Origin of the sequence: Rhodococcus jostii NBRC 16295 (assembly GCF_001894825.1) — a bacterium.
Taxonomy (GTDB): domain Bacteria; phylum Actinomycetota; class Actinomycetes; order Mycobacteriales; family Mycobacteriaceae; genus Rhodococcus_F; species Rhodococcus_F jostii.
On the sequence record NZ_BCWY01000030.1, the window covers coordinates 55,650 to 108,935 of the forward strand.

The following is a 53,286-nucleotide window of genomic DNA, read 5'->3' on the forward strand; positions in this document are numbered from 1 at the left end:
CTCACCTGATTGGTGGCGACCCGGTTGAACCGGGCGATCGAACGCGGCAACGCCATGAACTCGCACTCCTTCGGCACCGGAACGAGCAACCACCCACGACAGTACCGACGCCCGACGGGGTGCTGGCAGGATCGACCGCATGGATTCCGTCCCGAACACCCCGCCCGGCACGGACGAAGTGGTGGCGGTGTTCGACAGTGCGGGCCGACCGGTCGGTACCGCCGAGCGTTCCCGGGTCTACGCCGAGGGGTTGTGGCACGCCAGTTCCGGGGTGCTCGTCCGATCCGGTGACGGCCGGCGCGTCTACGTGCACAGGCGGTCGGACACGAAGACGGTGTTCGCCGGACAGCACGACTGCCTGGCGGGCGGCGTGGTCGATCCGGGAGAAACGGCGGAGGAGGCCGCCGCCCGGGAACTTGCGGAAGAACTCGGCATCACCGGAGTCGACCTCACCCCCATCGCGCAGGCGGCGTGGGACGGGCACTGGAAGGGACTGAGGCTGCGCTGCCACCTGTTCGCCTACGAGACGCACTGGGACGGCCCGGTCGTCCACCAGGCCAGCGAGATCGCGGCCGGGTGGTGGTGGGCGCCCCACGAACTGGTCATGCATCTGCGCGACCCGCAGTGGCCGTTCGTCCCGGACACCCGGGCGCTGCTGGAGGACTATCTCGTCGACCGGGACCGCTGACACCGAAGGAACCTGCACGGCGGGAACAGAATTCGAGTTCCCGCCGCGCAGGTCGTGACGGCTTACAGGTACTGGCCCGTGTTGGACTCGGTGTCGATGGCGCGGCTGGCGCTCGCGTTCTTGCCGGTGACCAACGTGCGGATGTAGACGATCCGCTCGCCCTTCTTACCCGAGATCCGTGCCCAGTCGTCGGGGTTGGTGGTGTTCGGCAGGTCCTCGTTCTCGGAGAACTCGTCGACGATGGAGTCGAACAGGTGCTGGACCCGCAGGCCCCGGGCACCGGTATCGAGCACCGACTTGATCGCGTACTTCTTGGCGCGGTCGACGATGTTCTGGATCATCGCCCCCGAGTTGAAGTCCTTGAAGTACAGGACCTCCTTGTCGCCGTTGGCGTACGTGACTTCGAGGAAGCGGTTCTCCTCGCTTTCGGCGTACATGCGGTCGACGACCCGTTCGATCATCACCCGGATGCAGGCGGTGCGGTCGCCACCGAACTCCGCGATGTCGTCGGCGTGCACCGGCAGCGTCTCGACGAGGTACTTCGAGAAGATGTCCTGCGCCGACTCCGCGTCGGGGCGTTCGATCTTGATCTTCACGTCGAGGCGGCCCGGACGCAGGATCGCGGGGTCGATCATGTCCTCGCGGTTGGATGCGCCGATCACGATGACGTTCTCGAGCCCCTCGACACCGTCGATCTCACTGAGCAGCTGAGGCACGACGGTGGTCTCGACGTCGGAGGAGACACCCGACCCGCGGGTACGGAAGATCGAGTCCATCTCGTCGAAGAACACGATCACCGGGGTGCCCTCGGACGCCTTCTCCCGGGCCCGCTGGAAGATCAGCCGGATGTGGCGCTCGGTCTCGCCGACGAACTTGTTCAGCAGCTCGGGGCCCTTGATGTTGAGGAAGTAGGACTTGGCTTCCTTGCTGTCCTGCCCCCGGGCCTCCGCGATCTTCTTCGCGAGCGAGTTGGCGACCGCCTTGGCGATCAACGTCTTGCCGCACCCGGGCGGACCGTAGAGGAGCACACCCTTGGGTGGGCGGAGCTCGTATTCGTGGAACAGGTCCTTGTGGAGGAACGGCAACTCGACGGCGTCGCGGATCTGCTCGATCTGCCGGCCGAGACCGCCGATGTCGTCGTAGTGGACGTCGGGGACCTCTTCGAGAACCAGATCCTCGACCTCGGCCTTGGGGATCCGCTCGAACGCGTAGCCGGCCTTGGTGTCGACGAGGAGGGAGTCGCCCGGTCGCAGCTTCCGGGTGGGCGAGTCCGCGTCGTACGCGATCGACTCCTTCTCGCTCTCCTCGAAGACGGTGGCGAGGGGTTCGGCGAGCCAGACGATCCGTTCCTCGTCTGCGTGGCCGACGACCAGCGCGCGCTGGCCGTCGTCGAGGACCTCGCGCAACGTGCTGATCTCACCCACGCGCTCGAAGTTGCCCGCCTCCACGATCGTGAGTGCCTCGTTGAGGCGCACGGTCTGACCGAGCTTGAGGGTCTCGGCGTCGACGTTCGGGGAGCAGGTCAACCGCATCTTGCGACCGGAGGTGAACACGTCCACCGTCTGATCGTCGTGCACTCCGAGCAGCACGCCGTACCCGCTCGGCGGCTGGCCGAGGCGATCGACTTCTTCTCGAAGGGCAATGAGCTGCTGGCGGGCCTCCTTGAGGGTGTCCATCAGCTTGGTGTTCCGGATGGACAGCGAGTCCACTCGCGATTCCATCTCACGAAGCTGTTCCGGCGACTCCGCGAGCTGCCTGCGCAGTGCCGACGCCTCTGCGCGCAACGCCTCGAGCTCTCGTGCGGCCGCAACCGAATCGGGGTTCTCTGTCGAGCTCATGTGCGTCTCCTCCCAATGAGATCTATCAACGCTACCGGCACTGTCCGAATTCTGCGCCGTGACACGGATTCTGCCGATTGCGAATCGGCATACGTGACACCCCGGGCTACCGAAACCCTCATGTTAGCCTTACCTACCTGTCGAGCAGTGTCCTCTCTATTCTGTGTAACGAAAGGGTTCGTCGTGATAATCCGCAAGCCCCCGAACGGCACATCCTCGATCGGTAGATCCGTGGTCGCCGTGGGCGCGATCGTCCTCGCGCTCGGGATGTCGGCCTGCTCGTCCGACGACGCGGCCGGCACCTCGGCGACAACGTCCGGGGCCACATCCTCCGCGGCCGCCGAAGCGGTCGCGGCCCCCACCTCCGAGGAACTGCTCGGCACTCTCCAGGTCCTCGTGGACCCCGCCCGCCCGGTCGACGAGAAGACCGTCGTGGTGGTCGACGGCGAGGAACGCCGCCCGAATCTCGAGGCGATGACGGCGGCGATGGCCAACTACCCGGTGTCCTTCACGGTCACGGATGTGCAGGTAGAAGGCGATACGGCGACGGCGAACGTCGCGATCGCGAGCCCGCACGGCACCGCCGCCCCGACGGCGTGGACGTGGGAGAACGTCGACGGCACCTGGAAGGTGTCCGACGAGAGCACGTGCACCCTGCTCGGGATGGCACGGGCCGGCTGCAGCTAGCGTTTCGTCCTTCGGCGGCGCCCCGCCCGGGCGCCGCCGAAGGCATGTCTCAGCCCTTGCCGGACCGGCGCTGCGGCTTGGGCGTAACAGTTCCCTCGGCGAGACGCCGGGCGCTCACCAGGAACGCGGTGTGGCCCTGCATGCGATGTTCGGGGCGCACCGCGAGCCCGACGACGTGCCACCCGCGGACGATCGATTCCCAGGACCGCGGCTCGGTCCAGCACTCCTGCTCGCGCATCGCCTCGACCACCTTGGAGAGCTGCGTCACAGTGGCGACGTAGACGACGAGCACTCCGCCGGGAACCAGAGCCTTGGACACGGCGGGCAGCGCATCCCACGGGGCCAGCATGTCGAGGACCACCCGGTCGACCCGGCCCCCCGCCGCCTCGGCGTCGAACTCGGCGACGTCGGCGATCGTCAGATCCCAGTTCGCGGGGCGCTCCCCGAAGAACGTCTCGACGTTCCGGACGGCGTGTTCGGCGTGGTCGTCGCGCACCTCGTACGAGATGACCCGGCCTTCCGGCCCGACCGCGCGGAGCAGCGAACACGTCAGCGCACCCGATCCGGCGCCGGCCTCGAGCACCCGGGCCCCGGGAAAGACGTCACCCTCGTGGACGATCTGCGCGGCGTCCTTCGGGTAGATGACCTGCGCGCCGCGCGGCATCGACAGCACGTAGTCGGTGAGCAGCGGTCGCAACGCCAGATACGGGGTGCCGTTGGTCGACTTGACCACGCTGCCCTCGTCGGTGCCGATGAGGTCGTCGTGCAGGATGCCGCCGCGGTGCGTGTGGAACTCCTTGCCCGCCTCCAGGTTGACCGTGTAGTGCCGGCCCTTCGCGTCCGTCAACTGGACGCGATCGCCCACCCGAAACGGTCCGCTCGGTCGCGTTTCGCGTCCCACCATCGTCACCGACTCCTCAGCCTGTTCGTCCGGGCGCCGTCCGGCGCCCACACCGCAGCCCCGACAGGACTGTCGGACCGGGGGCCTACCCTGCCAGGTGTGAGCATCTCAGAGTCGCCAGCCCCTGTCGTAAAGGGTTCCCCGTCACAGCGCGACGACACTCCGGCGACCCGCAGGCGACCCGCCCTGTCCCCGTCCCGCGCCGGCGACTTCAAGCAGTGCCCACTCCTCTACCGTTTCCGTGCCGTCGACCGGCTCCCGGAGGCTCCGTCGCGGGCGCAGGTGAAGGGCACGGTGGTGCATGCCGCGCTGGAGACACTGTTCGGGCTGCCCGCGGCCGAACGCGTGCCGGCGAAAGCTGTCGATCTCGTCGTCCCGTCGTGGGAGCGCATTCTCGATGAAGCCCCGGACCTGATCGATCTGGTCCCGGAAGACGAACGCGAGTCGTTCCTCGACGAGGCCCGCTCCCTCGTCACCGCCTATTACCAACTGGAAGACCCCACCCGGTTCGAGGCCGAATCGGTCGAACAGCGCGTCGAGACCGAACTCGACGACGGAGTGCTGCTGCGCGGGTTCGTCGACCGCATCGACGTCGCCCCCACCGGTGAGGTCCGGGTGGTCGACTACAAGACCGGTCGGGCACCGCGCGAGATGTCCGAATCCAAGGCCCTGTTCCAGATGAAGTTCTATGCACTGGTCCTGCTGCGCACCCGGGGCATCGTCCCAACGCAATTGCGCCTGCTGTATCTCGCGTCCGGGACGGTCCTCACCTATGCACCCGACGAAGACGAACTGCTGCGGTTCGAACGCACGCTGTCGGCGATCTGGAAGGCCATTCTCGCGGCCGGCGTCACCGGCGATTTCCGACCCAAGCCGAGCCGGCTCTGCGACTGGTGTGATCATAAGTCCCGGTGCCCCTCGTTCGGCGGAACGCCGCCTCCCTACCCGGGATGGCCGGAGGGGCCCGCGGAAGATGCACCGGGTTTCGAGGAGATTGTCGAATGAGTTCCGAGTCCTACTACGTACCAGTCGGTTCGGAAGTACTGAGTGCGCCGGCAACGGGCTCGGACCAGAAGGTCACCGTCGAGCGGTTCGGCAGCACGGATCTGACGATCAGCGTGTGGGCCGACACTATGCAGCACGGCGCTCCCCCGTCCGCGCTGCTCGTGCGGGCACTCGAACGGTGCGCCGCACGGGACGACGCACGCCTCACCCGGGTGGTGGTCGAGATCCTCGGCCCCATCCCGATCGCCGAACTCGAGGTCCGGTCCTGGGTGCAGCGCCCGGGACGCCGGGTGGAGCTGGTGGTCGCGGAACTGTGGACCGTCGGCGAACGCCCCCGCGCCGTGGCGCGGGGCTCGGCCTGGCGCATGGAGACCGTCGACACCACCGACGCCGTCCACGTCGTCGACCCGCCGCTCGAACCTCGCTCCGAGGGTCGGGACGGTGCGTTCGGCGGCACCTGGAACTCCGGCTACCTGACCACCCTCGACTGGCGGTGGATCGCCGAAATGGGGTGCGAGGGCCCCGGCAAGCTGTGGGCGAGGCCGAAACCCACGCTGATCCTCGGCGAGACGATGACTCCGCTCGAGCGGCTGTTCTCCATCGCCGACATCGCCAACGGCGTGGGGTCGAAACTCGACCCGGCTGACTGGACGTTCCTCAACACCGACCTCACCGTCCACATCTTCCGGGTGCCCGAGGGTGACTGGGTCGGCGTCAGCTCCGAAACCTCCATCGGCCCCGACGGAGTGGGCATGTGCGCGGGCGTGCTCTACGACGAGACCGGTGCCGTCGGCCGGATCGCCCAGACCGTACAGGTCCGCGCCCGCTCCTGAACGGAACGGGCGCGGATCGTCGTGCAGCGGAACGAGTTCAGAGCGCGCGGCAGGACCGGATGTTGGACGCGAGGATGGCCTTGGCGCCGAGGTCCGCGAGTTCGTCCATGACTCCGTTGTGGCCCTTGATCGGCACCATCGCCCGGACCGCCACCCAGTTCTCGTCGGCGAGCGGCGACAGCGTCGGCGACTCCAGGCCCGGCGTGATCTTCAACGCGTCGTCGAGGATCGTCTTGGGGCAGTCGTAGTCGAGCATCAGGTTCTGCTGCGCGAACACGATGCCGCGCACCCGCTCGACCAGCTGGTTGCGCGCGGAGTCGTCGGCGGGCGAGCCGGCGCGCTCGATGAGCACACCCTCGGAGTCGCACAGGGTGTCACCGAACGCGACCAGGTTGTGCTGGCGCAGCGTGCGACCGGAGCCGACGACGTCGGCGATGGCGTCGGCGACACCGAGCTGGATCGAGATCTCCACGGCACCGTCGAGACGGATGACCGAGGCCTCGATCCCGCGGGCGGACAGGTCGTCGCGCACCAGGTTGGGGTAGGACGTGGCGATGCGGAGACCGGCGAGGTCCTCGACCGACCAGTCCTTGCCGGCGGGTGCGGCGTACCGGAACGTGGAGCGGCCGAATCCGAGCGACAGCCGTTCGGCGACCGGGGCGCCCGAGTCGCGGGCGAGGTCGCGGCCGGTGATGCCGAGATCGAGTTCCCCGGATCCGACGTAGATCGCGATGTCCTTGGGACGCAGGAAGAAGAACTCGACCTGGTTGGACGGGTCCAGGACGGTCAGGTCGCGGGAATCGGTGCGACGGCGGTAGCCGGCCTCGCTGAGGATTTCGGCGGCGGACTCGGACAGCGAGCCCTTGTTCGGGACTGCGACGCGCAGCATGGCTGAGGTTCCTTTCGGGAGCGGGTGGAGGAGTCTCGATCACCGATCACAGATGTCGGTAGACGTCCTCGAGCTTGAGGCCCTTACCCACCATCAGCACCTGCGTCCAGTACAGCAGCTGAGAGATCTCCTCGGCGAGCGCCTCGTCGCTCTCGTGCTCGGCGGCGATCCACACCTCACCCGCCTCTTCGAGGATCTTCTTTCCCTGCGAATGGACGCCGGCGTCCAAGGCGGCAACGGTGCCGGACCCCTCGGGGCGGGTAGAGGCACGCTCGGTCAGCTCGGCGAACAGGGATTCGAAGGTCTTCACGAGGACCCATTGTTTCACGCCGCCGCGGGCCTCTCCGAACCGGTCACCACCCGAGTGTGCGGCGGCTCTCGAACCGGCGGACGTCGCCCGACCGCGGGTCGGTGAACGCGATGGCCCGCGCCAGCAACCGCAGCGGGGTCGAGAAGTCGCCGGGTTCGGATCGGCGGAAGTCCGGGTAGTAGTTGTCACCCTCGATCGGCAGCCCCAGCGAGGACATGTGCAGGCGCAGTTGGTGCGTGCGGCCGGTCTTCGGCAGCAGCCGGTACCGTCCGCGGCCGTCCCGGGCCTCGATCAGGTCGACGACCGTCTCACTGTTCGGTTCTCCCGGTTCCTCCGTCGCCGTCATGATCCCGTGTTCCTTGACGATGCGACTGCGAACGGTCCGGGGGAACGTGAGCGCAGGATCGTGTGCGGCGACGGCCTCGTATTCCTTGGTGACCTGCTGGGAGACGAACAGCTCCTGGTACGCCCGGCGGTCTTCTCGCCGGACCAGGAACACCAGGACGCCGGCCGTCATCCGGTCGAGCCGATGGGCCGGCGTGAGATCGGGCAGGTCGAGCGCCCTTCGCAGCCGCACCACCGCCGTCTCGGTGATGTGCGCGCCGCGCGGGATCGTCGCGAGGAAATGGGGTTTGTCGATCACCACGAGGTGGTCGTCGCGGTGCAGGATGTCGATCTCGAACGGAACCGGGATCTCCGGTGCCGGGTCTCGGTAGAAGTACACGAACCGGGTGGGGGCATACCGGGTTCCGCGATCGACCACCCGCCCGTGTTCGTCGACGACTCCCCCGCCGTCGATCAGGGACAGCCAGTGCGCGCGCTCGTCCGGGTAGGTCTGGACCAGGAAATCGGCGACCGTCTCCGCGCCGAGTCCGGCCGGCATCCGGAGGCGATCGGGACCGAGACCGTTGCGGACCGGCAAGGGTGCCCCGGCCACCTCAGAGGGTCCGATTCTCGGCGCAGCGGTCGCAGACGAGGACGAGTTCGCGGTCCCGGTCGTCGGGCAGATTCTCGTACCGGGACGTCGGACCGCCGCATTCCGTGCAGCGTCCCAGGGTCTTCGCCTGATCGCTGAATTCGATGTTCATCCGCTTGTCGAAGACGTAGAGCGAGCCCTCCCACAAACCGGTGTCGCCGAACGTCTCGCCGTAGCGGACGATGCCGCCGTCCATCTGGTAGACCTCCTCGAACCCGCGCGCACGCATCAGCGAGGACAGGACCTCGCAGCGCACACCGCCGGTGCAGTAGGTGACCACCGCCCTGTCCTTGAGGTGGTCGTACTTGCCGCTGTCGAGTTCGTGCACGAAGTCGCGGGTGGTCGACACGTCGGGCACAACTGCGTCCTTGAACCGTCCGATCTCGGCCTCGAATGCGTTGCGGCCGTCGAAGAAGACGACGTCGTCGCCGCGGCCCTCGACCAGGCGGTGCACCTCTTCCGGCGCCAAGTGGGTGCCCCCGCCGACGACGCCGTCCGCGTCCACCTTCAGCTCGCCCGGCGCGCCGAACGTCACGATCTCCGACCGCACCTTCACGCTCAGCCGCGGGAAGTCGTCACCGAGCCCGTCGGACCACTTGATGTCGGCGTCCCTGAACGGCGCGTAGCCGCGCGTTCCCTTCACATACCGTTTGACGTCGCGGATGTCGCCGCCGACGGTCGCGTTGATGCCGTGCTCGGAGACCAGGATCCGCCCGGTCAGGTTGTGCGCCTCGGCGAGCGTGTACTGCCACAGCCGTATCGCCTCCGGATCGGCGAGCGGAGTGAACACGTAGAACAGCACGATTTTCGGAACAGCCACGGGAAACCAGAATACCTAGAGACGCACACCGCTCCGCTGCGCCCACAGATCGACCAGGTCGGAACCGGTGAGACCTTCGAGGCTGTCCCGGAACACCCGCCCCGGGGCGTCCGCCACCGCGATCTCGCACGGGACGACGAGCACGACGCATCCCGCGGCCTGCGCGGATGCCGCGCCGGTGGGCGAATCCTCGATGGCGAGGCACTGCGACGGATCCAGCCCGAGCAGTTCCGCGCCCCGCAGATACGGGTCCGGATGCGGTTTGCCGGCAGGAACCTCGTCGCCGCACACCGAGTGGTCGAAGTGATGCCGGCCGAGCGTCTCGAGTGCCCGCTCGGTGAGCCGGCGCTCGGTGTTGGTCACCAGCGCCGACCGCAGGCCGTGCGCCCGCACGGTCTGCAGTGCGTCGTGGGCGCCCGGCCGCCACGGGATCCCGTCGCCGAACAACTCCTCGACGCGGGTGAACATCCACTCCTTGGCCTCGGCCAGCGCTGCCGGGTCCCGGTCGAGCCCAAGGGCGTCGAAGATGACGCCGAGAGCGTTGGCGCTGGACGCGCCGATCGTCTTCAGCCGGGTCTCCTCGGTCATGGGTCCGCCGAGGTGCAGCGACAGCTCCCGCACCGCGACGTCCCACATCTTCTCGGAATCGAGCAGAGTTCCGTCCATGTCCCACAGAACACCTGCGAGACCGGTCTGCGCGTCAGACATTGAAGTACTTCGCCTCGGGGTGGTGCAGCACGAACGCGTCCGTGGACTGCTCGGGATGCAACTGCAGTTCCTCGGACAGCTTCACCCCGATCCGTTCGGGTTCGAGCAACGCCACCATCTTCGCGCGGTCCTCCAGGTTCGGGCAGGCGCCGTACCCGAAGGAGTAGCGGGCGCCGCGGTAGGCGAGGTCGAAGAATCCGGACACCTCGGACGGGTCCTGCTCGGCCACGTTGTGACCGCCGGGCAGCACGAGTTCCTCGCGGACCCGCTGATGCCAGTACTCGGCCAGCGATTCGGTCAGCTGCACACCGATGCCGTGCACCTCGAGGTAGTCGCGGTACGCGTTGGCGGCGAACAACTCGTTCGCGAAGTCCGCGATCGGCTGCCCCATCGTGACCAACTGCATGGGGAACACGTCGACCTGACCGGTCTCCTTCGCCTCGGTGCGGGACCGGACGAAGTCGGCGACGCACAGGAACCGGTCGCGGTGCTGGCGCGGGAACGTGAACCGGAAACGCTCCTCCGCGTCGGGTGTCGGGTCGGTGAGCACGACCACGTCGTCACCCTCGGACACCGCGGGGAAGTACCCGTACACGACGGCGGCATGCGCGAGGATTCCCTCGGTGCTGAGGCGGTCGAGCCAGTATCGCAGCCGGGGCCGACCCTCGGTCTCCACCAGTTCCTCGTAGGTGGGACCGTCGCCGGAACGCTGCCCGCGCAGACCCCACTGCCCGAGGAACAAAGCACGCTCGTCGAGCAGGCCCGAGTAGTCCGACAGCGAGACGCCCTTCACGATCCGGTTGCCCCAGAACGGCGGGCTCGGGACCGTGATGTCGGTGGCCACGTCGGACCGCTCCGGCACCTCGACGGGGGTCTCGGCGGCCTTGCGCTTCTCCGCGATCCGCTTGGACCGCTCGTGGCGGGCCTTGCGTTCGGCCGCCTTCTCACGCGCCGCGATCGCTTCCGGGCTGTCCGGATCCGGCCCGCCGCCACGCTTGACGGCCATGATCTCGTCCATCCGGTGCAGACCCTCGAAGGCGTCACGCGCGTAGCTGACGTCGCCCTCGTACACCTCGGCCAGGTCGTTCTCCACGTAGGAGCGGGTCAGCGCGGCGCCGCCGAGGAGGACGGGGAACTTCTCCGCGACACCCTTGGCGTTGAGTTCCTGCAGGTTGTCCTTCATCACCACGGTCGACTTCACGAGCAGACCGGACATGCCGATGACGTCGGCCTTCTGCTCGATCGCCGCGTCGAGGATCGTGGCGATCGGCTGCTTGATGCCGAGGTTGACCACGTCGTATCCGTTGTTGCTGAGGATGATGTCGACGAGGTTCTTGCCGATGTCGTGGACGTCGCCCTTGACGGTGGCGATGACGATGCGGCCCTTGCCGTCCTCGTCGGTCGCCTCCATGTGCGGTTCGAGGTACGCCACGGCCGCCTTCATCACCTCGGCGGACTGCAGCACGAACGGCAACTGCATCTGCCCGGACCCGAAGAGTTCGCCGACGGTCTTCATGCCCGACAGCAGGGTCTCGTTGATGATCGCGAGCGGCGGCTTCTCGGTCATCGCCTCGGTGAGGTCGTCGTCGAGTCCGTTGCGTTCACCGTCGACGATGCGACGCTCCAGCCGCTCGAACAGCGGAAGTGCCGCCAGTTCCTGGGCACGGGATTCGCGGGCGGACGCCGCGGAGACGCCCTCGAACAGTGCCATCAGCTTCTGCAGCGGGTCGTAGCCCTCGCGGCGACGGTCGTAGACCAGATCCAGGGCCGTTTCGCGCTGCTCCTCGGGGATGCGCGCCATCGGCAGGATCTTCGACGCGTGCACGATGGCCGTGTCCAGTCCGGCCTCGGTGCATTCGTGCAGGAACACCGAGTTCAGCACCTGACGGGCCGCGGGGTTCAGACCGAACGAGATGTTGGACACACCGAGGGTGAAGTGCACCCGCGGGTGTAGCTTCTTGAGCTCCCGGATGGCCTCGATCGTCTCGATGCCGTCGCGGCGCACCTCTTCCTGACCGGTGGAGATCGGGAACGTCAGGGCGTCGATGATGATGTCGGACTCGTCGAGGCCCCAGTTGACGGTGAGGTCTTCGAGGAGGCGCTCGGCGATGCGAACCTTGTGTTCCGCGGTGCGCGCCTGACCTTCCTCGTCGATCGTCAGTGCGACGACGGCGGCGCCGTGTTCCTTGACGAGCAGCATGATCTTCTGGAACCGCGAGTCCGGCCCGTCGCCGTCCTCGTAGTTCACGGAGTTGACCGCGCAGCGGCCGCCGAGGTGCTCGAGGCCGGCCTGCAGGACCGCGGGCTCGGTGGAGTCGAGCATGATCGGCAGCGTCGACGCCGTCGCGAATCGGCTCGCGAGGGCGGCCATGTCGACGGCGCCGTCACGGCCGACGTAGTCGACGTTGAGGTCGAGCATGTGGGCGCCGTCGCGGGTCTGATCCTTCGCGATGTCGAGGCACTTCTGGTAGTCCTCGGCGATCATCGCCTCACGAAAAGCCTTGGAGCCGTTGGTGTTCGTGCGTTCACCGATCATCAGGATGCTGGCGTCCTGCTGGAACGGCACCGCGGTGTACAGCGACGAGGTCCCCGGCTCGCGCACCGGGGTGCGCTCGGCCTTCTCGACGAGGCGGACCGCTTCGGCCACCTGCCGGATGTGCTCAGGGGTGGTGCCGCAGCAGCCGCCGACCAGACCGAGACCGAACTCGGTGACGAAGCCGCTGAGCGCCTCGGCGAGTTCCTCCGCGGTGAGCGGGTACTCGGCGCCGTTCGGTCCGAGCTGCGGCAGTCCGGCGTTGGGCATCACCGACACCGGAAGTGAGCTGTACTTCGACAGGTGCCGGAGGTGCTCGCTCATCTCGGCGGGACCGGTCGCGCAGTTGAGGCCGATCATGTCGATGCCGAGCGGCTCCAGTGCGGTCAGCGCGGCGCCGATCTCGCTGCCGAGGAGCATCGTGCCGGTGGTCTCCACCGTCACGTGGGTGATGATCGGCAGCCTCGACCCCAGCGTCTCCATCGCCCGCTGACTGCCCAGGATCGCGGCCTTCACCTGAAGCAGGTCCTGGCAGGTCTCGACGAGGATGGCGTCGGCGCCGCCGTCGATCATGCCCATCGCGGCCTCGGCGTAGGCGTCGCGGAGGGTCACGAACGGCGCGTGGCCGAGCGTCGGGAGCTTGGTTCCGGGCCCCATCGAACCGAGGACGAAGCGGCCCATGCCGTCGCGCCCCGGGCCCATCTCGTCGGCCACCTCACGCGCCAGCCGGGTGCCCTTCTCGGCCAGTTCCCGGATACGGTCCGAAATGTCGTAATCGGCGAGGTTGGGTAGATTGCAGCCGAACGTGTTCGTCTCCACGGCGTCGGCGCCGGCCTCGAAGTACGCGCGATGGATGTCTTTCAGCACGTCAGGGCGGGTGTCGTTGAGGATCTCGTTGCAGCCTTCGAGCCCGAGGAAGTCGTCGAGCGTGAGATCCGCGGCCTGCAACATGGTGCCCATGGCTCCGTCGCCGATGACAACGCGCTGGTTCAACGCATCGAGCAGGGCAGAGTGAAATGGCGCAGACATGCCGTCCAGACTAGTGGGCGCGGGAACGGAGGCTGGCCGTAGGCTGGGTGGGTGAGTTCCAGTGAGTTCCCTGTCACGCCTGCGGGCCGCGACGACGACGCCCCCGACACCGCAAATGTCGGTGCGGTGGACAGCGGCGTACCCGTACTTCGTGACCCTGTCCTGGTCGCCGCCTTCGAGGGCTGGAACGACGCTGGCGACGCCGCGAGCGGCGCCGTCGAGCATCTCGAGTTGACCTGGGACGCCCAGCCGCTCGCCGAGCTGGACTCCGAGGAATACTACGATTACCAGGTCAATCGTCCCACGGTTCGGCAGGTCGACGGCGTCACCCGGGAGATCGTGTGGCCCGCCACCCGGCTGTCGGTGTGCTCGCCTCCCGGCAGCGACCGCGACGTCGTGCTGCTGCGCGGGATCGAACCGAACATGCGCTGGCGCAGCTTCTGCGAAGACCTCCTCGAGCTGATCGACCAACTCCAGATCAACACCGTGGTGATTCTCGGCGCGCTGCTCGCGGACACCCCGCACACGCGGCCGGTCCCGGTGACAGGCAGCGCGTACAGCAGCGAGGCCGCCGAGCGTTTCAACCTCGAGCAGACCCGCTACGAGGGGCCGACCGGCATCACCGGCGTGCTGCAGGACGCGTGCGTCCGCGCGGGTGTGCCTGCCGTGTCGTTCTGGGCGGCCGTGCCCCACTACGTGTCCCAGCCGCCGAACCCCAAGGCCACGGTCGCGCTGCTGCAGCGCGTCGAGGACGTCCTCGACATCGAGGTACCCCTCGGCGAACTGCCGTCCCAGGCCGACGACTGGCAGGAAGCGGTCACCGAGATGACCGCGGACGACGAGGAGATCGGCGAGTACGTCCGTTCCCTCGAGGAGCGCGGCGACGCCGAGACCGACATCTCCGAGGCCATCTCGAAGATCGACGGTGACGCGCTCGCGGCCGAGTTCGAGCGGTATCTCCGTAGGCGTGGGCCCGGCAGCTTCGGGCTGTGACGAAGAACTCGTCCGAGTCACTTCGTTCCTCGCTCCAGCGCACGGCGCTCTACGCCGGTGGTTTTCTCGGTCCGTTCGGCGGCGGGGTCGTCGCGTCGATCCTTCCCGAGATCGGTGACGACCTCGGCGTCAGCGCGTCCGCCGCGGCGAGTTCGCTGACGGCGTACCTGTTGCCGTTCGCGTTGCTGATGCTGGTGTCGGGCACGCTGGGTGCGCGGTGGGGGCAGACGCGGACGGTGCGGATCGCCTACGGGGTGTACCTGCTGTCGTCGCTGGCCTGCTTCTTCGCCCCGACCCTCCCGCTCTTCCTCGGCGCCCGCGTGCTCCAGGGGTGTTCCAACTCGTTCACGACGCCGCTGCTGCTGGCGGCACTCGCCGCGTCGACGCCGAAGAAGCACCTCGGGCGCGCGCTGGGGATCTTCGGCGCCTTCCAGGCCGCCGGACAGTCGAGCGCACCACTCGTCGGCGGGCTCGCGGCCGAGGTCGACTGGCGGCTCGCCTTCCTCGTCATCGCGCTGGTCGCCGCGGTGCTGGGGCTGGTCGGCGTTCCCGACAGCGCTCCCGCCGAGACGGGTGCCGCGCGCCCGCGACTGCGCGACGCTCTCACCCCCTCGGTGTTGAGAATCGGCGTGGTCGCGCTGCTGGGGTGGGGCGCTCTCGGCGGGCTGAGTTTCCTGGTCGCGTTCCGTACCGAGGACGTGTTCGGGCTGAGCCCCACCCAGCGCGGCCTGCTGCTCACCGGGTTCGGTGTGGCGGGCATCCTCACCGCACGCCTGGTCGGCGGGGTGATCGACAAGATCGGGGCCCGGGCCGCCGTCCTGATCGGCGCCTTCGCCGGCGCGATTCTCGTCGCGGCCGCCGGAACCGTGTCGCTCCTCGCGGTGGTGGCGGTGGCGTGGTTCGCGGCCGGAACGGCGGGTCAGTTCATCCTGGTCGGTGTCAATGCCGCCGTGCTCGGGTCGCCGGGCCCGAACCGGGGCGGCGCGGTGTCCGTCGTGCAGGCGTTGCGATTCATGGGCAACGCGCTCGCGCCGATCACCCTCACCCCGGTGTATGCGGTGTCGCCCGCGGCCGGCTTCCTCCTGCCCGCCGCGCTCCTGGCCGTGCTGGCCCCACTGCTGATGCCCCGCGACCGCTCACCCGTCTGACACGCAGTCCATGGCGGCTGTGAGGTGTTCCTGATTCCCACGTAACGTGCGCGCAGCCGTTACGACACTCCCGGGGCGGAGTCTCGGTGCATGGCCCACACACCGAGTTCGAGCAAGCTGCTGGTCGTCGGCAACGGTATGGCCGGCGCACGCACCGTCGAGGAGATTCTGAATCGCGGCGGCCGCGAGCGCTTCGAGATCACCATGATCGGCGACGAGCCGTACGGCAACTACAACCGGATCATGCTCTCGCACGTGCTGTCCGGGGAGGCAGCCGTCGACGACGAGGACCTGATCCTCAACCCCATGGGCTGGTACAAGGCGAACGGCGTCAAGCTGCACGCCGGTGACCGCGCCGTCGCGCTCGACCGGTTCGCGAAGACCGTCACGTGCGAGAGCGGCCGCGTCGTCGGCTACGACGTGCTCATCATCGCCACGGGAAGCAACACGTTCTTCCCCAACATGGACGGGCTGCGCGAGCACGACGGTCGCCTGGCCCGCGGCGTGTTCGGATTCCGCAACATCGCCGACACCAACGGCATGCTGCAGATGGCGCAGGCCCGCGACGACGTGTCGGCGGTGGTGATCGGCGGCGGTCTGCTCGGACTCGAGGCCGCGTACGGGCTGCGCACGCAGGGGCTCACGGTCGATGTCGTGCACTCCCCCGGACATCTGATGAACCAGCAGCTCGACGAGCGCGGCGGCAGCGTCCTGCGCGCCGAGATCGAGAAACTCGGGGTCGGCGTCCACACGTCGATGCGGACCACCGCCGTGCTGCGGGACGAGGCCGGCCTGGTGACCGGGGTGTCGTTCGTCGACGGTTCCACACTGGACGCCGACATGGTCGTCGTCACCGCGGGAATCCGGCCCAACACCGAACTGGCGCGGGCGGCGGGACTGGTGGTCGAGCGCGGGGTCGTCGTCGACGACCAGATGCGCTGCGAGGACGAAGGTTCCGTATACGCCGTCGGCGAGTGCGCGCAGCACCGAGGAGAGACCTACGGTCTGGTCGCCCCGGTGTGGGAACAGTCCGTCATCCTCGCCGAAGTCCTCACCGGCTCCAATCCGGAAGCGGCCTACGTCGGTTCGCGCACCACCACCAAACTGAAGGTCGCGGGGGTCGACGTGGCCGCGATGGGCGTCAAGGGACCGGAGACGGCGGACGACGAGTTCGTCCAGTACTACGAACCCCGCAGTGGCACGTACAAGAGCCTCGTCGTCCGGGACGGAAAGCTGATCGGCGCCACCCTGATGGGCGACATCAGCAAGGCGGGATTCCTCACGCAGGCGTTCGACGGCAAGGTCCCGCTGCCGGAGGAGCGAATCAGCATGCTCTTCGACGTCGGGGCCCCGAGCGCCGCGACGAGTGTCGCCGACCTCCCCGACGATCTGCAGGTGTGCAACTGCAACGGCGTCAGCAAGGGCGACCTGGTGGCCTGCGTCCATTCCGGCGCCAAGACCCTCACCGACGTGTGCGCGCAGACCCGGGCGGGCAAGGGCTGCGGCTCGTGCAAAGGACTGGTCGCCGACATCGTGGCGTGCGCCGCGGGCGGCGAACTCGAGGCCGACCCGTCCGCCGACTGGTACGTGCCCTGCATCCCGATGACCAAACCCGAACTCATCGCGACCATCCGGGAACGCGATCTCCGCGCCGTGTCGCAGGTGTTCACCGAACTCGCGACCGGCGGCGAGGAGGACGCGACCGCGAAGATGCCGCTGGCGTCGCTGCTCCGCACCGTCTGGGGTCCCGATTGGGTGGACGAGCGCGGCGCGCTGTTCATCAACGACCGCGTGCACGCCAACATCCAACGCGACGGCACGTTCTCGGTGGTCCCGCAGATGAAGGGCGGCGTCACCACCCCGGACCAGCTCCGCAGGATCGCCGACGTGGCGGACAAGTACGCGGTGCCGCTGGTGAAGGTGACCGGCGGGCAGCGCATCGACCTTCTCGGCATCAAGAAGGAAGACCTCCCCAGGGTGTGGGGCGACCTCGACATGCCGTCCGGTTTCGCATACGGCAAGAGCATGCGCACCGTGAAAACCTGTGTCGGAACGGATTTCTGCCGCTACGGCCTCGGCGACTCGACGAGCCTCGGCATCGCTCTCGAGGAACGGTTCCAGGGCCTGGAGACGCCCGCGAAGCTCAAACTCGCCGTCGCCGGATGCCCACGCAACTGCTCCGAGGCCCTGTGCAAGGACTTCGGGGTGGTCGCGGTCGGCGACGGCCGCTGGGAGATCTACGTCGGCGGCGCCGCCGGAGCCCACATCCGCAAGGGTGACCTGCTGGCCACGGTCGAATCACCGCAAGCAGTGCTGGAACTCGGCGGTCGCTTCATCCAGTACTACCGCGAGAACGCGAAATGGCTCGAACGCACCTACGACTTCGTACCGCGGATGGGGCTCGAACATCTTCAGGCGCTGCTGGTCCGAGACGAGGAGAACATCGTGACGGGATTGGACGAACGGATCCAGACGGCCGTGGAGGGCTACCGCGACCCATGGAAGGAACGCACCGCACCGAAATCGCCGGCGCAGTTCGCCCCCTCGCTCCCCCTGCTGCCGCTCCCCCAGGTGCCGGTCCGATGACCGCCCTGATCGACGGTCCCTCCGAGGTCGCGGTGGGGCCGGTCAGCGACCTGACCCCGGGCGAAGGACGAACGTACGTCGTGCAGAACCGTCAGGTTGCCGTGTTCCTGTTGTCGGACGGGACCGTTCGCGCCATGGACGCGGTGTGCCCGCACCGGGGCGGCCCTCTCGCCGACGGGCAGATCGATGCCGGCAGCGTGATGTGCCCCCTCCACCAGTACGCGTTCTCCTTCGACACGGGCGCGTGCGCGTCCGAAGGTGTGGGCTCGGTGCGCACCTACGCCGCATCGATCCGCGACGGATCGGTGGTCGTGCACGTCTGAGAACACGCTCGCGGGCGCTCGATCCCGGTACGGCGTGCCTTTCGGGAAAACTCCGGCTCCGCTGTCATCATGAGCTCAGCGCTGCAGCCGAAGGAGCTCGTCGCATGGACAGATCGCTGGTCGCGTGAATATCGTCGCGAGTCCGGAACGGCGGCGCCAATCCGCTGGGCGCCCTCCCACCGGCGTGCGACCGGTCGACACCGGGTTCCGCCCGGACATCGAGGGTCTGCGGGCCGTCGCGGTGCTGGCCGTGGTCCTCTTTCACGTGGGTGTGCCCGGGATCGACGGCGGGTTCGCCGGCGTCGACGTCTTCTTCGTCGTCTCGGGGTTTCTCATCACCGGGCTGCTGTGGCGGGATGTGGCGTCCGCCGGCCGCGTCCGGCTCACCCGCTTCTACGGTGCTCGGGCCCGCCGACTGCTGCCCGCCGGGTGTGTCGTGCTGGTGGCCACCGCAATCGGAGCCGCGATCCTGTTACCCCCACTGCAGGCCCGCCAGGTCCTCGGCGACGGAATCGCCAGCGCTCTCTACGTCGGCAATTATCGGTTCGCGCTGCACGGCACCGACTACCTGGCCGCCGACACGCCCCCGTCGCCGTTCCAGCACTACTGGTCCCTGGGCGTGGAAGAGCAGTTCTACCTGCTGTGGCCGGCGCTGATCATCGGGGTCGCCTGGCTCGTTCGCCGCCGGACCCGGCACACCGACTCCGACACCCCACCGTCGGCGACGCCGTACCTGGTGCTTCTCGCGGTCGTCGCGGCAGTGTCATTCGCGGTCTCGCTCGACTGGACCCGCACACTGCCGCCGTGGGCGTTCTTCTCGCTGCCCGCCCGGGCGTGGGAGTTGGCCGCCGGCGGGCTGGTGGCGCTGTCGATTCGGCACTGGCGGCGACTGCCGTCGGTAGTGGCCGCCGCGGCCGGATGGCTGGGCCTCGCCCTGATCGTCGCCGCCTGCCTCCGGCTGGGCGAGACGACACCCTATCCCGGTACCGCCGCGCTGCTGCCCGTCGTCGGCACGGTACTGGTCATCGGGGCCGGTTGCGCGGCACCGCGACTGGGCGTCGGGCGGGGCCTGTCGCTGCCGCCGATGCGGGCTGTCGGCCGGATGTCGTATTCATGGTACCTGTGGCACTGGCCAGTCCTGCTGCTCGCACCGGTCGTACTCGGCCGCTCACTCGTCATGACCGATCGTCTGGCGATCATCCTGGTGTCCGCCGGGCTCGCCCTCCTGACACTGCATCTGATCGAGAACCCGGTCCGCTTCGCGACCCCCCTGCGTGACTCGACCTCGCGCAGTCTCGCTCTCGGAGGCACCGTCACCGCACTCGCCGTGTGCGCAGCGCTGGTGCTGCTGGTGCTTCGGCCGGTGCCCGTCGGGCACGGTGCCGAGGCCGCCGCCCTGACCGTCGCTGCGCCACCCGTTTCGGTGGCGCCCGCGGTCGATCCGCACGAGGCGGCGGTGCAGGAGGTGACCGCGCAGGTGCAGGCGGCGGTCGCGGAATCGGCCGGGCTGCAGGCCGTCCCGTCGAATCTGTCCCCGCCGCTCGCCGACGCACCGGCAGACAAGCCGGCAGTGTTCGTCAACGGCTGCGTGCGCTCGTGGCGCGAGGTCGGGCAGGACGAGTGCGCATCGGGTGACGTGACCTCACCGACGACGGTTGCCCTGGTCGGCGATTCGCACGCCGCGATGTGGGCACCGGCGTTCGAGCAGGCCGCCGAGCAGCGTCACTGGCGGTTGGAGACCATGGGCAAGGTCACCTGCCCGCTTCTCGATCTGCCGCTCACCAGCCCCTATCTCGGGCGGGAATACACGGAATGCGAGCAATGGCGGGGTGAGGTCGTCGCCCGGCTGCAGGCAGAGCGGCCCCGGTTGATCGTGGTGAGCATGTCCCGTCGATACGGTGCCGATTTCGGTTTCACCGTCTTCGGTCGAGAGTGGCTCGACAGCCTGACCCGCCTGGTCACGGAGCTCCGGGCCACAGGCGCGGCCGTTCTGATCCTCGGACCGATCCCGGATCCGCAGTCGACCGTGCCGACCTGCCTGTCCGATCACCTGGACGACGCGACCGCCTGCTCGCCGCCGCGACCGGCCGCGGTGAACGACGCCGGCGTCGCGGCCGAGTCGGCTGTCACCACGGCAGGTGGCGGGCGGTACGCCGACCTGACCGCCCTGTTCTGCACCGCCGAGCGCTGCCCTGTCATCGTCGGCAACGACCTCGTGTACCGCGACGACAACCACCTGACCCTCGAACACGCCCAGGCGCTCACACCTGTCGTCGCCGCGCTCGCCGACCGCGCACTCGCACCGGGCTGAGCGGTAGCGACACACCGACACCGCGTTCGGCGTCGAAGGCTCAGCCGACGTCGTACGACAGCACGAAGTCGTAGCCGCTGTCGCCGGGTCCCGCGATGGACAGGTCCGCGCTGCCCCGTAGGTCGGTCAGACCGCCGGTGCCCATACCCGGCACCACCTCGATCCGTGCCGACACGGAACCCTGGTCCTGGCTGCCGATGTGCTGGAACACGCACGTCCCGTCGTGCCCTCCGATCGAGCCCTCGAAGCGCTCGAGGCCGAGCACCGGCGCCGCATCGGCCTTGTAAGCGATCAGGTAGACCACCGAGCTCGTTCCCTCGATGTCCCCCGAGTACGAGTACGCGACGGTCGCTCGGGTCGCACCGCGTGTGGGGTAGTAGGTGTCGCAGGCGGTCGTGCCTTCGCCGTCGATGTCGACGATCACCGATTCCGACCACGAGGCGATGGAGAAGGTGCCTCGTGCAGTGTGTGAGTAGCTCATGACACGGAACTCTAGGTACGCGGTGGCGTGACGTTCTTGAACATTCGCGACACCATTCGCGACACTAGGATGGGCGAGTGCCGAGTGTGCCAGGACATCCCGAGGCCATCATCCGCCCCACGGTCGACGAGCGGGGGTTCGGCGTCGAACGGGTCGCTCCCCGAGAGGCTTTGGCCGAGTTCGTCGACTACCACTGGCTGGTGAGGTGGTCGGTACCGAAGCCCCATCGACAGCAGGTGGTACCCCAGCCCCGCGTTCATGTCGCTGCCGAGGACGGACAGTTGCTGGTGCACGGGATCTCCCGGTCGCCGTTCTACCGAACGCTGACCGGGAACGGCCACGTGCTGGGAGCCGCGTTCCACGCCGGAGGGTTCCGGCCTCTGCTGAGGGGCAGCGTCGGCGCGATCTCGGGAACCGTCCAGCCCGGACGGGATCTGCTCGCCGGTGACGATCGCCCGGTCGCGGAGCGAATCCTCGCCGGCACGGACACCGCGGAGATGATCGACGACTTCGAGCGATACCTTCTCCGCACCGATCCCGTTCCGGATCCCACGGGACGGGAGATCACGGCTCTGGTGGGCGACGCCCAGTGCAACCGCGACATCGTCCGCGCAGACCAGCTCGCCGCACGTGCCGGCTGTAGCCTGCGTACCCTGCAACGCCTGTTCACCGAGTACGTCGGCATCGGTCCGAAGTGGGTGATCCAGCGGTTCCGAATCCTCGACGCGGCCGGCGCAGCCCACTCGGGCGAGCGGATCGACTGGTCTGCGCTCGCCTACGAACTGGGGTTCAGCGACCAGGCCCACCTGACCCGTGTCTTCACTCACGTCGTCGGGACACCACCGGCGACCTATCAGCGCACGCTCGGCCTGCTGTAGCCCGGCCGGGCCCGGCTCAACTCGCGAAGCCGAGCCCCCGCTCCGTGAGTTCCTCCTCGAGGATTCGGATCGCCTTCGGTCCGACGCCGTGGATCTTCAGCAGTTCCTTGGCGGTGACCGTCGTCAACTGGTCGAAACGCGTATAGCCGTGGGAGGCGAGCTCACGGCGGGAGACCTTCCCCATGCTCGCGGGAAACTCCGTCTGGCCTGCGGTGTCGGAAGACGACATGTCGGTCCTTTCTACTCGTTGTGATCGGCGTGCAGGTGGGCACGCTCGCCGTCGTGGTCGAAGATCGTGAGGATCTCCACGGGACCGTCGTGGGCGCCGATGGAGTGCGGAACCATGGTCGAGAATTCTGCTGCGGCACCGGCTTCGATCAGTATGGTTCGCTCGCCCAGTTGCAGGCGGGCTGTCCCCGACAGGACCGTGAACCACTCGTGACCGGGGTGCACGCTGACGTGCTCCGGCCCGGCCGGCCGCTCGGGGGTGATGCGCATCTTCGCGACAGTCGCGCCGTGGAGAGCACGTTCACGAGACAGGAGCCAGATCGTCAAGCCGCGCGTGTGTTCGGGTAGCGGCCGGATCACCACATCGTCGTCTTCTACGGACTCGACGAGTTGATCGAGCGTGGTGCCGAGCGCCCGCGCGATGGGAACCAGCTGGTCGAGCGCGATCCTGCGATGCCCGGTCTCGATGCGGCTGAGGGTGGACGGGCTGAGGTAGCAGCGAGCAGCAAGGGCATCGAGCGACCATCCCCGCGCCACCCTCAGACCGCGGATGCGCTGACGGATCACGCTGTCCAATCCCAGTTCTTGCGTCATACGCAAGAGTGTATGCGAGAGGAGCATGACGTGGCTAGCCTGGAGCCATGGCACAGCATTCGCATCACCACACCGCGCACACTCATGACCACGACCACGGAACCTCGCTGGCCGACCTTCTGGATCTGGACGCCGAAGTACTCGGCTCCTACCTGGAACCGCTGACCGAGTGGGTCGGGCAGCACCTCCGCGAGACCCCACGCAGGATCGTCGACGTGGGCTCGGGAACGGGCGTCGGCACCCTGACTCTGGCCAGGCGGTTTCCCGCAGCCGAGGTGATCGCGATCGACCGGTCGGAGTTCATGCTCGAACGTCTCGGAACGGCCGCGCGCGAGCAGGGCCTCGCCGACCGGTTGAGCGTCGTACACGCCGATCTGGACGTCGCATGGACGGCGGTCGGCGCCGCTGACGTCGTGTGGGCCGCGTCGTCGTTGCACGAGGTCGCCGACCCCGACCGAGTGCTCCGCGACATGTGTGCCGCGCTGAACCCCGCCGGCCTGCTGGTGGTCGTCGAGATGGATGCCCTGCCACGCCTTCTGCCCGACGACGTCGGCGTGGGCCGCCCGGGCCTGGAGTCGCGCTGCCACGAAGCGTTGGCCCGGATGAACTGGAACTCGCATCCGAATTGGCAGACACACCTGGAACGGAACGGTTTCGAGGTCGTCGAGGAGCGCACCTTCGTCAGCGAGGCGAACCCGGCGCCGCCGAGCACCGGACGCTACGCGCAGACCTACCTGCGCCGCATCCGCTCCGCCCTCGACGGTCAACTGGCCGCCGACGATCGCATCACCCTCGACCTCCTCCTGTCGGACGATGACCCGAACAGCGTTCTGCGCCGCACTGACCTGATCCCCCGTGGCACCCGGACCGCCTGGGCGGCTCGACGTCCCTGATCAGCGAACCGGAGGGTGACGGTGGTGAGTGCGGTGGGGACTTTCCCACTCGGTAGCGCAGGCGGATGTGTGGCGGCATTCGGTTTATTTTCCGGTTCCGTATGTGACCGATTCAGATAGACTCACGACCGTGCCGAACCAGGAGAACGCCGAATTCGCCGGCGGCGAGACAAAGGTGCCGTTTCCCAAGCCGGAGCGCGACATCGACCTCTACCGCAGGGCGATCACCACGCTGCAGGCCGCGCTCCCCCTCGGCTGGACGTTGACGTCGGGAAAGTCGCGCTCCCTCGCCGACGCACCGGAACGATTGCTCGTCGGCGCCCCGGGTGGTGAGGTGGCGTCCTTCTCCGTCATCCCCGCCCGCGGGGTGCTCGCGGGCGACGCCGCCCGGTTCGCGGACAGTCTGTCCGGATCCGACCGCGGATTCGTCTGCGCTCGTTACCTTTCCGAGCCCGTGCGCCGACAACTCGACGCCAGGGGACTCTCCTACGCCGACGCGACGGGGAACACCTCGCTGTCCGCCGACCGGCCCGCGATCTGGGTGCGCGATCGCGGCGCGGACGCCGACCCGTGGCGTGGCCCCGGCCGCCCGGCCGCGCAGTTGACCGGAGATCCCGCCGCGCGGGTCGTTCGTGCGCTCGCCGATCATTCGGGTCAGTTGACGGTCCCCGAACTCATCCGGCTGGCCGGCGCGTCCACGGGCGCCACCTATCGGGTGGTCGAAACGCTGGAAGAGCGGGAGCTACTCGAACGACTCCCCCGCGGACCCATCACCAGTGTGCGGTGGCAGCAGATGTTGCGCGCATGGAGCAGCGACACCAGTTTCAAGGACTGCCCCACCGTCGGCTACTTCGCACCCGAGGGGGTGCAGTCATTCCTCGCGAAACTCGGGAAAGTCTCCGACCACCTGTATGCGGTCACGGGATCGGTCGCGGCCGCCGCTTTCGCCGAGTACGCGCCGGCGCATCAGATCCAGATCTATGCCGATCACGGTGAGGCCCTGGCCTCCGCACTCGAACTCCGCCCCGTCGACCAGGATGCCAACGTCCTCGTCGCCACTCCCCGATCGGCGGCGGTGTTCGAGCGCACCCTCTTCCGGGACAACGTCCGAGTGGTCGCGCCCGCGCAGGCCTTCGCCGACCTGCTCGCCGGAACGGGGCGACATCCACAGGAAGCGGAGCATCTCCTCGACTGGATGACGGCGAACGTGCCCGAGTGGAGAACAGCGCTCGGCGCACCGACGGCGACCTGACCGATCACCGTCGACAGGCGAAAACCTTCCGAATGTGCGCGACACAACCACGCCACGCCGCGCGTGATGGCGCACACAAGCGCGCTCGGGTAGCAGGATGTACATCTTGTGGCCTCACCGAGTGAGTCGGAACGGGCCTGACGGAAGTCGCAATCCGTTCGCAAACGAATAGAGGTACTTGCATGTCCATGGGAGTCGGGCTCAGGATCGGCAGTGTCGTGTCCACCGCGGTCGTGGCGTCGAACGATCCGGGATCCCCGGATCCGGTCGTCATCGTCCGGGACACCGTCCTGCACATGTGCCCGGACGGCACCGCGATTCTCGGCGGTTCGGCGCCGCACACGATCGGCGAGACCCACACCGTCTCGGGGTTCCTCCCCCGCGTCGGCGACCCCGCCGGAGTTCCGGTGGGTGACGGATCGCGCTACCGCGCCGAAGACCTGGTCGCGGGAGCGATGCGGTGCCTGCTCCGGGAATGTGAACCCCTCCCGGACCACGGTGGCCGGACCGGCGGCGCCCCCGACATCATGGCCACGTATCCCACCCGCTGGGACTCGACCGCCGTCGCCGCGCTGCGCGACGCGCTGGACTACGCCGACATGTCCTACCTGTCGCTCGTCTCGGACGCCGAAGCCGCTGCCGCATGGTTCGAATCCGAGATCGCCGAACGTCCCGGACAGCTGGTCGGCATCTATCACGTCGACGACACCGGCGCGACGGTCGCACTCATCCGCTCGGGCGTCGAGGCAGGCAAGGCGTTCCGCTTCTCCACGGGCGGCTCCCCCACGGCCCAAATCGCCACCGCGCTCGGCGCGTTCGGGTGGCTGCCCAGCAACCTCGACGCCGTCGTCGTCACCGGCGACGGTCTGATCGCGCGGGACTCCGCGGCCATTCACGAATTCGCGCACACCGTGAGCGAGAAGTTCGACGTGCGATGCGTCGTCGGCCCGGGTCCCGAGCAGACCGCCGCGCTCGGCGCCGCCATCCGCGCAGCAGGTTTCAACCCCACCACCCACAGGGTCACCCCGATCGGCCTGCCGCCCTCGTACGACGTCACCGAAGTGATTGACGCCGTCGTCGGCGAGCCCGTCCCCTCCCGTCCCGCAGCCCCGAGCCGGCCGGCGACAGGCACCCGAAACCCGGCGTCCGCCGCGGCGGTGGGCGCCTCGCCCGGGCGGGTGTCGGGCGGAACCGCGGTCGAGACGCCGCCGGAACCTCGCGCCGTCGCACAGTCCGAGAACGACACGGCCGCCGAGCCGGCGTCGAGGGCGTCCTGGCTCGTCGCCGCCGCGGTCGGACTGGCACTCGTCCTGGTCGCGATCATCTTCGTGTTGTTCGTACTCTGAACGCCCGCCGCCCGCATCCATCGTTGCGGCGGCGGGGTGAGGGATCGGAACTGGGGTGATCGGGCAGGGGTGACCCAGAGTGATGCGAACCTCGAGCAACCCCTTCAAGTTCGGTCAATTCGCATGTTCCGTCCGAGTCCGATTCAGGTCGTGGTGATGATGCAGGTCGGCACGGCGTTGGCTCGACGCCTGCACGACCGCATAACCTGTCACGGTGAGTGAATCAGCCAGCGATCCAGAGTGGTCGAGCACCCGAGGGCCAGTACCCGATCGGCTCGTGCGCGACGATCGCCTGAAGTTGTTCTCATTCGCGACTGCTGAGAAACGCGTCGAGTATCTGTGGGTACTCCGCGCCTTCGACCACGCTCGCGCCAACTACGTGGTGCTGCTCCACGCCGCCGAGGTGGCCCGGATCCTCGAACGTGTCGCCGGCGACGACGCTTCGGGACACCTCTCTCCCGCGGATATCACTCCCCTGCTCGAGCAACTCCACGTCTGGGAAGTGCTCGAACGCAGCTACGACGGCACCCGCGCCGCGACGCTGGCCGAATACCGGAACCGGCACTTCGTGTACCAGTTCAGCCAGGCCGGCTACCAGGTGTTCCGAGCCGTCGAGGACGCACTCGCCGCCCGACTCGACGACGCGTCCCTGTCCCGGCTGGCGCTGCCCGACCTCCTCGCCGACATGAACGACCTGGCCGCGGCCAACCGCGCGGCCGACAACGACCTGGTGTACCGGAAACTAGGCCGCCTCGACGCGACACTGTCCGACATGGCCGGGCGCGCGGCGCAGTTCTATCTGACCCTGGGCGACCTCGTCCGCACCACGGAGATCACGCCCGAGACGTTCATGTCCCACAAGGACGCTCTCCTCACCCACATGCGCGAGTTCAGCTCCGACCTGTCGCGCTACGCGCCGAAACTCGCGGCCGCCATCGCGCTCGTCGAGGACACCGGTGTCGAGACGATGGTGGCCCGCGCCGCCGCCAGCGACGAGCGGGTGTTCCTCGGCGTCGAAGAACGCGAAGCCGATTGGCGCGCGAGGTGGGCGGGGTTGACGCAGTGGTTCGTCGGCTCCGAGGCGGGCCTCAGCGAGTCGGAACGTCTGCGCGAGGGCACCATGAGTGCGATCGCCGCGGTGCTGTCGCTGCTGCGCCGGGTCACCGAAACCCGTAAGGGTGGTGTGAGCAGGGAGAGCCAATTGCGTCACCTCGCAGGCTGGTTCGCTGCCACCCCGACCGAGGACGCCGCGCACGCGTTGTTCCAGGCCGTGTTCGACCTGGGCCGGCCGCGTCATCTCTCGATGGTGCATCCGGACGCCGACATCATTCCCGACACGCGGTCGTGGTGGGAGGCCCAGCCGGTCGAGATCTCCCGCACGCTGGCCGAGACCGGGCGTCCACCGTCCCCTGGTCTGCCGGCTCGGGTGCAACGCAACGAGGGCAGCGTGCGCCGCCTCCGGGAGGAACAGTTGGCGGCGCAACGTCTCCGCGCGGCGGCCGCCCAGTCGCTGGCCCGTGGCGGCGTCTACGAGCGAGAGTTGGACGAGGCCGAAACCGACGTGCTGCTGAGTCTGCTCAATGCCGCACTCACGGCGCGGGTCCCGGTCAGTGGCCACGTGAAGAGCAGCACCGGATCGGAGAACGGCGTGAAGCTCACCCTCAGCCCGCACAGCGAGTCCACGGTGGTGCGCACCGCCCGGGGACGCCTGCACCTCGACGGACTGCAGGTGAGCGTCCGGTGAAGGCACGGGAGATCTCGCCGCTCGCCCTCGATTCGTATCAGCGTGCGGCCCGCGTCATCTTGTCGAATCATCTGGTGACACAGACCTATCCGGATCGCATCGCACTTCCGCTGCTGCGCCGGTGGGCCACCGAACTCCGCGACGACCTGATGACGCTGTTCGGGTACCGCCTCGAGGTCACCGAAACGACGGCCCGGCTGTTCACCGTGAGCGACCGCCTCGACGCCGGAACGCCGGCCAAGACGGCCACCGACCGCACGTTCGACCGCTACCGCTACGCCTACCTCGCGCTGGCACTGGCCGCCCTCGGCCGCGCGGGCAACCAGATCACGCTGTCCGAGCTCGCCGATCACGTGGCCGCCGACGCCGCGCAGGTCGACGGTGTCGACCTGTCCACCGAACGCGCATCCGACCGCGACGCCTTCGTCGACGCCGTCGGCTGGCTCGCCGCCCGCGGCGCCATCGCCCTCGCCGACGGGGACGCGGGCGGCTGGGCCGCCAATCCCGATGCGGGAGAAGCGCTGTACGACATCGACAGATCCGTCGTCATCGCCCTGTTCCGGCCGTCGCGCGCACTGCAGCATCTCCGGTCGATCCGCGGACTGCTCGCCGGTGCCGAATCGGTGACCGACGACGACACCACGGACTTCGGGACGATCCGCCCCGTCGACGTGAAGGAGACGGCTCGGCGGGTCCGGCGCGCGCTCGTCGAACGGCCCGTGGTCTACGCCGCCGAACTGGACGATCACGAGCTGGTACAGCTCGCACTCCCCCGCACCGCGGCCGATGTCGAGTTGCTCACCGGACTGGTCGCGGAGCGGCGCGAGGAGGGCGTCGCGATGATCGACTCCTCCGGACGTCTGTCCGACGTCCGGTTCCCCGGGACGGGAACGGTCGCGCAGGTCGCGCTCCTGCTCGCCGGCGAGATCGCCGATCGCGTTCTCGACCCGGATCTGCCGGAAATGATTCGGATGCCGCTGCCGCACAGTCGTGCCGACCACCTCATCGAGCAGGTCGACAGCGCCGTCCCGCAGTCGGGGATCTTCGACAGCCTGGCGGGCCACGACTACGCCGAACCCGAGGACCCCGCCCCGTCGGACCGGCTCTTCCCCGTCGTCGAGGACGAGTGGATCGCCGGCACCGTACGGACACTGTCCGAACGGTTCGGGCGGACGTTCGCCGCCGGATGGCAAGCAGACCCCGACGGGCTCGGACGCGCCGCACTCGCCCTGCTCGAGCGGCTACGGCTCACCGCGTCGGTGCCCGGCGGTGTGCTCGTTCTCCCGGCGCTCGCCCGCTACCGAGGTGTGGTGGTCACGATCCGCGACCGCACCCCCGAGATCGACCTGTTCCAGAGCTCAGCGAACGACAGCGAGGAAGTCACAGCATGACGAGTGCGCGTTTCCGGCCCACCCGCGCCGGAATCATCAACCTCTGGGACTACCGGGACCAGGAGTTCTCCTTCGCCGACGGTCGGCTCGTGCTCCGCGGTCCCAACGGTTCCGGCAAGACCAAAGCGCTGGAAGTGCTGTTCCCCTTCGTCTTCGACGGCAGGATCGAACCCCGGCGGCTCAATCCGTTCGCCGGCGAGGAACGCACCATGAAGTCGAATCTCCTGTACCGCGGACAGGAGAGCGCGTACTCCTACGTCTGGATGGAATTCTGCCGCGGCGCGAAGAACGACCCCGAGGCGGTCACCGTCGGTATCGGTATGCGCGCCACCCGCACCAACGACAAGGTCACCCGCTGGTATTTCGTGGCCGACGGTCGCGTCGGCGTCGACTTCTCCCTGCTCGGCAGCGACGACCGTCCGCTCACGAAGAAGCAACTGGGCGAGCAGATCGGCACCGACTCCATCACGGACAGGCCGCTCGACTACCGCGCCGCGATCGACGCCCGGATGTTCGGACTCGGCGTCCAGCGCTACGACCAGCTGATCAACCTCATCCTCACGCTGCGCCGACCCCAGCTCGCGAAGAACCTCGACCCCAAGGGACTGTCGCAGGCCCTCACCGACGGTCTGCGACCCCTCGACGAGCAACTGGTCCTCGAAGCGGCACGCTCGTTCAGCGACATGGAGGAGGTCGGCCGGGCACTCGAAGGGCTGGCCGCCGCGGACCAGGCAGCGCAGAGCTTCGTCGGCGTGTACGCGAAATACCTGCGCCAGCAGGCGCGGATGGATGTCGACCACCTCGCGAGCCGACTCGAGGCCGTCCGTTCGGGCATCTCCGCACTCCACGAGGCAGCGGCCGACCGGACCCGTAGCCAGGCGAGCCGGGAGGCCGCCGAAGAACGCTTCACCGCGGCCGAACGCGCACTCGACCAGGCGAATGCCACACTCGACGCCCTGAAGCGCTCGACCGCCTACGAGGGACGGACGCAACTCGACGACCTGGCCCAGGCCGTGTCGACGCTCGAGAAGTCGACCGAACTGCAGGCTGAGAAGGCACGTAAGGCCAAGGCCACCCTCGAACAACGCGCCGAGGAACACGACAAGGCGGGCGACGCGGTCGCTCGCGCCGTCGAGGCGCTCACGCACGCCGAGGACGAACTCCACCTCGCCGCCGAGGACGCGGGCATCACCTGGACCGCGCTGCCCGCCGACGCGCGCACCGATCAGCTGACCGCGGCCCTGCGCGGGCACGCCGAGGAACGCGACGGCGACATCCGCGCGGTCCGGGCCGCGCTTACCACGGTCGAGAAGGCCGCCACCGAGCGGACCCGCGCCGACGACGCGGCCCGCCGCGGCCAGGAGCAACTCGACTCCGCGAAGGTGACCGTCCTGGAAGCCGAGACCGCGGTCGAGTCGGCCCGCAGCGAATGCGCCACCGCACTGCGGTCCTGGTGGGCGGAACAGTCGTCCCTCTACTCCGAGATCGGTGCGCCCGCTCCGCTGTTCGATGCGCTGGACACCGCGCTCGGCCGGATCGGCGACGACGACGCCGCCACCCTGTCGGAGACACTGACGGAACAGACCACGGAAGCCGTCGACACGCTGCGGCTGCGTCGCCAGCAGTACGACCGGGACGCGGCTGCCGCCGTAGACGCGATCGCCGAGCACGAATCGGCCCGCACCGCAATCGAATCCGAGCACGACGACGCCCCACAGCTGTCCGCTGCCCGGCACGACACCCGCACCCGGCTGACCGGTGCACCGTTGTGGCGCCTGGTCCGATTCGCCGACACGTCGACACCACGTCGGCAGCGGGAATCGAGGCCGCACTGGAGGCAGCACACCTCCTCGACGGCTGGGTTCCCGTCGACGACGCCCTTCCCGACGTCGAATCCGAACAGTTCCTCGTGGCACTTGCCGCCGAGGACCGGCCCACCGGCAGAACCCTCGCGGACGTACTCGAGGTCGAGCAGGACGCGGGTGTCCCGGAGGGCCGGGTGCGCGGGATCCTCGAATCGATCGCCCTCGAATCCCTGGATCTGCCCGGGAATCAGGTAGGTGTCGCAGAGGACGGCGGGTACCGGCAGGGAATCCAGCGCGGACGCCACACGAAGTCGGACGCCGAATACATCGGAACCACCGCCCGCGCCCGCAGGCGTGCCGCCCGTATCGCCGAACTCGACCGAACCGTCGAGGAGACCCGAGCGACGCTCGCCGAAGCACGGACCTCCGCGGACGCGGCCGCTGCGCTGCTGATGCGGGCGACCGCCGCCGCGCAGGCACTGCCCCGCACCGGGTCGATCCACACAGCGCTGAAGAAGGTCACCGAATCGGCCGGCGCCCTCCGCAGCCGCTCCGATACGGCGACGGCGGTCGGCCGCGAACTCGACCAGGCCATCGCCGACCTGTCCGCGAAGGAGAAACAACTCCGGGTCACCGCGTCCACCCATCGGACTCCGCACGTCGCCCGGGAGATCGATTCGCTCGCCGCGGCCGTCCGGCACTTCGAGAGGCAGGGCGAGATGGTGCAGCGGTGCAGGCGCGAACACACCAAGGAGGTGGAGCACACTCGCGAATCCGAGGATCGACTGCACGAGGCGCGGGGTAACGCAGAGGAGTTCGCGGAAGAAGCCGCCATCGCCGAAGAGGTTCTCGCGCAACAGGTCCAACGACTCGATACGCTCCGCGACACGCTGGGAGCGGGAGCCGAGCAGTTGGACCGTCAGCTCGAGGAGGCGCACGCGCGGATCGAGGCGTGCAAGAAGGAGCAGCGCGACGCGCGCAAGGCGGACAAGGACGCCGGCGAGGCCATCGGCAAGGCCGAGGGCGCGTACAACACCGCCGTGCAGACCCTCCGGCTGGCGCTCACGGAAACCCACGCCGACGCCGCCCGCCTCGCGCCGTACGCCCGACGCGACCTGCTCGAACTCCTCGGTGTCGGCGGCGGTCACACATGGCCGGCGAGCGCGGCGGCGTGGATGAGCGCCGATCAGCTGGTGTACCGCATCCAGAACGCAGACGACACCCCGATCCTTCCGCCCGAGGCGGACGCACTGTTCCGCGCACTGGACGGCGCCACCGAATCGGTGCGGGTCAGCGACGCAGCCCGCAAGTCGACGCGATCCGCGCTCACCACGGCTCTCCAGGACTTCGACGCCCAGCTGGCGGCCGCGGGCCAGGACTACCGGTTGCAGTGGGATGCGCCAGACGGCGTGACCGTGGTGCAGGTACAGGACGACGACGGTTACTCGTCGATCGGCGAGTTCGCCGCCCGCATCGCGGCCGCCCGCTCCGATCAGGAATTGCTGCTCACCGAATCCGAGCGTCGCATTCTGGAGGACGCACTGCTCACAGGTCTTGCCCAGCAGATCCACGAACGGACGGTCGACGCCCGCGAACTCATCGCCCGGATGGGCACCGAGATGCGGGAGCGGCGGATGTCGTCCGGCAACACCATCGGCGTGCACTGGGTTCTCGCCGACAACCTCGACGACAGCGCGAAGGCGATCTCCAAACTGCTCGAGCGGGACACCTCGGCGCTGGGCCCGGACGAACTCGCCACGATGCGCGCGCACTTCGCCCACCAGATCCGGACGGCCCGGGCCGCCCACCCGGAACGGTCGTATCCGGAGATCCTGGCGTCCGCCCTCGACTACCGGCGGTGGCGGGTGTTCTCGTTCACCCTGATCAGCGGCACCGGCAACGAGGACCGGCTGACGGTCGCCCGGCACAGCGCACTCTCCGGCGGCGAGCAGTCCGTGTCACTGCATCTGCCGTTGTTCGCCGCAGCGCACGTCATGCTCGACTCCGCCGATCCCCACGCACCGCGACTGCTGGCACTGGACGAGGCGTTCGCCGGCGTCGACGACAACGGCCGGGCCGAACTGCTCGGCCTGAGTGTGCAATTCGACCTCGACCTGTTCATGACCGGGTTCGACCTGTGGATCACGTACGGCGGCGTGCCGGGGTGTGCGCACTACGATCTGGCGCACTCGACCGCCGAGCAGAGTGTCAGCGCCACGCTGCTCGTGTGGTCGGATGGCGAATTACTCGCCGAACACGACGGCACCGATCTGGCGCAGGCGCTCGGTTCGCCGCTGCGCCGGCGAGTCCCGACCCCCGCGGAAGGGGCCCTCGAGTTCGCCTGACCCGTGAGTACTTGTCAACCGCCCGCGGTTAACAAGTACTCACGGGCGCCGGAGGCGCACACCGAGAAGGGCATCCACGGCGGCGGCGAATTCGCTCGGCGCGTTCGTGTCGGAGCCACCGTTGTCGAGGGCGCGACGGGCCCAGCCGTCGAGGGCGTCGAGGGCCTTCGGGGTGTCGAGATCGTCCGCGAGATGCTGGCGCAGCCGGGCGATCGTGTCGGTGGCCGACTGCGCCGACTCGAGTGCGGCGGCATCCTTCCACAGCTTCAGCCGGGTGTGGGCGTCGGCGAGCACCTGCTCGGTCCACGGCCGGTCCTGCCGGTAGTGCCCCGACAACAGACCGAGGCGGATGGCGGCCGGGTCGACACCCTCGCCGCGCAGCTTCGACACGAACACGAGGTTGCCGCGGCTCTTCGACATCTTCTCGCCGTCGAGACCGATCATGCCGGTGTGCACGTAGTGACGGGCGAAGCGACGGTCACCCGTAGCCGACTCGGCATGCGCCGCGGAGTATTCGTGGTGCGGGAAGATCAGGTCGCTGCCGCCGCCCTGCACGTCGAAACTGGAGCCGATGCGGTTGAGGGCGATCGCCGAACACTCGATGTGCCAGCCGGGACGCCCGGGGCCGAACGGCGACGGCCAGGACGGCTCCCCCGGACGGACCGCACGCCACACCAGGGCGTCGAGCGGATCCACCTTGCCGGGGCGGTCGGGGTCGCCGCCGCGCTCGGCGAAGAACTTGGCCATCGTCTCGCGGTCGTAGCCGGACTCGTACCCGAACTGCTCCGTCGCGTCGGCGCGGAAGTACACGTCGGGGAACTCGGCGTCGTCGACGACATAGGCGGCGCCGGACGCGACGAACTTCTCGACCATCTCGATCACTTCGCCGATCGACTCCACCGCGCCGATGTAGTCACGCGGCGGCAGCACCCGGAGGGCTTCCATGTCTTCGCGGAACAGCGCCGTCTCACGCATACCGAGGACCACCCAGTCCTCGCCGTCGCGGTTGGCGCGCTCGAATAGCGGGTCGTCCACGTCGGTGACGTTCTGGACGTAATGCACGTCGTGCCCGGCGTCACGCCAGATCCGGTTCACCAGATCGAACGTCAGGTACGTGGCTGCGTGACCGAGGTGGGTCGCGTCGTACGGGGTGATGCCGCACACGTACATGGTGGCCGTGCGTCCGGGAGTGATGGGACGAACCTGCCGGTCAGCGGTGTCGAACAACCGCAGCGGAGGCCCCTGGCCTGGAACGGACGGGACAGCGGTTTCGGACCAAGACTGCATGACAGCGAGCCTAGTGGACCGGTGTTTCCGCCTCGGAGGGAGCCGCCGGCCGACGGCCTCCGGGAGGGTCCGTCAGAAGGCCGGCCACGGGATCGGCCGGTGGCCGTTCGGGCGAGGCATCACCGGCGCCTCGAGCAGATCGACGGCCCGCTCGTACAGGGCGGCGACCTCGTCGGACGTGATGTGCTCGCCCAGCCGCTCCCCGAAGTCGCCTTCGAGTGAGGTGATCAGTTCCGCGATGTCGACGACGAGCGGACCCGGCACCTCCGTCCCCGCCCATCCCCACAACACGGTCCGCAGCTTGTTCTCCGTGTGCAGGCAGATGCCGTGGTCGACGCCGTACACCGAACCGTCGAGCCCCTCGAGCGCGTGGCCGCCCTTGCGGTCGGCGTTGTTGATCAGCACGTCGAGGACGGCCATCCGCTGCAGCCGGGGGTCGTCAGCGTGGATGAGCGCGACCGGTTCGCCGTCCATGTCGGTGGCCCGCAGAATCTCGAACCAGCCCTCGGGCACGGCGTCGGGGGCGCAGATGTCGACCAGGTCGAGACCGCCGGTGTCGTCGCCGTGCCGGTCGGGGGTGTCGACCCAGCGCTGCACCATTCCCGGGCCGAACGGGCCGTCGCGCAGGAGCGTGCGAGGAATCACATTCCAGCCCAGCTTGTCGGACACGAGGTACGACGCGTACTCACGGCCGGCGAGCGTGCCGTCGGGGAAGTCCCACAGCGGACGCTCCCCGCGGACCGGTTTGTACACGCAGCGGACGGAGGTCTCGCCCGAGACCGCGTCGCAGACCAACGTGGCGTTGCTCGCGTGGGTGATCTGGCCGATGAGGGTCAGCTCGCCGGACTCGAGAGGATCGGACTCCTCGGCAGGCAACCGTCAGTCCTCCTCGTCCATTTCCGGGGTGAGTCCGAAGCTCTGGCCACGGCGGTACCCGTTGGTTCGAATGCAGATGTGGCCTTCGGGGGCGAGCGGCTCACCGCACAGCGGGCACGGCGCCCGTCCGGCGGCGATGACTCGTTCGGACCGCAGTGAGAAGTCCCGCGCCTGCAACGGGGTGAGGAAGACGCGCACGGCGTCCGGTCCGTCCTCGGAGTCGTCGAGGACTACGGATTCGTCGAACTCCGTCTCGCTGACCGCGAGCAGTTCCACCACGACGGCGCCGGCGTCGGCGTCCCAGCCCAGGCCCATCGTGCCGACCCGGAACTCGGCGTCGATCGGAGTGACCAGAGGGCTCGCGTCGTCGAGTTCGGCCCCCTCCGGCGGAACTTCCGTTCCGAACCGGCGGTGCACTTCCTCGAGGAGAAGCCCCATCCGGTCGGCGAGTACCTGAACCTGCTGTTTCTCCAACAGGACGCTGATCACTCGCGCCTCGTGTACCGCCTGGAGATAGAACGACCTGTCGCCGGGCTCGCCCACCGTCCCGGCAATGAATCGGTCAGGAGTGCGGAATACGTGAATTGCGCGTGACATTGCACCTCCTTCAGCTGGAGCCGGGCCCTACTGCGGCACTGCCCACTCGTTGTTCCGTCTCGGACTGTTCCTCGCAGTGTGCTGCGTTCATTATCCGTCAATCGTGTCTGCCGGGGTCCGGCTAATCGTCGCCGCCGGGGTCCGGCTAATCGTCGCCGCCGGGGTCCGGCTAATCGTCGCCGCCGGGGTCCGGCTAATCGTCGCCGCCGGGGTCCGGCTAATCGTCACAGGCGGACCTCCCCGCCGGGCACCGATCCGGATACTTCGGCGCGGGCGCCGTCGCCGGACACCGGTGGGGTGTTCACTCCGGACAGGTCGGCTCCGGTGTCGTTCATCTTCAGTACGTAGGGACGCGTGGAGGTGTACCGGACGACGCTGATCGAGGCCGGTTCGGCGACGATCCGCTGGAATCCGTCGAGGTGCGCTCCGAGGGCGTCCGCGAGGACCGATTTGATGACGTCGCCGTGTGAGCACGCCACCCACACGACGTCCCGGCCGTGCAGTTCCGCGAGCCGGGCGTCGTGTTCGCGGACCGCGGCGACGGCCCTGGCCTGGACCTGGGCGAGCCCTTCTCCGCCGGGGAAGACCGCTGCGGACGCGTGCTGCTGCACGACCTTCCACAGCGGTTCCTCGAGCAGGACCTTCAGCTCGCGGCCGGTCCATTCTCCGTAGTCGACCTCGACCAGGCGGTGTTCCACCACCGGGGTGAGGCCCCGTGCCCGGGCGAGCGGCTCGACCGTCTGCTCGCAGCGCACGAGCGGGGAATGCACGATCTCCTCGATGGTCACGTCCGCGAGGCGGGACACGATGGCCTGCGCCTGTTCGCGGCCGCGGTCGTCGAGTTCGACTCCTGGCGACCGGCCGGCGAGCGTGTGCGCGGTGTTCGAGGTGGACCGCCCGTGGCGCAGCAGCACAACTGTCATTGGCCCAGCCTAGTGTCGTGCACTCCCTGACCGCCCGATCTCAGGTGGCCGACACGACGCCGGTCGCGAGAAGCGACAGGAGGACGACGCCGAGGATGATGCGGTATCCGACGAACCAGTACATCGAGTGGTCGACGACGAATCGCAGCAGCCAGGCGATCGACGCGTAGCCGATGGCGAACGCGATCACCGTCGCGACGAGGAGTTGCGGACCGCTCGCGTTGAGACCCTCACCGGCCGGTTCGAATGCGTCGGGAAGGCTGAACAGCCCGGATGCGACGACCGCGGGGATGGCGAGGAGGAACGAGTAGCGCGCCGCGGCTTCGCGGGTGAGCCCGAGGAAGAGGCCGGCGCTGATCGTGCCGCCCGACCGCGAGACACCGGGAATGAGGGCGAGCGCCTGGGCCGAACCCATGATGATGCCGTCCTTGGCGCGCAGATCCTCGACGGGACGCACCTTCCGCCCGTAGTACTCGGCGGCCGCGATGACGAACGCGAACACGATCAGCATGGTGGCGATCAGCCAGAGGTTGCGGGCACCGGTGCGGATCTGGTCCTTGAACAGGAAGCCGAGCACACCCACCGGGATCGTGCCGATGATCACATACCAGCCCATCCGGTAATCGAGATCACCACGATGCTCGGGGTGCAGCAGTCCGCGGAACCACCCCGCGATGATCCGTCCGATGTCGCGGGCGAAGTAGATGAGCACCGCGGCTTCGGTGCCGAGCTGGGTGACGGCGGTGAAAGAAGCACCGGCGTCGTCACCGAAGAAGATCTCCGACACGATCCGGAGGTGACCCGAGGAGGAGATCGGCAGGAATTCGGTCAATCCCTGGACGGCACCGAGGACAATCGCCTGGAGCCAGGTCATCGCCTCCCCCATCACTCACCTGTCCCGTGGTCGAATGTGCTGTTCTGACGCCAATTTCCCGTGTCGCGTTCGTAATTCACCGGCGCCACGGTACCGGGGTGGGCGACCTCCGGCAGAATCCGGCGTGGCAGGACCACTGCCACGCGATACCCCACTACTCTGCACCTGTGGTGGCCGGTCCCGGAGGCAACAGCAGTCCCCGGGGGGGCAAGCCCGGGTTGCAGCTACAGCACGAGACGCAGGCGGTTATGGAACAGAGATCGGTCGGAGCAAGCGGGTTACGAGTGTCACGGCTCGGCCTGGGCACGCTCACTTGGGGTCGGGACACCGACGGCGACGAGGCGGCGGCGCAGATCGCATCGTTCGTCGACGCGGGCGGCACACTCGTCGACACCTCCCCCGCGTACGGCGACGGTGTGGCGCAGCGGATCCTGGCGGAACTGCTCGACGACGTGGTGCCGCGTGCCGAACTCGTCCTGAGCTCCAGTTCGGGCATCAATCCTGCCGGTCCGTCGCGCATCGACTGCTCGCGACGCGGCCTCGTCGCGCAGCTCGACGCCACCCTCCGCGAGCTCGGCACCGACTACCTCGACATGTGGCAAGTGGCGACCTGGGATCCGTTCACCCCGGTCGACGAGGTCGCCGCCACACTCGATTTCGCGGTGTCGAGCGGCCGGGTCCGGTATGTCGGAGCCAGGGGTTACCTCGGGTGGCAGCTGGCCACGGCGGCGGGCGCCTCCCGCGGCACCACACTCGTCGCCACTCAGGTGGAGTACTCGCTGCTGGCACGGGGCGTCGAGGAGGAGCTGGTTCCGGCCGCGGCGCACCACGGGATCGGCGTGTTCGCGGCGGTGCCCCTCGCCCGCGGGGTACTGACCGGCAAATACCGCAACGGCATCCCCGTCGATTCCCGCGGCGCCGACGACGCGCACGCACAGGACGTCCAGAGCTATCTCACCGACTCCTCGGTCCGGGTGGTCGACGCGGTCGTGACGGCGGCCGACGGCCTCGGCACGTCCCCGCTGGCCGTCGCGCTCGCGTGGGCACGCGACCGTCCCGGCGTCGCGAGCGCGGTCGTCGGGGCCCGGGACATCGCACAGCTGACCGGCGTGCTCGTCGCCGAGGAACTGGAGTTGCCGGCGGCGATCGCGGCGGCCCTCGACGATGTGAGCGCCTGACGCCGGCACGAGCCCGGCCGACGTGCACCTGCAGTTCACGTGCAGGGCAGGCTAACCTGGTGCCCACCGGCCGACGTCCGTAGATCTGCAGGAGAGTCCATGACCACGCTCAACGAGGCCGACGCGGCCGATCGCCGAACGGTCGGCTTCGCCGAGCGCATCAAGTCCGGCACGGACGCCGCTCACCGGGAGACCGAGCAGTCCCGTTTCGTCGGGGCCCTCCTCGCCGGCGAGCTGACCTCGGACGGCTACGCCGAACTGCTCGCACAGACGTACCTCGTCTACCGCGAACTCGAGGACGCCGGGCGTACTCACATCGGCAACCCCGTCGCGTCTCCGTTCCTCCACGACGAACTGCTGCGGGTCCCGTCGCTGGAGGCGGATCTCGAGTTCCTGCGCGGACCGTCGTGGCGCGACAGCGTGTCCGCGCTACCGGCCACCGCCCGCTACGTCGAGCGGCTCCGCGAGGTGGCGTACGGGTGGCCCGCCGGTTTCGTTGCGCACCACTACATCCGGTACATGGGCGACCTGTCGGGTGGGCAGATCATCCGGCGCATGCTCGAACGCACGTACGGGTACACCACCGACGGCCTGCAGTTCTACATCTTCGACGAGATCCCGAAACCGAAGGTGTTCAAGGACACCTACCGCGCGAAGCTCGACGCCGCGCCCCTGTCCCCGGAGGACCAGCAGCGGGTGATCGACGAGGTCAACCTCGCCTACCGCCTCAACGGCGACCTGTTCGCCGACCTCGAAGCCGGCATCGACCACTACCGCGCACGATGAGATCGGTGTCCCGGACCCGCACGAACAGGTCACTGTTCGCCGTTCTCGCCCTGCTCCTCGTGTCCGCGGTGGCGGTGTCGGCGTGCAGTTCCGGCGCCGGTGACAGTGTCGACGGCACCGGCGGCGCGCGCACCGCGGTCCTCGACGACCTGAATCCCGAACCTCTCGCGTCGCCGGCCTCACCGGCGTTGCCCGTCACGGTCCGCAGTTTCGACGGGGTGGACGTGACGATCACGGACGCGAGCCGGATCGTGACCGCGGACCGCTACGGGACGCTCACCGAGACGGTCTTCGCTCTCGGGCTCGGCGACAACGTGGTGGGCCGGGACATCGCCTCCGCGTTCCCGGCCGCTCAGGACGTTCCGGTGGTGACTCCGGGCGGGCAGTCTCTCAACGCGGAGGCCATTCTCGCTCTGGCGCCGACGGTGATCCTCACGGACACGAGCATCGGACCGCAGGCCGTGCAGGATCAGCTGCGGGCCGCCGGTATTCCGGTCGTCTACTTCGATCCGACGCGGACCCTCGACGGCGTCCCCGGCCAGATCACGGCGGTCGCGGACGCGCTGGGTGTGCCCGCGCAGGGCCGGGAACTCGCGGCGCGCACGGAAAGCGAGATTGCGGCCGCCCGGAGTCGCGCCCCCGGGGGTGACGACCCGCTGAAGATCGCCTTTCTCTATCTGCGGGGCACCGCGATCACGATGATCGGCGGCCCGGGCTCGGGCGCCGACTCGTTGATCGACGCTCTCGGCGCCGTCGACGCCGGCACCGCCTCGGGGATCACCCAGCAGTTCGCCCCGATCACCAGCGAGGCGCTGATCGCCGCCGCCCCCGACGTACTCCTGATGATGACGGGTGGACTCGACTCCATCGGAGGCGTGGAGGGGCTGGAGAAGATCCCCGGCGTCGCGCAGACGCCGGCGGGAAAGAATCAGCGTGTCGTCAACATGGAGGACGGGGTGCTGCTCAGCTTCGGTCCCAACACGGGTCGCGTCCTCGGCGCGTTGGCCGACGCCGTCTACCCGCCCGCCAATCCATGACCGTCGAAGACCTCGACGCTCCCGGCAAGCCTTCGTCACGCACTCGGACCGGTGCAGTTCTCGGTGGTCTGCTCATCGCCCTCACGGTCGCCGCCGTGTTCTCGGCCTGCATCGGACAGGTGCCCACCGGGCCCGGAGAAGTCGTCGGCAGCATCCTGCACCGCATCGGACTCGATCTCGGACCGATGCCCGCGCACCCCAGTGGTGAGGTGACTCTCTGGGAGGTCCGGTTCCCGCGAGTGGTCCTCGCCGTCCTGGTCGGGGCCGCGCTCGGGTGCGCGGGAGCGCTGCTCCAGGGTGTGTTCGCCAATCCGCTCGCCGAGCCGGGCGTCATCGGAGTGTCCGCCGGGGCCGCGGTCGGCGCCAGCGCCGCCATCGTGGTCGGTGGCGCGTTCGCCGCCGGGTGGACGGTCGCGGCCGCCGCCTTCGTCGCCGGACTGATCACCACCGTCGCCGTCTACGTCCTCGCCCGGCACGAGGGCCGCACCGAGGTGGTCACCCTCGTCCTCACCGGGGTGGCGGTCAACGCGTTCGCGGGCGGCCTCATCGCGTTCTTCACGTTCATCGCGTCCCCCGCGGCACGCGATCAGATCGTCTTCTGGCAACTGGGCAGCCTCAATGGGGCCACCTGGAACGCGGTCGCGGTGGTGGCGCCGATGACCGTCGCCGGGATCGCGGCCACCATGATGATCGCCGGGAAACTCGACCTGCTGTCCCTCGGCGAGAGCGCGGCGCGTCACCTCGGGCTCGACGTCGAGCGGCTGCGGCAGATCGCGGTGCTGATCGTCGCCCTGCTCGTCTCGTCCAGCGTGGCCTTCACCGGCATCATCCTGTTCGTCGGGCTGGTGGTCCCGCACCTGATGCGGATCGCCGTCGGGCCGGGCCACCGCGCCCTCATTCCGGCGAGCGCGCTGTGCGGATCCCTCGTCCTGCTGCTCGCCGACCTGGGCGCCCGATCGCTGGTCGCGAACGCGGATCTTCCCCTCGGCATGCTGACGGCCCTCGTCGGCGGCCCCTTCTTCTTCTGGCTGCTGCGCCGCACCCGGGCCAGCCAAGGCGGGTGGGCATGAGTCCGGCGTTCCACCCGTTCCGCACCCGCATCGGCGAGGCCATCGAGCAGAACCTGTTCCGGCGGACCGACCCGACGCCCCCGCCGCGACCCACCGGGGCCGTGACGCTGCGTGCGAACGGTATCGCGGTGACCCGCGGTGGCCGGACCGTGCTCGACGACGTGTCCGTGGACGTGCGAACCGGCGAGGTCCTCGTTCTCGTCGGCCCCAACGGGGCAGGCAAGTCCACCCTGCTCGCGGCGCTGTCGGGCGACCAGGACGTGCAGTCGGGCAGCGTGCACCTCGACGACCGCGACCTCGGCGACTGGACAGCCCTCGAGATGGCCCAGCGGCGCGCCGTCCTCCCCCAGCAGAACACCGTCGGATTCTCGTTCACCGCACGTCAGGTGATCACGATGGGCCGGTCCCCGTGGGCGCGCACACCCCGCGCCGACGACGACGCCGCCGCCATCGCCGACGCCCTGCGGATCTGTGACGTCGAGCCGTTCGCGGACCGGCCGTTCACCGCGCTGTCGGGTGGCGAGCGTGCCCGGGTGGCGCTGGCCCGGGTGCTGGCGCAGCGGACCGAGACGATCCTGCTCGACGAGCCGACCGCCGCCCTCGACCTCGGCCACCAGGAGACGGTGATGAGTCTGGCCCGCTCCCGCGCGGCGCAGGGCACCGCAGTGGTGGTCGTCCTCCACGACCTCGCGCTCGCCGCCGCGTACGCGGACCGGATCGTGGTCCTCGAGAACGGACGCGTCGCGGCCGACGGGCCACCCTCCGACGTCCTGTCCGAGGAGTTGCTCACCCGGGTGTACGGGCATCCCGTCGAGGTCATCGCACACCCGGTGACCGGTGCGACCCTCGTCCTGCCCCGCCGCGATCACCACTGATGCGTGGCGGTCAGAGTCCGTCGATGACCGCCCCCAGACGGCTGAGAACGGCACGCACGGTCATTCCGTCCTCCGGCCCGGCCGACAAGGAGTCGGGATCAGACACGGCATCTCTCACGACGGCGACGATGCTGCGTTCATCGGTGAGGTCGATCTCGCGTACCGACCGCCGCGCCGATGCCACGATGTCGTCCGGGGCCGGTACCTCGGTTTCGACGTCGGCGCGGTAGACCTCGACGTGCATCGTGCTCTTGCGCACCCGGAATGCGTAGGAGTTACCTTCCGCGGTCCGGCCGAAGCCGTGCGCATGCGGTCCGACCGAGATGTCTTCGACTGTGAACGTCTTCCATTCGGGTATTTCCACGGTCTTCTCCTCGATGACCTGGGCCGGCGGTCGGAAAACCGCCGGGCGCGGGGTCGATGCTCCTCACGGTATCGCCTCGGAACCCGCTCGGCACCGACCGAATTCGTGGGCGTTTCGCGGATCAGGGATGCTAGTGGACAGTTGTGCAGGTGTAGGTCGATGAGAGAACTCCGAGGAGCAGCACATGGGTAGACCGGGAGCGCGCATCGTCGCCTCGTGTATCGGACTGGTGTTTCTACTGGTCACGGGCTGTTCGTCGAACTCCGATGAGGATCAGGCGATCACGATCGCGCCCGCGAGTGCCGCACAGTCCCCCACCCAGAGCACCACCCCCGCCGGGGTCGTCCACGCCGTCGGCCTGCCGATCGATTCCACAACATTCGACCCCGAGACAGGCACGACCGTCGTCCTGGGAGGCGAGAACAATCAGATCCTGTTGTTCCCGGCCGGGGATTTCGCCGCCGCTCCGCGGGTGATCCCGCTGGACGCCGCCGTCGCCCAGGTCGCGCTCGCACGCGACGGTGTCGCGCTGCTCGCTATGAACACGCAGGTCGGACGCCTGGACCTGCGGACGGGCGAGGTGACGTATGTGCCCGCCGGCGGTGATGTGCGATCGGTAGCCGAACTGCCCGACGGACGCGTGGCGATGGGTCTGGGCAATGGCGAGATTCACATCCTGAACACGGAGACGAACGAATCACAGGTGATCGGCGGCTTGACGTCCGTCGACGGGCTGGCCGTGGTCGGCGAGTCGCTCACCGCACTCGACCGTGGTCAGACGTCCGTCACCGCCATCGACGTCCCCGGTTCCGCGCTCGGCGTAGCCCTGCGGGCCGGCGAGGGTGCCACACAGCTCACGACCGATCACTACGGGCGCATCCTCGTCACCGACACCACCGGAGACGAACTGCTCGCCTACACCACCGACACCCTGATGCTCCGCCAGCGCTTTCCCGCCGGACTCGCGCCGTACGCCGTCGCCTACGACGACGCCGCCGACCGGGCGTGGGTCACACTGACGGAGACCAACGAAGTGGTCGGTTTCGACCTGTCGAGTGGTGTGGGCGTGGAAACGGCACGTTATCCGACCGTCCGGCAGCCGAATTCCGTCGCTGTGGATACCGTGAACGGTGACCTCCTGATCGGTTCCGCGACGGGAGACGGCCTGCAGCAGATCCCGACGAGGAGTTCGTAGATGGCATCGCATTCACGTCGCCTCCCCTCCGGCTGGGAGATCGAATCCGAGGACTTCGAATACGTGCCGCTTCGGCTGCCACCCGACGTCACGCGCATCAGCGCCTCGATGAGACTGGCCATCCAGGCGGAGTTCGGTGGCTGGGAGCTGTCCCGGGTCCGCCTGTACTCCGACGGAAGCCGCCGCGTCCTGCTCAAACGAAGGAAAACAGCGCACCATGTCCCCGACCCCGCAATCTAGGGAGACCTCCTTGTACCACCTGCTGTTGAGGGTGATGTTCCGCGTTCCTCCGGAGCGGATTCATCATCTGGCCTTCGCTGCGATGCGCCTGGTCACGCGGTTCTCGCCGCTGCGCCGGCTCGTCGGGAAGGTTCTCGTAGTGGACGATCCGGTACTGCGCAACACCGTGTTCGGACTCGACTTCCCGGCGCCCCTCGGACTGGCCGCCGGGTTCGACAAGGATGCGACCGGGGTCGACGCCTGGGGTCCCCTCGGATTCGGGTTCGCGGAGGTGGGGACCGTCACCGCCCAGGCGCAGCCCGGCAACCCGGCTCCCCGCCTGTTCCGGCTGCCGGCGGACCGCGCCCTGATCAACCGGATGGGTTTCAACAACCACGGTGCGGGCAACGCCGCCAACCATCTCCGGCAGCGCCGCGCCGGTGTCCCGATCGGCGCGAACATCGGCAAGACCAAGATCGTCGACGCCGCGGACGCGCCGGCCGACTACACGGCGAGCGCACAGCTGCTCGGTCCGCTGGCCGATTTCATGGTCGTCAACGTCAGCTCCCCGAACACCCCGGGATTGCGGGACCTGCAGGCCGTCGAATCCCTCCGGCCCCTCCTGCAGGCGGTACTCGACAGCGTGACCGTCCCGGTTCTGGTGAAGATCGCACCGGACCTCTCCGACGACGACGTCGACGACGTCGCGGATCTCGCGGTCGAACTCGGGCTCGCCGGGATCGTCGCCACGAACACCACCATCCGCCGCGACGGGCTGAACACCCCCGACGACGAGGTGACGGCCATCGGTGCCGGCGGACTGTCCGGTCCCCCGGTCGCCGAACGGTCCCTCGAGGTCCTGCGGCGCCTGCACGCGCGCGTCGGTGATCGCCTGGTGCTGATCTCGGTCGGCGGTATCGAGACGGTCGACCAGGCGTGGGAACGGATCCTGGCCGGGGCGTCCCTCGTGCAGGGCTACACCGGCTTCATCTACGGCGGGCCCTTCTGGGCGCGTCGCATCCACCGGGGCCTGGCCCGGAAGGTGCGTGAGGCCGGCTATTCGTCCGTCGCCGATGCTGTCGGTGCGGGCGCCGTGCGCTGACCCACGCACACCGAGACCGGTGGCCGGCGAATCCCGAGGATTCGCCGGCCACCCGTGTTCTGCGGTGCTACCGGAACTACTGCTCGTACGTCCCCTGGATCTTCGCGCGGGCGATCGAGTGGGCGAACAGGTTGAATCCCAGGAACGCCGGCGTCGAATCGGCCGTGACCCCCTCGAGGGTGTCCACGTCGACCGCGTGGACCACGATGATGTAGCGGTGCGGTCCGTGGCCTTCCGGCGGAGCCGCACCGAGGAAACGGCGCAGTCCGGCGTCGTTCTTCAGGGTGATCGCACCGGCCGGGAGCCCGGTTCCGTCGTCGTCGCCGGCCCCGTTCACCAGCGTCGTCGTGTCGGCCGGAATGTTCGCGACCGCCCAGTGCCAGAACCCGGACGCCGTCGGCGCGTCGGGGTCGTAGACCGTCACCGCGAAGCTCTTGGTCTCGGCGGGGAATCCCGACCACGACAGCTGCGGTGAGTTGTCGTAGCCGCCGGCGCCGAAGATTCCGCTGACCTGGTCCTTGTTCAGCGGCTGCCCGTCGGTCACGTCGGTGGAGGTCAGCTCGAAACTCGGCAGGTCGGGAAGGGCCTCGTACGGGTCGTATGACATGCGTTTCCTCTCGTGTCGCGTATCGTTCTCGGATCAGCTGTGGAGCAGAAAATGTTCCAGCACGCGTGTACCGAACAGTAGTGCGTCGACGGGTACCCGTTCGTCGACGCCGTGGAACAGCGCGCTGAAATCGAGGTCGGCCGGCAACTGCAGTGGAGCGAACCCGAAGCACCGGACGCCCAGCTTCGCGAACGCCTTGGCGTCGGTACCGCCCGACAACATGTACGGCACCGTCCGGGCGCCCGGGTCGTGCGCGAGGATCGCCTCGTTCATGGCGTCCACCAGGTGCCCGTCGAACGTGGTCTCGTAAGAGTCGAGTTTCGTGATCCACTCACGCTGCACGTCCGGTCCGATGAGCTCGTCGACCGCTGCCTCGAACTCGGCCTGCCTGCCGGGCAGGATGCGGCAGTCGACGACGGCCTCCGCGGTCTGCGGGATCACGTTGGCCTTGTAACCGGCCGACAGCATCGTCGGGTTCGCGGTGTCGCGGAGGGTGGCGCCGATGATGTTGGCGATGGTGCCGAGTTTCGCGAGGGTGCCGTCGAGGTCGGGCGACTTCGGGTCGAAGTCGAGTCCGGTCTCCTCACCCGCCGCTTCGAGGAATTCGGCCACCGAATCGGAGATGACCAACGGGAACGTGTGCGCGCCCAGACGGGCGACCGCCTGCGCCAGGATGGTGACGGCGTTGTCGGTGTGCAGGAACGAACCGTGCCCGGCCCGGCCCTTGGCCGTCAGGCGCATCCAGCCGAGACCCTTCTCCGCGGTCTCGACGAGATAGAGCCTGCGGTCGGTGCCGTCCGGCCGCGGAACGGTCAGCGAGAACCCGCCGACCTCACCGACCGCTTCCGTCACACCCTCGAACAGATCGGGCCGGTTCTCGACGAGCCACTGGCAGCCGTACTTGCCGCCGGCCTCCTCGTCGGCGACGAAGGCGAACACGAGGTCACGAGGAGGAACGATTCCCTCGGCCTTGAACTGGCGTGCGACCGCCAGGATCATCCCCACCATGTCCTTCATGTCGACGGCGCCGCGCCCCCACACGTAACCGTCCTCGACGGCTCCGGAGAATGGATGCACGCGCCAGTCGGCCGGTTCGGCGGGGACGACGTCGAGGTGGCCGTGCAGCATCAGGGCGCCGCGGTCGGGGTTCGAACCCTTCAACCGCGCGAACACGTTGCCGCGGCCCGGCGCTCCCGACTCCACGTACTCGGTCTCGTAGCCCACTTCCTGCAGCTGGGCCGCCACCCACTCCGCACACTCGCGCTCGCCCTTCGTCGTCGCGAGCTCTCCGGTGTTGGACGTGTCGAAGCGGATCAGTGAACTGACGAGATCCACGACTTCGGCTTCGGCGCGACCCTGGCCTGGGGTTTCCTGTGTAGTTGGCACTCCACTTTCCTACCACCGGAGCAGCGGAAACGCTCAGGTGAGAGGGGCGATTTGGGGCCGTGGCGGTTCATCGGTTAATCTTTTGCAGCACCCAGGAAATGGGGGCAAGCAAGTCCGAGTGGCGGAATGGCAGACGCGCTAGCTTGAGGTGCTAGTGTCCTATTAACGGACGTGGGGGTTCAAGTCCCCCCTCGGACACTCTGAGTTGAGACAGACGAAAAGGCCCCGGTTCATCGAACCGGGGCCTTCTTCGTGAGAGGGCGAAGTTCGATGGGTGAAACAACGACGACGATCGATCCGGCGGATCTCGAGATCTGCCTGAAGGTCCTCGATCAGGCGGCGGAACTCGACGATGCGGATCCCGATTCCGTCACCGTCCAGCGTGCTGTCGGTCACCTCTTCAAGAAGTTGAAGAAGCGCAGGCGCCTCGCCGCCCGCGACGCCGTCTCCGAAGCCGACCGACAGGTGGTCGCCGCGACCGCGACGGGATCACCCGATCGGATCGACGACGAGACCGCGGGCATCCCGCTCACGTCGAACGCCGACGGCGCCTCCGCCGGCACCCTGATCCGGCCCCGCCCCTGCTACATCTGCAAGCAGCGCTACACCCGGGTCGACGCCTTTTACCACCAGCTGTGCCCCGAGTGCGCGGCGAAGAGCCGGGCCAAGCGTGACGCACGCGCCGACCTCACCGGACGCCGGGCGCTGCTGACCGGCGGTCGCGCGAAGATCGGCATGTACATCGCCCTGCGGTTGCTCCGCGACGGCGCCCACACCACGATCACCACACGGTTCCCCAACGACGCCATCCGCCGGTTCAAGGCGATGGAGGACAGCAGCGAGTGGATCCACCGCCTGCGCGTCGTCGGTATCGATCTGCGTGATCCGGCGCAGGTCGTGGCGCTCGCCGATTCGGTTGCAGCGCAGGGCCCGCTGGACATCCTGATCAACAACGCGGCGCAGACGGTCCGACGCTCCCCCGGCGCGTACAGCGCTCTGGCGGACGCCGAGTCCGGAGCCCTTCCCTCCGGCGACCTTCCCGACGTCCTGACCTTCGGAAAGACGAGCGACGCCCACCCGGCGGCACTCGCGGGTTCGCTGTCCGACGTGTCCGCGATGGCGGGCGCCGCGCTGTCCCCCGACGCGGTGAGCTCCCTCGCACTGGTCGCGAAGTCGGCGTCGCCCGATCGGATCGACCAGGGTCTCGCGATCGACGCCGGCGGCCTGCTGCCCGATCTGGCGCACACGAACAGCTGGGTCCAGACGGTCGAGGAAGTCGACCCGATCGAGCTGCTCGAGGTGCAGTTGTGCAACTCGGTCGCCCCGTTCATCCTCGTCTCGCGCCTGCGTCCCACGATGGCGGCGGCCGGCGCCCGGCGCAAGTACGTGGTGAACGTCTCCGCGATGGAGGGGCAGTTCAGCCGCGCATTCAAGGGTCCGGGTCATCCGCACACCAACATGGCGAAGGCCGCGCTGAACATGCTCACCCGCACCAGCGCCAAGGAGATGCTCGACGACGGCATCCTCATGACCGCGGTGGACACCGGGTGGATCACCGACGAGCGGCCGCACTACACCAAGATGCGCCTGGCCGACGAGGGATTTCACGCCCCTCTCGACCTCGTCGACGGTGCCGCCCGCGTCTACGACCCCATCGTCCAGGGCGAGCAGGGCGTCGATCTGCACGGCTGCTTCCTCAAGGACTACGAGCCCTCACCCTGGTGATCGACCACCGCCCGGACCCGCCGACGAGAGCACCGACACAGCCGGAGCACTACTCGGCACAGGGATAATGGGGGTCGTACCGATCCCTGAATATGGAGGCGCTTCATGGCGATAGCCGTTGTCCACCGAGACAGCCCGGAAGGCCGGGCGGCCATCGTCCACGCCGCCCGTGAGGCTGTGCAACGACGGGAACAGCTGCTCGTCCTCCACGTCCTCGACGACGACTCGGGGCAGGATGCCGAGTCCGACCGGTCCGCTCTGCGTGCCGAGATCCAGGCCACGCTCGAGGGCGGTGGGGTCGGCGAGTCGTCCTGGGAACTGCGCACCAACGAACACGACGGTGATCAGGTGAGCGCACTGTGCGCCCTGGTCGACAGCAGCGGCGCGGATCTTCTCGTCGTCGGCACCCGGCGGATGTCGCCGATCGGCAAGTTCCCCCTGGAACGATGGCTGCAGAGACTCCTCCTGGAGGTCGACATTCCGATCCTGGTGGTCAAGGAGGACGTGCGCCGCACCGCCTGAGCCGTTACCGCGCGGACCAGGCCGAACCACGCCTACGATGGCGTCAGGGGACACTTCGGATGTCAGGGGTGCATCGATGGGGAGCGTGGTCTTCTACGAGGTCGTCGCCGACGCCACAGCCGTCGCACACCTGATCTTCATCCTCTACGTCGTGTGCGGCGGGTTCCTCGCCTGGCACTGGCCGCGCACCATTGCACTCCACCTCGCCGCCGTCGCCTGGGGTTTCACCGGTCTCGTCGTCGGTATCGACTGCCCACTCACACACCTGGAGAGCTGGGCCCGGGTCCGTGCCGGGCAGGATCCACTCCCCTCGTCCGGTTTCATCGCCCATTACCTGACCGGGGTCGTCTACCCCGAATCCGCCGCCGGCGCGGTCCAGACCCTCGTCGCGCTGGCAGTGGTCGGCTCGTGGGTCGGCTACATCTTCCTCCGCGTCCGGACCCGGGCACCCCTCGCACCCACCCGCCCCGGCGGCGCCGGAGTCTGAGCCCGCCCGATCCCTACCGACGAGTAGGGTCGTGCCATGACAGACAGCGCACGTGAATTGGATCTCGTCGTCTACGGGGCCACCGGCTTCGTCGGCAAGCTTCTCGCCGACTATCTCGCACAGCACGCACCGGACGGAGTGCGGATCGCGCTCGCGGGGCGAACAGCCGCCAAACTCGAAACGGTGCGGTCCTCGCTCGGTCCGCGGGCGGCAGACTGGCCCGTCATCGTCGCGAACTCCGACGACGCCGCCTCCCTTGCCGCCCTGGCCGGACGCACCCGCGTGATCGCCACGACGGTCGGGCCGTACGCCAAGTACGGCCACGCCCTCGCCGCGGCCTGCGCCGAGGCGGGCACCGACTACGTCGACCTCACCGGGGAGGTCCTGTTCGCCCGCGAGAGCATCGACGCCAACCACGACCGGGCCCGCGCCACCGGCGCCCGCATCGTCCATTCCTGCGGATTCGACTCCATTCCCTCCGACCTCGGGGTGCACGTACTGCACGAGAAGGTCCAGGCCGACGGCGCCGGCGAACTCACCGACACCACGCTGGTGGTCACGTCCGTACGCGGCGGCGTCAGCGGCGGAACGATCGACTCACTGCGCACGCAGGTGGACGTGTCGAAGAAGGATCCGGCGCTCCGACGTCTCGCCGCGTCCCCGTACTCACTGAGCCCCGACCTCTCGAAGGAACCGGATCTCGGCAGGCAATCCGACATGGGCGTGATCAACGGCAAGGACATCGCCCCGGATCTGAAGGGATGGAAAGCGCCCTTCTTCATGGGCCCGTACAACACCCGGATCGTACGGCGCAGCAACGCTCTCCGCGACTGGGCGTACGGCCGGAAGTTCAAGTACCGCGAGGTCATGAACGTCGGAAGCTCACCGCTCACACCGGTCGTCGCGGGTGCGGTGGCGGCCGGACTCGGCGCGATGATCGTCGGGATGGCGGTCCCGCCCACGCGCTACATCCTCGACCGCGTCCTGCCCTCGCCGGGCGACGGACCCAGCGAGGACGCACAGCGCAAGGGTCACTTCACCATCGACCTGTACACGACCACCACCACGGGGGCGCGATACACGTCGCGGGTGAAGGCGAAGGGCGACCCCGGATACAGCGCCACCGCGGTGATGCTCGGCGAATCCGCGTTGAGCCTCGTGCTCGGCGGCGACGCACTGCCGGACGCGGCCGGAGTCCTCACTCCGGCGACGGCACTCGGCGACGTGCTGGTGACACGTCTGCGCGACGCGGGCTTCGAGATTTCCGCGCGAAATTTGTGAGCGATCGGGCGCGTGTGAAGATGACACGCGCCCATCCCTCCCGCTAATGTCGATCCTTGTGCGCGGAGGACCGCGCACGCGACGAGAGACACGGGAGTCCGAGTGAACGGCACGAGCGCGCAGGCAGGCCCCGCGGCCTCGCTCGCCCTCATGCCCTTCTGGCCCTCCCGCCGAGGCCATGCCTTCGACCAGGGATGTTGCTGACCAGCCTGCTCGCTGGTTTGTTGCTGCCCTGACGGTTCGCTCTCTCGGTCGGAGTCTCGATGTTCAAGCTCTTGATTTTCACGCTGGTCGGCGTGGGTGCCCAGTTGGTCGACGGCGCTCTCGGCATGGCCTTCGGCGTGACTGCGACCACCCTGCTCGTGTTCAGCGGCGTCGGGCCTGCGCACGCCAGCGCTGCGGTGCACTTCGCCGAGGTCGGCACCACCCTCGCGTCCGGTGCGTCGCACTGGCGGTTCAAGAACATCGACTGGCCCCTCGTGCTGCGCCTGGGCGTCCCCGGCGCCATCGGCGCATTCCTCGGCGCGACCGTGCTGTCCCAGCTGTCGACGGCGGCCGCGGTCCCCGTGACGTCCACGATCCTGCTGGCGATCGGCGTCTACGTCCTCCTCCGCTTCTCGATCCGCCCGCCGGCCGTCAACGACGCCCGAACCTCTCCGCACACGGCGAAATTCCTCTCGCCGCTCGGACTGTTCGGCGGTTTCATCGACGCGAGCGGCGGCGGCGGTTGGGGTCCGATCACCACCAGCACGCTGCTGTCGCGGGGCAAGACCGCACCGCGCACCGTCATCGGTTCGGTCAGCGCATCGGAGTTCCTGGTGTCTGCCGCGGCGAGCATCGGATTCATCTTCGGCCTGGGCAGCGACTTCTTCGACAACATCCCCATCATCGCGGGCCTGGCCCTCGGCGGCATGCTCGCCGCACCCATCGCCGCGTGGCTCGTCAGCCGGGTGCCCGCGACCCTTCTGGGAACCGGCGTCGGCGGCATCATCATCATCACCAACGCGCAGAAGCTGTTCAAGACGTTCGACGTGGCCGGCGTCGCCGCCGCCCTCGGATACATCGCGCTCGTCTCGGTCTGGGCCGGGTTGCTCGTCGTCGCGTGGCGCCGTTCGCGTCTCAGCGCTGCGGAGGCCGCCGGCGATCTGCACCGGATCGACGCCGACAGCGACACCCCGGCCGAGTCGGAGGCCCCGTCCCTGGAGCCGTCCACCGGCGACAAGGTCTGAGCAACCCTCCCCGCCTCAACTCTGTCGATTCACCGTCGGACATCGCCACACCGCATCCTTACCAGCGGGTAACATTGGCCGTGGTTCATGGCACCTGTCCGGTGCTCCGAAAACGGAACAGTGAGGCTTTT

Annotated in this window: 48 protein-coding genes, 1 tRNA gene and 1 pseudogene (1 of these 50 cut by a window edge); 30 read left to right on the plus strand and 20 right to left on the minus strand. The window is 68.6% G+C overall.

Annotated elements, in window-relative coordinates:
- A protein-coding gene (locus tag RJ1_RS20345) for a nitroreductase family deazaflavin-dependent oxidoreductase (protein WP_073363242.1) crosses the window boundary here: on the minus strand, window positions 1-56 show its 5' portion. 322 nt of this gene lie to the left of the window's left edge; the window shows 56 of its 378 coding nt (coding positions 1-56); the start codon lies at window positions 54-56; its stop codon lies beyond the left edge, outside the window.
- Window positions 57-139: 83 nt separating this feature from the next.
- Here RJ1_RS20345 and RJ1_RS20350 point away from each other — a divergent pair, with 83 nt between their 5' ends.
- Window positions 140-688, plus strand: a complete 549-nt coding sequence (locus tag RJ1_RS20350; protein ID WP_073363245.1) for an NUDIX domain-containing protein — start codon at window positions 140-142, stop codon at window positions 686-688.
- 62 nt (window positions 689-750) lie between these two features.
- Here RJ1_RS20350 and arc read toward each other — a convergent pair whose 3' ends face one another.
- Entirely contained in the window at window positions 751-2,526 is a 1,776-nt protein-coding gene (gene arc / locus RJ1_RS20355; RefSeq protein ID WP_073363247.1) for a proteasome ATPase, read from the minus strand.
- A 183-nt stretch (window positions 2,527-2,709) separates the two neighbouring features.
- Here arc and RJ1_RS20360 point away from each other — a divergent pair, with 183 nt between their 5' ends.
- Window positions 2,710-3,213 (plus strand): WKL family lipoprotein, encoded by a 504-nt coding sequence (locus RJ1_RS20360; protein WP_073363250.1) that lies wholly within the window; start codon window positions 2,710-2,712, stop codon window positions 3,211-3,213.
- A 49-nt stretch (window positions 3,214-3,262) separates the two neighbouring features.
- On the opposite strand, the gene RJ1_RS20365 is transcribed toward RJ1_RS20360, so the two are convergent.
- Window positions 3,263-4,117 carry a tRNA (adenine-N1)-methyltransferase gene (locus RJ1_RS20365; RefSeq protein WP_073363364.1) on the minus strand — a complete coding sequence of 285 codons (855 nt, stop codon included), beginning with the start codon at window positions 4,115-4,117 and terminating at the stop codon, window positions 3,263-3,265.
- Between the two features lie 96 nt (window positions 4,118-4,213).
- Here RJ1_RS20365 and RJ1_RS20370 point away from each other — a divergent pair, with 96 nt between their 5' ends.
- On the plus strand, window positions 4,214-5,119 hold the full coding sequence (locus RJ1_RS20370) for a RecB family exonuclease (RefSeq protein ID WP_073363255.1): 906 nt from the start codon (window positions 4,214-4,216) through the stop codon (window positions 5,117-5,119).
- On the plus strand, window positions 5,116-5,952 hold the full coding sequence (locus RJ1_RS20375; protein WP_073363258.1) for a thioesterase family protein: 837 nt from the start codon (window positions 5,116-5,118) through the stop codon (window positions 5,950-5,952). The genes RJ1_RS20370 and RJ1_RS20375 overlap by 4 nt, the downstream gene beginning before the upstream one ends.
- Before the next feature lie 37 nt (window positions 5,953-5,989).
- On the opposite strand, the gene hisG is transcribed toward RJ1_RS20375, so the two are convergent.
- From hisG to metH, 6 genes are read right to left on the minus strand one after another with little or no spacing between them, the layout of a single operon-like run.
- Window positions 5,990-6,841 (minus strand): ATP phosphoribosyltransferase, encoded by an 852-nt coding sequence (hisG, locus tag RJ1_RS20380; RefSeq protein ID WP_073363261.1) that lies wholly within the window; start codon window positions 6,839-6,841, stop codon window positions 5,990-5,992.
- 46 nt (window positions 6,842-6,887) lie between these two features.
- A complete protein-coding gene (locus RJ1_RS20385) occupies window positions 6,888-7,169 on the minus strand; it encodes a phosphoribosyl-ATP diphosphatase (RefSeq protein WP_174695003.1) in 282 nt (93 codons plus the stop codon).
- 25 nt (window positions 7,170-7,194) lie between these two features.
- Window positions 7,195-8,088, minus strand: coding sequence for a pseudouridine synthase (locus RJ1_RS20390; protein WP_073363263.1), 894 nt, complete (start codon window positions 8,086-8,088; stop codon window positions 7,195-7,197).
- Window position 8,089: 1 nt separating this feature from the next.
- A complete protein-coding gene (gene trhO / locus RJ1_RS20395) occupies window positions 8,090-8,947 on the minus strand; it encodes an oxygen-dependent tRNA uridine(34) hydroxylase TrhO (protein WP_073363266.1) in 858 nt (285 codons plus the stop codon).
- A gap of 15 nt (window positions 8,948-8,962) precedes the next feature.
- Window positions 8,963-9,655: an HAD family hydrolase gene (locus RJ1_RS20400; RefSeq protein ID WP_073363269.1), complete on the minus strand. Its 693-nt coding sequence runs from the start codon at window positions 9,653-9,655 to the stop codon at window positions 8,963-8,965.
- Window positions 9,648-13,217 carry a methionine synthase gene (gene metH, locus RJ1_RS20405; RefSeq protein ID WP_073363272.1) on the minus strand — a complete coding sequence of 1,190 codons (3,570 nt, stop codon included), beginning with the start codon at window positions 13,215-13,217 and terminating at the stop codon, window positions 9,648-9,650. The genes RJ1_RS20400 and metH overlap by 8 nt, the downstream gene beginning before the upstream one ends.
- Window positions 13,218-13,268: 51 nt before the next feature.
- Here metH and RJ1_RS20410 point away from each other — a divergent pair, with 51 nt between their 5' ends.
- From RJ1_RS20410 to RJ1_RS20430, 5 genes are all read left to right on the plus strand, one after another.
- Entirely contained in the window at window positions 13,269-14,210 is a 942-nt protein-coding gene (locus tag RJ1_RS20410) for a PAC2 family protein (RefSeq protein ID WP_073363274.1), read from the plus strand.
- On the plus strand, window positions 14,207-15,358 hold the full coding sequence (locus RJ1_RS20415; RefSeq protein WP_073363276.1) for an MFS transporter: 1,152 nt from the start codon (window positions 14,207-14,209) through the stop codon (window positions 15,356-15,358). The genes RJ1_RS20410 and RJ1_RS20415 overlap by 4 nt, the downstream gene beginning before the upstream one ends.
- Window positions 15,359-15,448: 90 nt before the next feature.
- A complete protein-coding gene (gene nirB / locus RJ1_RS20420; RefSeq protein WP_073363279.1) occupies window positions 15,449-17,944 on the plus strand; it encodes a nitrite reductase large subunit NirB in 2,496 nt (831 codons plus the stop codon).
- Complete coding sequence (locus RJ1_RS20425) at window positions 17,941-18,267, plus strand: Rieske (2Fe-2S) protein (RefSeq protein ID WP_073363282.1); 327 nt, start codon at window positions 17,941-17,943, stop codon at window positions 18,265-18,267. The genes nirB and RJ1_RS20425 overlap by 4 nt, the downstream gene beginning before the upstream one ends.
- A 124-nt stretch (window positions 18,268-18,391) precedes the next feature.
- Window positions 18,392-20,578 carry an acyltransferase family protein gene (locus tag RJ1_RS20430; protein WP_073363285.1) on the plus strand — a complete coding sequence of 729 codons (2,187 nt, stop codon included), beginning with the start codon at window positions 18,392-18,394 and terminating at the stop codon, window positions 20,576-20,578.
- Window positions 20,579-20,618: 40 nt separating this feature from the next.
- Here the strand turns inward: RJ1_RS20430 and RJ1_RS20435 are convergent, their stop codons facing one another.
- Window positions 20,619-21,059: a DUF3224 domain-containing protein gene (locus RJ1_RS20435; protein ID WP_073363288.1), complete on the minus strand. Its 441-nt coding sequence runs from the start codon at window positions 21,057-21,059 to the stop codon at window positions 20,619-20,621.
- Between the two features lie 77 nt (window positions 21,060-21,136).
- Between RJ1_RS20435 and RJ1_RS20440 the strand changes: the two genes are divergently transcribed.
- On the plus strand, window positions 21,137-21,937 hold the full coding sequence (locus tag RJ1_RS20440; RefSeq protein WP_073363291.1) for a helix-turn-helix domain-containing protein: 801 nt from the start codon (window positions 21,137-21,139) through the stop codon (window positions 21,935-21,937).
- Between the two features lie 16 nt (window positions 21,938-21,953).
- Here RJ1_RS20440 and RJ1_RS20445 read toward each other — a convergent pair whose 3' ends face one another.
- A complete protein-coding gene (locus tag RJ1_RS20445; RefSeq protein ID WP_073363293.1) occupies window positions 21,954-22,166 on the minus strand; it encodes a helix-hairpin-helix domain-containing protein in 213 nt (70 codons plus the stop codon).
- A gap of 11 nt (window positions 22,167-22,177) precedes the next feature.
- Window positions 22,178-22,759: a helix-turn-helix domain-containing protein gene (locus tag RJ1_RS20450; protein ID WP_073363296.1), complete on the minus strand. Its 582-nt coding sequence runs from the start codon at window positions 22,757-22,759 to the stop codon at window positions 22,178-22,180.
- Between the two features lie 47 nt (window positions 22,760-22,806).
- Here RJ1_RS20450 and RJ1_RS20455 point away from each other — a divergent pair, with 47 nt between their 5' ends.
- From RJ1_RS20455 to RJ1_RS20480, 6 genes and pseudogenes are all read left to right on the plus strand, one after another.
- Window positions 22,807-23,652 carry a class I SAM-dependent methyltransferase gene (locus RJ1_RS20455; RefSeq protein WP_073363299.1) on the plus strand — a complete coding sequence of 282 codons (846 nt, stop codon included), beginning with the start codon at window positions 22,807-22,809 and terminating at the stop codon, window positions 23,650-23,652.
- 130 nt (window positions 23,653-23,782) lie between these two features.
- Complete coding sequence (locus RJ1_RS20460) at window positions 23,783-24,904, plus strand: helix-turn-helix domain-containing protein (RefSeq protein WP_073363300.1); 1,122 nt, start codon at window positions 23,783-23,785, stop codon at window positions 24,902-24,904.
- Between the two features lie 182 nt (window positions 24,905-25,086).
- Window positions 25,087-26,250 carry a hypothetical protein gene (locus tag RJ1_RS20465; RefSeq protein WP_073363301.1) on the plus strand — a complete coding sequence of 388 codons (1,164 nt, stop codon included), beginning with the start codon at window positions 25,087-25,089 and terminating at the stop codon, window positions 26,248-26,250.
- 292 nt (window positions 26,251-26,542) lie between these two features.
- Window positions 26,543-27,994: a TIGR02677 family protein gene (locus RJ1_RS20470; protein WP_073363370.1), complete on the plus strand. Its 1,452-nt coding sequence runs from the start codon at window positions 26,543-26,545 to the stop codon at window positions 27,992-27,994.
- Window positions 27,991-29,385, plus strand: coding sequence for a DUF2398 family protein (locus RJ1_RS20475; protein WP_073363302.1), 1,395 nt, complete (start codon window positions 27,991-27,993; stop codon window positions 29,383-29,385). The genes RJ1_RS20470 and RJ1_RS20475 overlap by 4 nt, the downstream gene beginning before the upstream one ends.
- A pseudogene (locus tag RJ1_RS20480) lies at window positions 29,382-33,535 on the plus strand (TIGR02680 family protein). The gene RJ1_RS20475 and the pseudogene RJ1_RS20480 overlap by 4 nt, the downstream one beginning before the upstream one ends.
- A gap of 39 nt (window positions 33,536-33,574) precedes the next feature.
- Here RJ1_RS20480 and mshC read toward each other — a convergent pair.
- The 5 genes from mshC to RJ1_RS20505 all read right to left on the minus strand — a co-directional run bounded on the left by mshC (window position 33,575) and on the right by RJ1_RS20505 (window position 38,104).
- Window positions 33,575-34,822: a cysteine--1-D-myo-inosityl 2-amino-2-deoxy-alpha-D-glucopyranoside ligase gene (gene mshC / locus RJ1_RS20485; RefSeq protein WP_073363303.1), complete on the minus strand. Its 1,248-nt coding sequence runs from the start codon at window positions 34,820-34,822 to the stop codon at window positions 33,575-33,577.
- 72 nt (window positions 34,823-34,894) lie between these two features.
- Window positions 34,895-35,698: an SCO1664 family protein gene (locus RJ1_RS20490; protein ID WP_073363306.1), complete on the minus strand. Its 804-nt coding sequence runs from the start codon at window positions 35,696-35,698 to the stop codon at window positions 34,895-34,897.
- Between the two features lie 3 nt (window positions 35,699-35,701).
- Window positions 35,702-36,295 (minus strand): DUF3090 domain-containing protein, encoded by a 594-nt coding sequence (locus RJ1_RS20495; protein WP_005243068.1) that lies wholly within the window; start codon window positions 36,293-36,295, stop codon window positions 35,702-35,704.
- A 224-nt stretch (window positions 36,296-36,519) separates the two neighbouring features.
- Window positions 36,520-37,218 (minus strand): histidine phosphatase family protein, encoded by a 699-nt coding sequence (locus RJ1_RS20500; RefSeq protein ID WP_073363308.1) that lies wholly within the window; start codon window positions 37,216-37,218, stop codon window positions 36,520-36,522.
- Window positions 37,219-37,258: 40 nt separating this feature from the next.
- On the minus strand, window positions 37,259-38,104 hold the full coding sequence (locus RJ1_RS20505; RefSeq protein WP_073363311.1) for an undecaprenyl-diphosphate phosphatase: 846 nt from the start codon (window positions 38,102-38,104) through the stop codon (window positions 37,259-37,261).
- 236 nt (window positions 38,105-38,340) lie between these two features.
- Here RJ1_RS20505 and RJ1_RS20510 point away from each other — a divergent pair, with 236 nt between their 5' ends.
- The 5 genes from RJ1_RS20510 (at window position 38,341) to RJ1_RS20530 (ending at window position 43,038) form a co-directional block, all read left to right on the plus strand.
- Complete coding sequence (locus RJ1_RS20510) at window positions 38,341-39,270, plus strand: aldo/keto reductase (RefSeq protein WP_073363313.1); 930 nt, start codon at window positions 38,341-38,343, stop codon at window positions 39,268-39,270.
- Between the two features lie 99 nt (window positions 39,271-39,369).
- A complete protein-coding gene (locus RJ1_RS20515; RefSeq protein WP_073363316.1) occupies window positions 39,370-40,056 on the plus strand; it encodes a biliverdin-producing heme oxygenase in 687 nt (228 codons plus the stop codon).
- Complete coding sequence (locus RJ1_RS20520) at window positions 40,053-41,093, plus strand: heme/hemin ABC transporter substrate-binding protein (protein ID WP_073363318.1); 1,041 nt, start codon at window positions 40,053-40,055, stop codon at window positions 41,091-41,093. Before RJ1_RS20515 ends, RJ1_RS20520 begins: the two co-directional genes overlap by 4 nt.
- Complete coding sequence (locus tag RJ1_RS20525; RefSeq protein ID WP_073363321.1) at window positions 41,090-42,163, plus strand: FecCD family ABC transporter permease; 1,074 nt, start codon at window positions 41,090-41,092, stop codon at window positions 42,161-42,163. Before RJ1_RS20520 ends, RJ1_RS20525 begins: the two co-directional genes overlap by 4 nt.
- Entirely contained in the window at window positions 42,160-43,038 is an 879-nt protein-coding gene (locus RJ1_RS20530; protein ID WP_073363324.1) for a heme ABC transporter ATP-binding protein, read from the plus strand. Before RJ1_RS20525 ends, RJ1_RS20530 begins: the two co-directional genes overlap by 4 nt.
- Before the next feature lie 10 nt (window positions 43,039-43,048).
- Here RJ1_RS20530 and RJ1_RS20535 read toward each other — a convergent pair whose 3' ends face one another.
- Window positions 43,049-43,402, minus strand: coding sequence for a hypothetical protein (locus RJ1_RS20535; RefSeq protein ID WP_073363326.1), 354 nt, complete (start codon window positions 43,400-43,402; stop codon window positions 43,049-43,051).
- Window positions 43,403-43,586: 184 nt separating this feature from the next.
- Here RJ1_RS20535 and RJ1_RS20540 point away from each other — a divergent pair, with 184 nt between their 5' ends.
- Genes RJ1_RS20540 through RJ1_RS20550 form a run of 3 tightly spaced genes read left to right on the plus strand, consistent with a single transcriptional unit; the run spans window position 43,587 to window position 45,918 of the window.
- Window positions 43,587-44,597, plus strand: coding sequence for an NHL repeat-containing protein (locus RJ1_RS20540; protein ID WP_073363328.1), 1,011 nt, complete (start codon window positions 43,587-43,589; stop codon window positions 44,595-44,597).
- The gene (locus RJ1_RS20545; RefSeq protein ID WP_005243088.1) at window positions 44,598-44,837 is read left to right on the plus strand and encodes a DUF5703 family protein; all 240 of its coding nucleotides are present in this window, start codon (window positions 44,598-44,600) and stop codon (window positions 44,835-44,837) included.
- 10 nt (window positions 44,838-44,847) lie between these two features.
- Window positions 44,848-45,918: a quinone-dependent dihydroorotate dehydrogenase gene (locus RJ1_RS20550; protein WP_073363331.1), complete on the plus strand. Its 1,071-nt coding sequence runs from the start codon at window positions 44,848-44,850 to the stop codon at window positions 45,916-45,918.
- 76 nt (window positions 45,919-45,994) lie between these two features.
- Here the strand turns inward: RJ1_RS20550 and RJ1_RS20555 are convergent, their stop codons facing one another.
- Both RJ1_RS20555 and RJ1_RS20560 read right to left on the minus strand, forming a co-directional pair.
- On the minus strand, window positions 45,995-46,525 hold the full coding sequence (locus RJ1_RS20555; RefSeq protein ID WP_073363333.1) for a YbhB/YbcL family Raf kinase inhibitor-like protein: 531 nt from the start codon (window positions 46,523-46,525) through the stop codon (window positions 45,995-45,997).
- Window positions 46,526-46,558: 33 nt separating this feature from the next.
- Window positions 46,559-47,911 carry a M20/M25/M40 family metallo-hydrolase gene (locus tag RJ1_RS20560; RefSeq protein WP_073363336.1) on the minus strand — a complete coding sequence of 451 codons (1,353 nt, stop codon included), beginning with the start codon at window positions 47,909-47,911 and terminating at the stop codon, window positions 46,559-46,561.
- 112 nt (window positions 47,912-48,023) lie between these two features.
- Between RJ1_RS20560 and RJ1_RS20565 the strand changes: the two genes are divergently transcribed.
- The 6 genes from RJ1_RS20565 to RJ1_RS20590 all read left to right on the plus strand — a co-directional run bounded on the left by RJ1_RS20565 (window position 48,024) and on the right by RJ1_RS20590 (window position 53,155).
- Window positions 48,024-48,109: transfer RNA gene (locus tag RJ1_RS20565), tRNA-Leu, on the plus strand.
- A gap of 72 nt (window positions 48,110-48,181) precedes the next feature.
- A complete protein-coding gene (locus RJ1_RS20570; protein WP_073363339.1) occupies window positions 48,182-49,636 on the plus strand; it encodes an SDR family NAD(P)-dependent oxidoreductase in 1,455 nt (484 codons plus the stop codon).
- A 105-nt stretch (window positions 49,637-49,741) separates the two neighbouring features.
- Window positions 49,742-50,158 carry a universal stress protein gene (locus RJ1_RS20575; RefSeq protein WP_073363342.1) on the plus strand — a complete coding sequence of 139 codons (417 nt, stop codon included), beginning with the start codon at window positions 49,742-49,744 and terminating at the stop codon, window positions 50,156-50,158.
- Between the two features lie 76 nt (window positions 50,159-50,234).
- Window positions 50,235-50,645 carry a DUF2784 domain-containing protein gene (locus tag RJ1_RS20580; protein WP_073363344.1) on the plus strand — a complete coding sequence of 137 codons (411 nt, stop codon included), beginning with the start codon at window positions 50,235-50,237 and terminating at the stop codon, window positions 50,643-50,645.
- Between the two features lie 36 nt (window positions 50,646-50,681).
- On the plus strand, window positions 50,682-51,926 hold the full coding sequence (locus RJ1_RS20585; protein ID WP_073363346.1) for a saccharopine dehydrogenase family protein: 1,245 nt from the start codon (window positions 50,682-50,684) through the stop codon (window positions 51,924-51,926).
- Window positions 51,927-52,189: 263 nt separating this feature from the next.
- Window positions 52,190-53,155: a sulfite exporter TauE/SafE family protein gene (locus RJ1_RS20590; protein WP_073363349.1), complete on the plus strand. Its 966-nt coding sequence runs from the start codon at window positions 52,190-52,192 to the stop codon at window positions 53,153-53,155.
- The last annotated feature ends 131 nt before the right edge of the window (window positions 53,156-53,286 follow it).

What these genes read in the sequence shown, in the direction of transcription:
- RJ1_RS20450 (WP_073363296.1), bottom strand. Translation starts at nt 22,759, where the DNA reads ATGACGCAAGAACTGGGATTGGACAGCGTGATCCGTCAGCGCATCCGC.
- RJ1_RS20540 (WP_073363328.1), top strand. Translation starts at nt 43,587, where the DNA reads ATGGGTAGACCGGGAGCGCGCATCGTCGCCTCGTGTATCGGACTGGTG.
- RJ1_RS20445 (WP_073363293.1), bottom strand. Translation starts at nt 22,166, where the DNA reads ATGTCGTCTTCCGACACCGCAGGCCAGACGGAGTTTCCCGCGAGCATG.
- RJ1_RS20515 (WP_073363316.1), top strand. Translation starts at nt 39,370, where the DNA reads ATGACCACGCTCAACGAGGCCGACGCGGCCGATCGCCGAACGGTCGGC.
- RJ1_RS20505 (WP_073363311.1), bottom strand. Translation starts at nt 38,104, where the DNA reads ATGGGGGAGGCGATGACCTGGCTCCAGGCGATTGTCCTCGGTGCCGTC.
- RJ1_RS20520 (WP_073363318.1), top strand. Translation starts at nt 40,053, where the DNA reads ATGAGATCGGTGTCCCGGACCCGCACGAACAGGTCACTGTTCGCCGTT.
- RJ1_RS20545 (WP_005243088.1), top strand. Translation starts at nt 44,598, where the DNA reads ATGGCATCGCATTCACGTCGCCTCCCCTCCGGCTGGGAGATCGAATCC.
- RJ1_RS20500 (WP_073363308.1), bottom strand. Translation starts at nt 37,218, where the DNA reads ATGACAGTTGTGCTGCTGCGCCACGGGCGGTCCACCTCGAACACCGCG.
- metH (WP_073363272.1), bottom strand. Translation starts at nt 13,217, where the DNA reads ATGTCTGCGCCATTTCACTCTGCCCTGCTCGATGCGTTGAACCAGCGC.
- mshC (WP_073363303.1), bottom strand. Translation starts at nt 34,822, where the DNA reads ATGCAGTCTTGGTCCGAAACCGCTGTCCCGTCCGTTCCAGGCCAGGGG.
- RJ1_RS20350 (WP_073363245.1), top strand. Translation starts at nt 140, where the DNA reads ATGGATTCCGTCCCGAACACCCCGCCCGGCACGGACGAAGTGGTGGCG.
- RJ1_RS20465 (WP_073363301.1), top strand. Translation starts at nt 25,087, where the DNA reads ATGTCCATGGGAGTCGGGCTCAGGATCGGCAGTGTCGTGTCCACCGCG.
- hisG (WP_073363261.1), bottom strand. Translation starts at nt 6,841, where the DNA reads ATGCTGCGCGTCGCAGTCCCGAACAAGGGCTCGCTGTCCGAGTCCGCC.
- RJ1_RS20530 (WP_073363324.1), top strand. Translation starts at nt 42,160, where the DNA reads ATGAGTCCGGCGTTCCACCCGTTCCGCACCCGCATCGGCGAGGCCATC.
- RJ1_RS20575 (WP_073363342.1), top strand. Translation starts at nt 49,742, where the DNA reads ATGGCGATAGCCGTTGTCCACCGAGACAGCCCGGAAGGCCGGGCGGCC.
- RJ1_RS20425 (WP_073363282.1), top strand. Translation starts at nt 17,941, where the DNA reads ATGACCGCCCTGATCGACGGTCCCTCCGAGGTCGCGGTGGGGCCGGTC.
- nirB (WP_073363279.1), top strand. Translation starts at nt 15,449, where the DNA reads ATGGCCCACACACCGAGTTCGAGCAAGCTGCTGGTCGTCGGCAACGGT.
- RJ1_RS20570 (WP_073363339.1), top strand. Translation starts at nt 48,182, where the DNA reads ATGGGTGAAACAACGACGACGATCGATCCGGCGGATCTCGAGATCTGC.
- RJ1_RS20510 (WP_073363313.1), top strand. Translation starts at nt 38,341, where the DNA reads ATGGAACAGAGATCGGTCGGAGCAAGCGGGTTACGAGTGTCACGGCTC.
- RJ1_RS20400 (WP_073363269.1), bottom strand. Translation starts at nt 9,655, where the DNA reads ATGTCTGACGCGCAGACCGGTCTCGCAGGTGTTCTGTGGGACATGGAC.
- RJ1_RS20580 (WP_073363344.1), top strand. Translation starts at nt 50,235, where the DNA reads ATGGGGAGCGTGGTCTTCTACGAGGTCGTCGCCGACGCCACAGCCGTC.
- arc (WP_073363247.1), bottom strand. Translation starts at nt 2,526, where the DNA reads ATGAGCTCGACAGAGAACCCCGATTCGGTTGCGGCCGCACGAGAGCTC.
- RJ1_RS20455 (WP_073363299.1), top strand. Translation starts at nt 22,807, where the DNA reads ATGGCACAGCATTCGCATCACCACACCGCGCACACTCATGACCACGAC.
- RJ1_RS20495 (WP_005243068.1), bottom strand. Translation starts at nt 36,295, where the DNA reads ATGTCACGCGCAATTCACGTATTCCGCACTCCTGACCGATTCATTGCC.
- RJ1_RS20435 (WP_073363288.1), bottom strand. Translation starts at nt 21,059, where the DNA reads ATGAGCTACTCACACACTGCACGAGGCACCTTCTCCATCGCCTCGTGG.
- RJ1_RS20590 (WP_073363349.1), top strand. Translation starts at nt 52,190, where the DNA reads ATGTTCAAGCTCTTGATTTTCACGCTGGTCGGCGTGGGTGCCCAGTTG.
- RJ1_RS20585 (WP_073363346.1), top strand. Translation starts at nt 50,682, where the DNA reads ATGACAGACAGCGCACGTGAATTGGATCTCGTCGTCTACGGGGCCACC.
- RJ1_RS20555 (WP_073363333.1), bottom strand. Translation starts at nt 46,525, where the DNA reads ATGTCATACGACCCGTACGAGGCCCTTCCCGACCTGCCGAGTTTCGAG.
- RJ1_RS20375 (WP_073363258.1), top strand. Translation starts at nt 5,116, where the DNA reads ATGAGTTCCGAGTCCTACTACGTACCAGTCGGTTCGGAAGTACTGAGT.
- RJ1_RS20365 (WP_073363364.1), bottom strand. Translation starts at nt 4,117, where the DNA reads ATGGTGGGACGCGAAACGCGACCGAGCGGACCGTTTCGGGTGGGCGAT.
- RJ1_RS20525 (WP_073363321.1), top strand. Translation starts at nt 41,090, where the DNA reads ATGACCGTCGAAGACCTCGACGCTCCCGGCAAGCCTTCGTCACGCACT.